The 57,671-nt window shown below is 67.0% G+C and carries 50 protein-coding genes, 1 tRNA gene and 1 pseudogene (2 of these 52 only partly in view); 21 read left to right on the top strand and 31 right to left on the bottom strand.

Going from position 1 to position 57,671, the window contains the following annotated elements; genetic code table 11:
• Together cydB and M8231_RS03045 are read right to left on the bottom strand one after the other, a co-directional pair.
• Positions 1-802, bottom strand: the 5' portion of a protein-coding gene (gene cydB / locus M8231_RS03050; protein WP_249751228.1) for a cytochrome d ubiquinol oxidase subunit II. Its footprint begins 347 nt before the window's first position; only the first 802 of its 1,149 coding nucleotides appear in the window; its start codon is at positions 800-802; the stop codon falls past the left edge of the window.
• Positions 803-825: 23 nt separating this feature from the next.
• Positions 826-2,418 carry a cytochrome ubiquinol oxidase subunit I gene (locus M8231_RS03045; RefSeq protein WP_249751860.1) on the bottom strand — a complete coding sequence of 531 codons (1,593 nt, stop codon included), beginning with the start codon at positions 2,416-2,418 and terminating at the stop codon, positions 826-828.
• A 196-nt stretch (positions 2,419-2,614) separates the two neighbouring features.
• Between M8231_RS03045 and cydD the strand changes: the two genes are divergently transcribed.
• Together cydD and M8231_RS03035 are read left to right on the top strand one after the other, a co-directional pair.
• On the top strand, positions 2,615-4,225 hold the full coding sequence (cydD, locus tag M8231_RS03040; RefSeq protein ID WP_250202230.1) for a thiol reductant ABC exporter subunit CydD: 1,611 nt from the start codon (positions 2,615-2,617) through the stop codon (positions 4,223-4,225).
• A complete protein-coding gene (locus M8231_RS03035; RefSeq protein WP_250202229.1) occupies positions 4,222-5,883 on the top strand; it encodes an ATP-binding cassette domain-containing protein in 1,662 nt (553 codons plus the stop codon). Before cydD ends, M8231_RS03035 begins: the two co-directional genes overlap by 4 nt.
• Here M8231_RS03035 and M8231_RS03030 read toward each other — a convergent pair.
• Positions 5,818-6,552: a cyclic nucleotide-binding domain-containing protein gene (locus tag M8231_RS03030; RefSeq protein WP_250202228.1), complete on the bottom strand. Its 735-nt coding sequence runs from the start codon at positions 6,550-6,552 to the stop codon at positions 5,818-5,820. The two genes, M8231_RS03035 and M8231_RS03030, sit on opposite strands and share 66 nt — an antisense overlap.
• 101 nt (positions 6,553-6,653) lie before the next feature.
• On the opposite strand from M8231_RS03030, the gene M8231_RS03025 reads away from it, so the two are divergent.
• A complete protein-coding gene (locus M8231_RS03025) occupies positions 6,654-7,052 on the top strand; it encodes a hypothetical protein (RefSeq protein ID WP_249751233.1) in 399 nt (132 codons plus the stop codon).
• Positions 7,053-7,056: 4 nt separating this feature from the next.
• On the opposite strand, the gene M8231_RS03020 is transcribed toward M8231_RS03025, so the two are convergent.
• The 4 genes from M8231_RS03020 to M8231_RS03005 are packed head-to-tail and all read right to left on the bottom strand — an operon-like array spanning position 7,057 to position 11,761.
• Positions 7,057-8,181 (bottom strand): osmoprotectant NAGGN system M42 family peptidase, encoded by a 1,125-nt coding sequence (locus tag M8231_RS03020; RefSeq protein ID WP_249751234.1) that lies wholly within the window; start codon positions 8,179-8,181, stop codon positions 7,057-7,059.
• A gap of 46 nt (positions 8,182-8,227) precedes the next feature.
• Positions 8,228-9,997 carry an N-acetylglutaminylglutamine synthetase gene (gene ngg, locus M8231_RS03015; RefSeq protein WP_249751235.1) on the bottom strand — a complete coding sequence of 590 codons (1,770 nt, stop codon included), beginning with the start codon at positions 9,995-9,997 and terminating at the stop codon, positions 8,228-8,230.
• On the bottom strand, positions 9,987-10,415 hold the full coding sequence (locus M8231_RS03010; protein ID WP_250202227.1) for an asparagine synthase-related protein: 429 nt from the start codon (positions 10,413-10,415) through the stop codon (positions 9,987-9,989). The genes ngg and M8231_RS03010 overlap by 11 nt, the downstream gene beginning before the upstream one ends.
• Complete coding sequence (locus M8231_RS03005) at positions 10,412-11,761, bottom strand: N-acetylglutaminylglutamine amidotransferase (RefSeq protein ID WP_250202226.1); 1,350 nt, start codon at positions 11,759-11,761, stop codon at positions 10,412-10,414. The genes M8231_RS03010 and M8231_RS03005 overlap by 4 nt, the downstream gene beginning before the upstream one ends.
• 64 nt (positions 11,762-11,825) lie before the next feature.
• On the opposite strand from M8231_RS03005, the gene M8231_RS03000 reads away from it, so the two are divergent.
• Entirely contained in the window at positions 11,826-12,305 is a 480-nt protein-coding gene (locus M8231_RS03000) for a MarR family winged helix-turn-helix transcriptional regulator (protein ID WP_250202225.1), read from the top strand.
• A gap of 123 nt (positions 12,306-12,428) precedes the next feature.
• Here the strand turns inward: M8231_RS03000 and M8231_RS02995 are convergent, their stop codons facing one another.
• The 5 genes from M8231_RS02995 to M8231_RS02975 form a co-directional block, all read right to left on the bottom strand.
• Positions 12,429-14,972 carry a glycoside hydrolase family 3 protein gene (locus M8231_RS02995; RefSeq protein ID WP_249751862.1) on the bottom strand — a complete coding sequence of 848 codons (2,544 nt, stop codon included), beginning with the start codon at positions 14,970-14,972 and terminating at the stop codon, positions 12,429-12,431.
• A gap of 196 nt (positions 14,973-15,168) precedes the next feature.
• The gene (locus M8231_RS02990) at positions 15,169-16,248 is read right to left on the bottom strand and encodes a LacI family DNA-binding transcriptional regulator (protein ID WP_249751237.1); all 1,080 of its coding nucleotides are present in this window, start codon (positions 16,246-16,248) and stop codon (positions 15,169-15,171) included.
• A 53-nt stretch (positions 16,249-16,301) separates the two neighbouring features.
• Positions 16,302-17,558, bottom strand: a complete 1,257-nt coding sequence (locus tag M8231_RS02985; protein WP_250202224.1) for an MFS transporter — start codon at positions 17,556-17,558, stop codon at positions 16,302-16,304.
• 170 nt (positions 17,559-17,728) lie between these two features.
• Positions 17,729-18,952 carry an alkaline phosphatase gene (locus M8231_RS02980; protein ID WP_250202223.1) on the bottom strand — a complete coding sequence of 408 codons (1,224 nt, stop codon included), beginning with the start codon at positions 18,950-18,952 and terminating at the stop codon, positions 17,729-17,731.
• 151 nt (positions 18,953-19,103) lie between these two features.
• Positions 19,104-19,655: a hypothetical protein gene (locus M8231_RS02975; protein ID WP_348521884.1), complete on the bottom strand. Its 552-nt coding sequence runs from the start codon at positions 19,653-19,655 to the stop codon at positions 19,104-19,106.
• Positions 19,656-19,753: 98 nt separating this feature from the next.
• Here M8231_RS02975 and M8231_RS02970 point away from each other — a divergent pair.
• Both M8231_RS02970 and M8231_RS02965 read left to right on the top strand, forming a co-directional pair.
• A protein-coding gene (locus M8231_RS02970) for an IS3 family transposase (RefSeq protein ID WP_250201343.1) occupies positions 19,754-20,949 on the top strand; the annotation gives its coding sequence in 2 pieces (ribosomal slippage) (positions 19,754-20,024 and positions 20,024-20,949; 1,197 coding nt in all).
• A gap of 153 nt (positions 20,950-21,102) precedes the next feature.
• Positions 21,103-21,402: a hypothetical protein gene (locus tag M8231_RS02965; protein ID WP_250202222.1), complete on the top strand. Its 300-nt coding sequence runs from the start codon at positions 21,103-21,105 to the stop codon at positions 21,400-21,402.
• A 213-nt stretch (positions 21,403-21,615) separates the two neighbouring features.
• Here M8231_RS02965 and M8231_RS02960 read toward each other — a convergent pair whose 3' ends face one another.
• Together M8231_RS02960 and M8231_RS02955 are read right to left on the bottom strand one after the other, a co-directional pair.
• On the bottom strand, positions 21,616-23,169 hold the full coding sequence (locus M8231_RS02960) for an argonaute/piwi family protein (RefSeq protein WP_250202221.1): 1,554 nt from the start codon (positions 23,167-23,169) through the stop codon (positions 21,616-21,618).
• The gene (locus M8231_RS02955; protein ID WP_250202220.1) at positions 23,166-24,560 is read right to left on the bottom strand and encodes a toll/interleukin-1 receptor domain-containing protein; all 1,395 of its coding nucleotides are present in this window, start codon (positions 24,558-24,560) and stop codon (positions 23,166-23,168) included. Before M8231_RS02955 ends, M8231_RS02960 begins: the two co-directional genes overlap by 4 nt.
• A 465-nt stretch (positions 24,561-25,025) precedes the next feature.
• Here M8231_RS02955 and M8231_RS02950 point away from each other — a divergent pair, with 465 nt between their 5' ends.
• Positions 25,026-25,562 carry a hypothetical protein gene (locus M8231_RS02950; RefSeq protein WP_250202219.1) on the top strand — a complete coding sequence of 179 codons (537 nt, stop codon included), beginning with the start codon at positions 25,026-25,028 and terminating at the stop codon, positions 25,560-25,562.
• 514 nt (positions 25,563-26,076) lie between these two features.
• Here M8231_RS02950 and M8231_RS02945 read toward each other — a convergent pair.
• The 4 genes from M8231_RS02945 to M8231_RS02930 all read right to left on the bottom strand — a co-directional run bounded on the left by M8231_RS02945 (position 26,077) and on the right by M8231_RS02930 (position 33,650).
• Positions 26,077-26,682: a DUF4276 family protein gene (locus M8231_RS02945; RefSeq protein WP_250202218.1), complete on the bottom strand. Its 606-nt coding sequence runs from the start codon at positions 26,680-26,682 to the stop codon at positions 26,077-26,079.
• Positions 26,683-27,888 carry an AAA family ATPase gene (locus M8231_RS02940; RefSeq protein WP_250202217.1) on the bottom strand — a complete coding sequence of 402 codons (1,206 nt, stop codon included), beginning with the start codon at positions 27,886-27,888 and terminating at the stop codon, positions 26,683-26,685.
• 258 nt (positions 27,889-28,146) lie between these two features.
• A complete protein-coding gene (locus M8231_RS02935; RefSeq protein WP_250202216.1) occupies positions 28,147-28,869 on the bottom strand; it encodes a transcriptional regulator in 723 nt (240 codons plus the stop codon).
• A gap of 23 nt (positions 28,870-28,892) precedes the next feature.
• Positions 28,893-33,650, bottom strand: a complete 4,758-nt coding sequence (locus M8231_RS02930; protein ID WP_250202215.1) for a DUF3320 domain-containing protein — start codon at positions 33,648-33,650, stop codon at positions 28,893-28,895.
• Between the two features lie 181 nt (positions 33,651-33,831).
• Here M8231_RS02930 and M8231_RS02925 point away from each other — a divergent pair, with 181 nt between their 5' ends.
• Positions 33,832-34,566, top strand: a complete 735-nt coding sequence (locus M8231_RS02925) for a hypothetical protein (RefSeq protein WP_250202214.1) — start codon at positions 33,832-33,834, stop codon at positions 34,564-34,566.
• Here the strand turns inward: M8231_RS02925 and M8231_RS02920 are convergent.
• Positions 34,563-35,273 (bottom strand): hypothetical protein, encoded by a 711-nt coding sequence (locus M8231_RS02920; RefSeq protein ID WP_250202213.1) that lies wholly within the window; start codon positions 35,271-35,273, stop codon positions 34,563-34,565. The two genes, M8231_RS02925 and M8231_RS02920, sit on opposite strands and share 4 nt — an antisense overlap.
• A gap of 79 nt (positions 35,274-35,352) precedes the next feature.
• Here M8231_RS02920 and M8231_RS02915 point away from each other — a divergent pair, with 79 nt between their 5' ends.
• Positions 35,353-35,565 (top strand): hypothetical protein, encoded by a 213-nt coding sequence (locus M8231_RS02915; protein WP_250202212.1) that lies wholly within the window; start codon positions 35,353-35,355, stop codon positions 35,563-35,565.
• 107 nt (positions 35,566-35,672) lie between these two features.
• On the opposite strand, the gene M8231_RS02910 is transcribed toward M8231_RS02915, so the two are convergent.
• On the bottom strand, positions 35,673-35,954 hold the full coding sequence (locus M8231_RS02910) for a helix-turn-helix domain-containing protein (RefSeq protein ID WP_250202211.1): 282 nt from the start codon (positions 35,952-35,954) through the stop codon (positions 35,673-35,675).
• A gap of 74 nt (positions 35,955-36,028) precedes the next feature.
• Here M8231_RS02910 and M8231_RS02905 point away from each other — a divergent pair, with 74 nt between their 5' ends.
• Both M8231_RS02905 and M8231_RS17040 read left to right on the top strand, forming a co-directional pair.
• Positions 36,029-36,766: a hypothetical protein gene (locus tag M8231_RS02905; protein WP_250202210.1), complete on the top strand. Its 738-nt coding sequence runs from the start codon at positions 36,029-36,031 to the stop codon at positions 36,764-36,766.
• Between the two features lie 78 nt (positions 36,767-36,844).
• A pseudogene (locus M8231_RS17040) lies at positions 36,845-37,951 on the top strand (recombinase family protein); the annotation flags it as partial.
• 561 nt (positions 37,952-38,512) lie between these two features.
• On the opposite strand, the gene M8231_RS02895 reads toward M8231_RS17040, so the two are convergent.
• Positions 38,513-38,602 (bottom strand) — tRNA-Ser (locus M8231_RS02895).
• A gap of 137 nt (positions 38,603-38,739) precedes the next feature.
• On the opposite strand from M8231_RS02895, the gene msrA reads away from it, so the two are divergent.
• From msrA to M8231_RS02865, 6 genes are all read left to right on the top strand, one after another.
• A complete protein-coding gene (msrA, locus tag M8231_RS02890; RefSeq protein WP_250202208.1) occupies positions 38,740-39,390 on the top strand; it encodes a peptide-methionine (S)-S-oxide reductase MsrA in 651 nt (216 codons plus the stop codon).
• A 77-nt stretch (positions 39,391-39,467) separates the two neighbouring features.
• Complete coding sequence (locus M8231_RS02885) at positions 39,468-40,796, top strand: VOC family protein (protein ID WP_249751256.1); 1,329 nt, start codon at positions 39,468-39,470, stop codon at positions 40,794-40,796.
• Between the two features lie 59 nt (positions 40,797-40,855).
• Positions 40,856-42,694, top strand: coding sequence for an acyltransferase family protein (locus M8231_RS02880; RefSeq protein ID WP_249751257.1), 1,839 nt, complete (start codon positions 40,856-40,858; stop codon positions 42,692-42,694).
• Between the two features lie 160 nt (positions 42,695-42,854).
• Positions 42,855-44,819: a glucans biosynthesis glucosyltransferase MdoH gene (mdoH, locus tag M8231_RS02875; protein WP_249751865.1), complete on the top strand. Its 1,965-nt coding sequence runs from the start codon at positions 42,855-42,857 to the stop codon at positions 44,817-44,819.
• A 113-nt stretch (positions 44,820-44,932) separates the two neighbouring features.
• Positions 44,933-45,250 carry a hypothetical protein gene (locus tag M8231_RS02870; RefSeq protein WP_249751258.1) on the top strand — a complete coding sequence of 106 codons (318 nt, stop codon included), beginning with the start codon at positions 44,933-44,935 and terminating at the stop codon, positions 45,248-45,250.
• A gap of 78 nt (positions 45,251-45,328) precedes the next feature.
• The gene (locus tag M8231_RS02865; protein WP_250202207.1) at positions 45,329-46,333 is read left to right on the top strand and encodes an SDR family oxidoreductase; all 1,005 of its coding nucleotides are present in this window, start codon (positions 45,329-45,331) and stop codon (positions 46,331-46,333) included.
• Here M8231_RS02865 and M8231_RS02860 read toward each other — a convergent pair.
• The 8 genes from M8231_RS02860 to M8231_RS02825 all read right to left on the bottom strand — a co-directional run bounded on the left by M8231_RS02860 (position 46,322) and on the right by M8231_RS02825 (position 51,731).
• Positions 46,322-46,705: a hypothetical protein gene (locus tag M8231_RS02860; protein ID WP_249751260.1), complete on the bottom strand. Its 384-nt coding sequence runs from the start codon at positions 46,703-46,705 to the stop codon at positions 46,322-46,324. The genes M8231_RS02865 and M8231_RS02860 overlap by 12 nt on opposite strands.
• 79 nt (positions 46,706-46,784) lie before the next feature.
• Positions 46,785-47,069, bottom strand: a complete 285-nt coding sequence (locus M8231_RS02855) for a GNAT family N-acetyltransferase (RefSeq protein ID WP_249751261.1) — start codon at positions 47,067-47,069, stop codon at positions 46,785-46,787.
• A gap of 65 nt (positions 47,070-47,134) precedes the next feature.
• Positions 47,135-47,515 (bottom strand): hypothetical protein, encoded by a 381-nt coding sequence (locus M8231_RS02850; RefSeq protein WP_249751262.1) that lies wholly within the window; start codon positions 47,513-47,515, stop codon positions 47,135-47,137.
• Positions 47,516-47,526: 11 nt separating this feature from the next.
• Entirely contained in the window at positions 47,527-48,129 is a 603-nt protein-coding gene (locus M8231_RS02845; RefSeq protein ID WP_249751263.1) for a hypothetical protein, read from the bottom strand.
• Between the two features lie 93 nt (positions 48,130-48,222).
• On the bottom strand, positions 48,223-48,603 hold the full coding sequence (folB, locus tag M8231_RS02840; RefSeq protein ID WP_249751866.1) for a dihydroneopterin aldolase: 381 nt from the start codon (positions 48,601-48,603) through the stop codon (positions 48,223-48,225).
• A gap of 22 nt (positions 48,604-48,625) precedes the next feature.
• The gene (locus tag M8231_RS02835) at positions 48,626-49,405 is read right to left on the bottom strand and encodes an SDR family oxidoreductase (protein WP_249751264.1); all 780 of its coding nucleotides are present in this window, start codon (positions 49,403-49,405) and stop codon (positions 48,626-48,628) included.
• Positions 49,406-49,527: 122 nt separating this feature from the next.
• Positions 49,528-50,574 (bottom strand): NAD(P)H-dependent flavin oxidoreductase, encoded by a 1,047-nt coding sequence (locus M8231_RS02830; protein WP_250202206.1) that lies wholly within the window; start codon positions 50,572-50,574, stop codon positions 49,528-49,530.
• Positions 50,571-51,731, bottom strand: a complete 1,161-nt coding sequence (locus M8231_RS02825) for an SGNH/GDSL hydrolase family protein (protein ID WP_249751265.1) — start codon at positions 51,729-51,731, stop codon at positions 50,571-50,573. Before M8231_RS02825 ends, M8231_RS02830 begins: the two co-directional genes overlap by 4 nt.
• Positions 51,732-51,850: 119 nt before the next feature.
• On the opposite strand from M8231_RS02825, the gene M8231_RS02820 reads away from it, so the two are divergent.
• From M8231_RS02820 to M8231_RS02805, 4 genes are all read left to right on the top strand, one after another.
• Positions 51,851-52,297 carry a DMT family transporter gene (locus M8231_RS02820; RefSeq protein ID WP_249751266.1) on the top strand — a complete coding sequence of 149 codons (447 nt, stop codon included), beginning with the start codon at positions 51,851-51,853 and terminating at the stop codon, positions 52,295-52,297.
• Positions 52,298-52,435: 138 nt separating this feature from the next.
• Positions 52,436-55,114, top strand: coding sequence for a pyruvate, phosphate dikinase (gene ppdK / locus M8231_RS02815; protein ID WP_249751267.1), 2,679 nt, complete (start codon positions 52,436-52,438; stop codon positions 55,112-55,114).
• A gap of 220 nt (positions 55,115-55,334) precedes the next feature.
• Positions 55,335-55,862, top strand: coding sequence for a porin family protein (locus M8231_RS02810; RefSeq protein WP_249751268.1), 528 nt, complete (start codon positions 55,335-55,337; stop codon positions 55,860-55,862).
• A 135-nt stretch (positions 55,863-55,997) separates the two neighbouring features.
• The gene (locus M8231_RS02805) at positions 55,998-56,525 is read left to right on the top strand and encodes a porin family protein (protein WP_249751269.1); all 528 of its coding nucleotides are present in this window, start codon (positions 55,998-56,000) and stop codon (positions 56,523-56,525) included.
• Between the two features lie 71 nt (positions 56,526-56,596).
• On the opposite strand, the gene M8231_RS02800 is transcribed toward M8231_RS02805, so the two are convergent.
• Together M8231_RS02800 and M8231_RS02795 are read right to left on the bottom strand one after the other, a co-directional pair.
• Positions 56,597-56,857 carry a hypothetical protein gene (locus tag M8231_RS02800; RefSeq protein ID WP_250202205.1) on the bottom strand — a complete coding sequence of 87 codons (261 nt, stop codon included), beginning with the start codon at positions 56,855-56,857 and terminating at the stop codon, positions 56,597-56,599.
• Between the two features lie 152 nt (positions 56,858-57,009).
• Positions 57,010-57,671, bottom strand: the 3' portion of a protein-coding gene (locus tag M8231_RS02795; protein ID WP_249751271.1) for a beta-ketoacyl-ACP synthase III. It continues 490 nt past the right edge of the window; the window shows 662 of its 1,152 coding nt (coding positions 491-1,152); its start codon lies beyond the right edge, outside the window — the gene reads right to left on this strand; the stop codon is at positions 57,010-57,012.

The following is a 57,671-nucleotide window of genomic DNA, read 5'->3' as shown; positions in this document are numbered from 1 at the left end:
AGGGATAGCGGCCGTAGTTGTCCAGCCAGGCCCCCGGCGCCGCCTCCACCGTCGACCGCAGCGGGTTGGAGAAGCCGTTGACGTCGATGGGGCTGGTGATCCGGTAGCCCAGGCCGCCGTAGGCGACATAGAGGCCGCCGGCCGCGAACAGGACCAGGGCCGCGACGGCCGCGATGGTGCCGAAGCGGCGGGCGCGATCCAGCACCGGGCCTTCTTCCGCCTTGACGCTCAGCCAGGCCGCGCCGTGCAGCACCAGCATGGCGACCGACAGCAGGCCGGCCAGCAGGCTGAAGGGCGTGAACAGGCCGATCAGGTGGCCTTCGTAGAAGGAACGCAGGTCGCCATCCAGGCGGAAGGGCGCGCCCAGCAGGACGTTGCCGACCGCCACGCCGAAGACCAGCGCCGGCACGAAGCCGCCGATGAACAGGCCCCAGTCCCACAACGACCGCCAGGTCCGCGACGGACGCTTGGACCGATACTTGAACGAAACAGGCCGCAGGATCAGCGCCGACAGCACCAGGAACATGGCCAGGTAGAAGCCCGAGAAGCTGACCGCATAGACGAAGGGCCAGGCGGCGAAGATGGCGCCGCCGCCCAGGATGAACCAGACCTGGTTGCCTTCCCAGGTGGCGCCGACGGTGTTGATCACCATGCGGCGCTCTTCGTCCGTGCGGGCGACGAAGGGCAACAGGGCGCCGACGCCCAGGTCGAACCCGTCGGTCAGGGCGAAGGCGATTAGCAGCACCCCCAGGAGGCCCCACCAGATCAGGCGAAGCGTGGCGAAGTCGAGAGGAAGATCCATGGTCGGATGTCCGATCTAAGGGGTCAGGCGACGGCCGCGGCGGGCGCGCGCGCGCCAGCGGACGGGTCGGAGGGCGTGTCGGGGGCGGTCTCGAAGGTCTGCTGCTCGTGGAACGGCCCCTTCTTGATGGCGTGCAGCATCAGCCGCACCTCGACCACCGCCAGGGCGCCGTACAGCAGGGTGAACCCCACGATGGTGGCCCACAGCTGCGCCACGGTCAGGGACGATGCGCCCAGGAAGGTCGGCAGGACGCCTTCCACGGCCCAGGGCTGGCGACCGAACTCGGCCAGGATCCAGCCGAACTCGATGGCGATCCAGGGCAGCGGGATGGACAGGACGGCCAGGCGCAGGAACCAGCGCGTCTGGTGCTTGCGCAGGGTGCACAGCACGAAGGCGGTGGCGAACAGGGCGATCATGAACATCCCCACGCCCGCCATGATGCGGAAGCTCCAGAACAGGGCCGGCACGTTCGGCACCGTCTCCCAGGCGGTCTGCTGGATCAGCGCGGGCGAGGCCTGGCGCGGGTCGGCGACGTGGCGCTTGAGCAGCAGGCCGTAGCCCAGGTCGCGGCGATGGGTTTCGAACACGCCGCGCGCGACGGGATCGGCCGGATCGGCCTTGACCTTCTCCAGCGCGTCATAGGCGATGACGCCGGATTCGATGCGGTCCTCGGCCGTGGCCACCAGTTCGAAGATGCCTTCGACGGGCTTGTCGATGGTGCGGGTTGCGATCAGGCCCATCACCCAGGGCACATGGACGCCGAAGTGCGTCTCGCGGTCCTTCATCGAGGGAATGCCGATCAGCGTCAGGCCGGCCGGCGCGGGCTCGGTGCGCCACATGGCCTCCAGCGCCGCCAGCTTCATCTTCTGGTTATCGGTCAGCGCATAGCCCGACTGGTCGCCCAGCACGACGACCGACAGCGACGCCGCCAGACCGAAGGCCGAGGCCACCGTCATCGACCGCTTGGCGAAACCGACGTGCCTGCCGCGCAGCAGATAGAAGGCCGAGACGCCCAGCACGAAGACCGAGGCGCAGACATAGCCGGCGGACACGGTGTGGACGAACTTGGCCTGGGCCACCGGATTGAACAGCACGGCCATGAAGTCCGTGACCTCCATCCGCATGGTGTCGGGATTGAAGGCCGCGCCGACCGGATTCTGCATCCAGCCGTTGGCGATCAGGATCCACAGCGCCGACAGGTTGGTGCCCAGCGCCACCATGAAGGTGACGAACAGGTGGGCGTGCGGCTTCAGCTTGTCCCAGCCGAAGAACATCAAACCGACGAAGGTCGCCTCCAGGAAGAAGGCCATCAGCCCTTCGATCGCCAGCGGCGCGCCGAAGATGTCGCCGACGTAGTGGCTGTAATAGCTCCAGTTCATGCCGAACTGGAACTCCATCGTGATCCCGGTCGCGACGCCCAGCACGAAGTTGATGCCGAACAGCACGCCCCAGAAACGGGTGATCGTCCGCCAGATCGGGCGGCGGGTCATCACATAGATCGACTCCATGATGACCAGCATGAACGACAGCCCCAGCGTCAGGGGCACGAACAGGAAGTGGTAGAGGGCCGTCAGCGCGAACTGCAGCCGGGACAGGTCGACGACCGCTAGGTCGATCATGGCGATGCTCCAAGCCCGCCGGCCCCGACGACCGACGTTTCCGTTGCCGTACGGCGGTCACTATGCGCCCGCCTTGATCCTGATCAAAGCCGCAAACATCAACCGGCCGTAGTGGACCCTTCGCCCTTGGACATTCGGTCCGAGGGCGTAATGTCCGCTGGCGTCCGCGATGATCCGGCGCCGGAGTGTGTCGATGAGCCTTGCGCCCCCCGCCCCGTCCGCCACCACGCCCGCCGGATGGCTGAAAACCGTTGCGCGGCCTTGGCGGCGCCTGACCCTGCTGGCCAGCGCCCTGGTCGTCGCCGACACGGCGCCGGCCGCCGGCTTCGCCCTGGGCGTGGCGATGACCGTGGCGCGGATCGACCAGGGCGTGGCCGCCATCGCGCCCTGGCTGGCCCTGGCGGCCGCCAGCCTGCTGGCGCGCGGGCTGATCGGACAAGGCGCGACGTCGCTGGGCGCCCGGCTGGCCCGGGCCGTGAAGACGGATCGGCGCCGCCGGCTGCTGGCGGAGCTGTTCGCCGGCGGCGGCCGCTCGCCGGCGCATCTGACCGCGGTCGTGGAGGGGGTGGACGCCCTGGACGGCTACTTCGCCCGCTTCCTGCCGCTGCGGATCGGCGCGGCGGTGTCGCCCCTGCTGATCATAGCCCTGGCCGCGGTGGCCAGTCCGGTCTCGGCCGGCATCCTGCTGTTCACCCTCCTTCCCTTCATTCTCGGCATGGCCCTGGCGGGAACGGCGGCGGCGGGCGAGAGCCGTCGCCAGTTTCAGGCCCTGGAGCGGCTGTCGGGCCTGTTCGTCGATCGGGTCCGGGCCCTTCCCGCCATCCTGGCCTTCGACGCGGCGCCGAGGACCACGAGCGAGGTCGCATCGGCCTCCGACGAACTGGGCCGACGCACGGCCCGGGTCATGCGCATCGCCTTCGTCTCGTCCGGCGTGCTGGAGTTCTTTTCGGCCCTGTCCGTGGCGCTGATCGCCGTCTATTGCGGATTCAACCTGCTCAGGCTGTTGCCGTTTCCCGCGCCCGAGACGCTGGACCTGCCGCGCGCCTTCTTCGTGCTGGCCCTGGCGCCCGAGACGTATCAGCCCCTGCGTCGCCTGGCCGCCGCCTATCATGACCGGCAGGCCGCGGAAGCGGCGGCGCCCGCCCTCATGCGGCCTGAACCGCGGGCGACCGAACGCTACGTCCTGCCCGACACGGCGCCCTCGGTGCGCTTCCGCCAGGTCCGCATCGCCTACGACGGCGCGCCCCCCGTTCTCGACGGGTTCGACCTCGAGGTGCGGCCGGGACAGAGGGTGGCCCTGGTCGGAGCCAGCGGCACGGGAAAATCCAGCCTGCTGCATCTTCTGCTCGGCTTGGCGCCGCTGTCGGGCGGCGAGGTGGAGGTCGGCGATCTGCCGTTGAGCCTTACCGGCGGCTTCGCCGGACGAATCGCCTGGGCCAGCCAGAACCCCGTGGTCGTGCCGGGAACCCTGGCCGACAACATCCGCATCGCCGACCCCTCGGCCTGCCCAGGGCGCGTGCTGGCCGCCGCCGGCCAGGCGGGCCTATCCGGCGATCTGGACCGCCTGCTGGACGAGCGCGGCGGCGGACTGTCGGGCGGCGAACGGCGGCGCCTGGGACTGGCGCGCGCCTTCCTGAAACGCGCGCCCCTGCTGCTGCTGGACGAGCCCACCGCCAACCTGGATCCCGCGTCCGAAACCGCGATCCTGGAGATCGTGCGGCAGGCGGCTCAGGGCCGGACCACCCTGATCGCCACCCATTCCGCGGCGGTCGCGGCCCTGGCCGACCGCGTGGTGCGGCTGTGAGCCCCCCGTCAAGGATCGGCGCCCTGGTCGCCGCCCAGCGCCGGGCCGAGCGCCTTCGTCTGCGGATCGCGGCGGCGGCGGCGGCGGCGGTCACCGTCGCGGCCGTCGGCCTGCTGGGCTTGTCAGGCTGGTTCATCACCGGCGCCGCGCTGGCCGGCTTGGGCGGTCTGGCCGCCGTCCAGGCCTTCAACTATCTGATGCCCAGCGCCGTGATCCGCCTTCTGGCCATCCTGCGCACGGGCGCGCGCTATGCGGAGCGCGTGGCGGGGCACGAGGCCGCCCTGCGCGCCTTGGCTCGCCTGCGGCCCCAGTTGTTCGCCGCCCTGGCGTCCGGTTCCCCGGGGCGCGCCCTGGCGCTGTCGTCGGGCGAGGCGTCGGCCCGCCTGGTCCAGGACGTCAACGCCGTGCAGACGCTGTTCGTGAGGCTGTCCGCCCCGTGGGGCGCGCTGGCCGGGGCCGCCGCCGCCATCGGGCTGACGGCGCTGGCGAATGCGACGGCGGCCCTGCTGCTGGCGCTCTGCATGGGCGCCTCGGCGGCGGGGTCGCTTCTGCTGGCGCGGCGGCTCAGCGATCCCGCCGGTCGCGCCGCCCAGATCGCCGTCGGTTCTCTGAAAACGCGCCTGTCGGCCCTGGAATCGGCCGCCCCCGAACTGCGCGCCTACGGCCTCGAAACCTGGGCCGTGGAGGATTGCGCCGACCGTGCGCGCGATCTGGACCGGAGCCGGATCACGCTGACCCTGGCTGCAGGGTGGCTGACCGTTTGGCAGACCGCCGCCGCCGCCGGCGCGGTGGTGCTCGTGACCCTGGCGGTCGTTTCCGCGCCCGCGCCGCTGGCGGCCTTGGCGATCCTGGCCGCCCTGATGGGCATGGACTCCACCGCCGGCCTGGCGTCCGCCCTGCATCAGAACGGAGCCGCCGCCCAGGCGGCCGACCGTCTGGACGCGCTCGCCGCCTCGCCTTCGAAGACGGGGGCGGAACAGGCCGCGCCGTCTTCGGACACGGTGGCGCTGCTGGGCCGCAGCGTCTCGCCGCCCTTCCGCCTGGCGGTGGTCGGCGCCTCCGGCGTCGGCAAGACCACTGCGCTCGAACGCCTGATCGGTCTGCGCGACGCCCCGGCTGGACGGTTCAGTCTGGGAGGCGTCGATGCGGCCGATCTCGATCCGGCCCGCCGCCGCGCCCTTTTCGCCTACGCCGCCCAGGACGTGCGGCTGATGGACGCCAGCGTCCGGGATAATCTGGGCTTGGCGGGCGCGTTCGACGACGAAACTCTGTGGGAGGCGCTGGACGACGCCGACCTGGGCGACCGCTTTCGCCGCGACCCCAAGGGCCTGGACGCGCCCATAGGCCCCGACGGCGCGCGTCTGTCCGGCGGCGAGCGGCGGCGTCTCGCCCTGGCGCGGGCCTATCTGCGGAGCGCGCCCTGGCTGGTGCTGGACGAGCCGACCGAGGGCCTGGACGCCGCAACCGAGGCGCGGGTCCTGGCGGCGCTGGATCGACGGCTTTCGAGCCGCGGCCAGGGCCTGATCCTGGTCAGCCACCGTCTCGCGCCGACGGACCTGTGCGACGCCGTCGTGCGGCTTGCTGACGAACGGTCAGCCCTCGCCCTCGGCCAGGGCGGCCAACCGGTCGGGCTGTTCGATCCGCAGCTCGTGCAGTGAGACCAGACGGATCACGCCGGTCGTCTTCAGCCGGCTGAACACCCGGCTGACCGTCTCGATCGTCAATCCCAGATAGTCGGCGATCTCCGCGCGCGTCATCGGCAGGCGCACCAGTCCGTCGCTCGCGGGCCGGACCGGATCCTCGGGCAGGTTCAGCAGGAAGGACGCCACCCGCTCCAGCGCCGTCTTGCGACCCAGCAGCAGCATCTGGTTCTGCGCGGCCGCCAGTTCGTGGGTGGCCCGCTCCAGCAGGGCGGACTCCAGCGCCGGCGCCTGGCGGATCAGGGCGCGATAGTCGCTCTTGCGGAACCGGCACAGGGTCGCGTCCTCGATCGCCTCGGCCGAAAAGGCGTAGTCCTCGCCCGTGGCCAGGCCGACGAAATCCCCGGCGAACAGGAAGCCCGTGATCTGACGCCGACCATCCGGCAGCAGCTTGTACACCCGCACCGAACCCGAGGTGATGTTGAACACGTGCCCGGCCGGATCGCCCTGGCGGATCAGCCCCTCCCCCGCTTTCAGCGCGGTGTGTTCGGCGATGGAGTCCAGTTTCGCCAGGTCCTCGTCGCCCAGCCGGCCGCAGACGGAAAAGGCGCGCGCGCCGCAGCTGGTGCAGGCGGCGTCGCTTCTGCGCTGGGCGCAGGCGGCGGGAAGGGTGCGAAGTTCCAGCATCAGGGCTCTCTCGACCAACCTATGTCAGGAAGCCGGGCGCGCGCAAACGGGTTTGACGCAGGTCAAGGCCAGACTGGCGCCGGTCCGCTAGGCGTGGCGTCATGGCCCCTCGCATCCGCCGCCTCGAACCGGACGACGCCTTGCTGAGCTACGCCCTGGCCCGGCTGGCGACGCCGGACCTCGCCCTGTCCGACTGGGAGGCTCGGCTGGCCCAGGATGAAGGATGCGGCGGATTGTACGCCCTGTTCGAAGCTGACGCCCCCTGCGCGCTGCTCAGCTACAGTCGCGCCATCGCGCACGATGGGACCGACCTTTTCGTGGTCGACTGGATTGCGGCGTTCGATCTGCTGTCGCCCGATAGGGTCGCCGAAAGCCTGATCGGCGCCTTTCGCGAGCTCCATGCCTCGGGGCCGGCCCGTGTCGCCTGGTGCCCCAAGCCGCCCGCCTCGACCTTCGACCGGGCCGTGGCCCGCGCCGGGTCGCTGCATTCGGTGCTGTAGTCCCCTATTGGCCGCCGTCGTCCACCGGCTGGTGGGTGAACCCCTTGACCCCGCTCAAAGGCCGGGCGTCCCGTTCGATCTCGACGTCGCTCTCGGCGTAGGCGATCAACAGCCGGGCCAGGTCGACCAGAGCGCTTTCATGGATGCGCTCATAGCCGTGGCTGGCGTCGATGCCGAAGGTGACCAGCGCGGTCCGGATATCGGCCCCCGCCTCCAGCGCCGAGGCGGAATCGGAGCGGTAGTAGCGGAACACGTCCTTCTGGTGCGGAATCTCGTGATCGCGCGCCAGCTGCACCAGCTTTCGCGACAGGTGCCAGTCGAACGGCCCCGTCTGATCGGCCATGGCGATGGTGACGCCGAATTCGGACGAGTTCTGTCCGGGCGCCGTGGTGCCGTTATCGACCGTGACCATGGCGGCCACGTCGGGGATCAGCACGGAAGAGGCGCCCAGCCCGACCTCCTCGGCGATGGTGAACAGCCACCAGGTGTCGACCGTGGGCGTGCGCTCCTCGCGCACCATGCATTCCATCGCCGCCAGCATGGTCGCCACGCCCGCCTTGTCGTCCAGGTGGCGCGAGACGATGAAGCCGGTGTCCATGAACTCGGGCTGGGCGTCGATGGCGACGATGTCCCCGACGTCCACGCCAAGCGCCAGCGTGTCGTCGCGCCCGTGGGTCACGGCGTCGATCCGCAGTTCGACCTGGCGCCAGCTGACCGGTTGAGTGTCGACCTCCTCGTTGAAGGTGTGGCCCGACGCCTTCAGGGGCAGGATGGTGCCGCGCAACGGCTGCCCCTCGCAGAACAGGGTGCAGCGCGCGCCCTCGGCGAAGCGGGAGGACCAGTGACCGATCGGAACCAGCTCCAGCCGGCCGTTGTCCTTCACCGCCTTGACCTGGGCGCCCAGGGTGTCGACGTGGGCGACGATGGCGCGCGCCGGCTTGGACTCTCGTCCCGGCAAGCGGGCGCGGATCGCGCCGCGCCGCGTCAGCTCATAGTCCAGGCCCAGCCGGCCCAGCTCGCGGCACAGCTCCCACACCGCCTCGTCGGTGTAGCCGGTGGGGCTGGGCATGTTCAGCAACCGGGCCAGGCGGTCGGTCAGATAGTCCAGGTCGATGGCGGGGCGGGACACGGGCGCTCCTTGAGCTTCAGGGAGGTCTTCGGATCAGGCGTCGATTTCAGACGTCTGGACGGGCGGCGATGCGCGCCGCCGCCGGGGCCGACAGCGGAAACAGCAGGTCGATGAAACGCTCGGCCGTGGGCTGCGGTTCGTGATTGGCCAGGCCAGGACGCTCGTTCGCCTCGATGAAGGCGTAGTCGGCCTCGCGCGGCGACTTCACCATCAGGTCGATGCCGGTGACCGGAATATCGATGGCGCGCGCGGCGGCGACGGCGGCGCGGATCAGGGCGGGGTGCACCTCTTCGGTCACGTCGTGGATGGTGCCGCCCAGGTGCAGGTTGGCGGCCTTGCGGACCAGGATTTCCTCGCCGTCCCGCGCGACGTCGTCCAGGCGGTAGCCAGCCTCCGCCAGGGTCCGCTCGGTCTCGGCGTCGATGGGAATGGTCGATTCCCCACCGGTGGCCGCGGCGCGGCGACGGCTCTGGTGCTCGATCAGGGCGCGCAGGGTCGAGCGGCCGTCGCCGATGACGCGCGGCGGACGGCGCAGGGCGCAGGCGACGACCTTGTAGTCGATGACCACCAGCCGCAGGTCCTCGCCCTGCACCTGCTCCTCGATCAGCACCTCGGAACAGAGGCGGCGCGCGCGGGTCAGGGCCGTCTGCACCTCGTTCATGGTGGTCAGGCCGACGGCGACGCCCTGTCCCTGCTCGCCCCTGGCCGGCTTGACGACAAGGCTGCCGTATTTCTCCAGCGCCGCATCGATGGCCGACGGGTTCTCGGGATCGATCCTTTCGGGCACGCGTACGCCGGCGGCCTCGACGATGCGCCGGGTCATCCGCTTGTCGTCGCAGATGCTCAGCGCCACGGCCGAGGTCAGTTCCGACAGGCTCTCGCGGCAGCGCACCGACCGCCCGCCCCAGCTGAGGCGGAACAGCCCGCCCTCGCCGTCGATGATCTCGGCGTGAATGCCCCGCCGACGCGCCTCGTCCACGATGATCCGGGCGTAGGGGTTCAGGTCCTGGTCGTCGCTGGGCCCGACGAACAGGGCCTCGTTGATCGGATTCTTGCGCTTGACCCCGAAGAAGTGGACGCGGCGAAAACCCAGCTTTTCGTAGAGGGCGATGGCCTGGTCGTTGTCGTGCATGACCGACAGGTCCATGTAGGCCAGACCCTGCGTCTTGAAGTGTTCGGCCAGCCGGCGGACCAGGGCCTCGCCGACGCCGGGCTGGGTCGCCTGGGGGTCGACCGCCAGGCACCACAGGGACGAGCCGCACTCCGGATCGTCGAAGGCGCGGACATGGTTCACGCCCGTCACCGTGCCGATCACCGCGCCGGTCGCCGTGTCCTCCGCCACGAAATAGGTGATCGTCCGGTCGTCTCGCCGCGACCAGAAGAAGGCGGGCGGCACCTGCACCATCTTGCGCTTGGCGTAGATGTCGTTGACCGCCTGGGCGTCCATCTCGGACGTCAGGCGGCGCACGGTGAAGCCGCGCGGCTGCCGGCGGCTGGCGCGATAGGTGGCCAGGTCCAGCCGATAGGTGTGCGACGGATCCAGGAACACCTCCTGCGGCGCCGAGGCCAGCAGGACGTGCGGGTTGCGAACATAGAAGGCGATGTCGCGCCGGTCCGGCCCCTCGGCCCGCAACGCCTCGACCAGCGGCTCGGCCGTCTCGAAGGTCTGGGCGAACAGCAGCCGGCCCCAGCCGCAGTCCAGCACGGCGTTGGGGGCCGGCCCCTCGCCCGCCTGCACCGGCGGCTTCAGCCCCTCGTGGCGCAACCGCTTCAGCCGGTGCGCCTTGGGGCGCGCGGGGCGGACGTCAGACGCCATGCTGCTGCATCCACATCTCGAGCACGGCGACCTGCCACAGTTCCGATCCGCGCAACGGAGTGATGTGCTCGGTCGGATTGGCGAACAGCCTGTCCAGATAGGCCGTGTCGAACAGCCCCCGGTCGCGCGCCGCCTGATTGGTCAGCGTCTCGCGCACCATGTCCAGATACGGGCCCTGGATGTATTTCAGCGCCGGCACCGGGAAATAGCCCTTCTTGCGGTCGATGACCTCGGATGGGATCACCAGTCGCGCGGCTTCCTTCAGCACGCCCTTGCCGCCCTGGGCCAGCTTGTGCTCGGGCGGAATGCGGCCGGCCAGTTCGACCAGTTCGTGGTCCAGGAAGGGCACGCGCGCCTCCAGGCCCCAGGCCATGGTCATGTTGTCGACCCGCTTCACCGGGTCGTCGACCAGCATCACCTGGCTGTCCAGGCGCAGGGCCTGATCGACCGGCGTGGCGGCGCGCCTTGCGCGAAATGGGCCTCGACCAGGGCGCGGCTGACGTCGGTGTCGGCCATATAGGCGCCGTTCAGCTGCGTCTTCAGCGTCGCGTGGCTGCGGTCGAAGAAGGCCTTGGCGTAGGTCTCGACCGGATCGGTCGCGTCCAGCATCGGCGGGTACCAGTGATAGCCGGCGAACACCTCGTCCGCGCCTTGGCCCGACTGCACCACCTTGATGTGTTTAGAGACCTCCTGGCTCAGCAGGTAGAAGCCGACGTTGTCGTAACTGACCATCGGCTCCGACATCGCGCCGATGGTGCCCGGCAGCGCCTCCATCAGCCGCTGGTGCGGCACGAAGATCTGGTGGTGCTTGGTGCCATAGTGTTTGGCGATCAGGTCGGAATAGACGAACTCGTCGCCCTTCTCGCCGTTCGCTTCCTCGAAACCGACCGAGAAGGTCATCAGGTCCTTCTGGCCCAGTTCCGCCAGCAGGCCGACGATCAGGCTGGAATCCACCCCGCCCGACAGCAGCACGCCGACCGGCACGTCGGCGACCATGCGCCGCTTCACGGCCTCGCGCAGACCGTCCAGCACCCGGTCGCGCCAGTCCTCGGCGCTCAGCGACGCGTCCTCGGCGTGGCGGGTCATGTCCGGCTGCCAGTACAGGGTGTCCCTGGCCGTCCCGTCCGCTTCGATCACGCGGATCGTCGCCGGCGGAAACTTCTTCACGCCCTTCAGTATGGTGTGCGGCGGCGGCACGACGGCGTGAAAGGTCATGTAGTGGTGCAGGCCGACCGGATCGATCGTCTTGTCCACGTCGCCCGCCGCCAGCAGCGCCGGCAGGGTCGAGGCGAAGCGCAGGCGCTTGCCCTGTTCGGCCAGATACAGCGGCTTGATGCCGAACCGGTCGCGCGCGATCACCGTGCGGCCGGTGTCGCGTTCGTGCAGGACGAAGGCGAACATGCCCTTGAACCGCTCGACGCAGGCCTCGCCCCAGGCCTTCCAGGCCTTGATGATGACCTCGGTGTCGCCGTGCGAGAAGAAGCGGAAGCCCATCCCCTGCAGTTCTTCGCGCAGTTCGGGATAGTTGTAGATGCAGCCGTTGAACGCCAGCGTCACGCCCAGGTCGGCGTCGACCATCGGCTGCTGCGCGGCCTCCGACAGGTCGATGATCTTCAGCCGGCGATGGCCCAGCCCCACCGGGCCGCGCATGACGATGCCGGACCCATCCGGTCCACGGGGCGAGAGCGCATCGGTCATCCGCTGCACGGCGCCGGCGTCGGCCGGCCGTCCGTCGAAATTGATCTCGCCGCTAAGACCGCACATGGGCCCTCCTTGAATTGTGGATGCAGCGCGTACAAATGGTTAGTGCACGAAAGAGTTCAACCCGATGGACGCATTTTCTCCGCAATCCGACGCCGATCCCACCGACTCCCTGGTCCGGTCGGTGCGCCGCATCGCCCAGGCGATCGATGTCCGGTCGCGCGAGATCGCCCGCGTCACCGGTCTGACCCTGCCGCAGCTGCTGGTGCTCCAGGCCGCCCGCGCCCTGGGCCAGGTCAGCACCAGCGCCCTGTCGCGCGAGGCGTCCATGTCGCCGCCGACCGTGGTGGCCATCCTTGACCGGCTGGAGGCCCGCGGCCTTGTGGAGCGCTATCGCTCCACCTCGGACCGCCGGATCGTCCATGTGCGTCTGACCGATGCGGGCCAGTCGGCGCTGTCGACCGCGCCCGGCCTGTTGCGCCCTGACGCCCTGGCCCGCTTGGACGCCTGGCCGAAAGAACGACGCGAGGCGATGGCCCAGGCCCTGGCGCTGGCCTCCGACCTGATCGCGCCGCCGCCCGAACGAACGGACGACGACCTCGCCTGACCTCACCCGGCGTCGGCAAGGCGGTGATGGCGGCGCGGGATGATCCGCTGACCCAATTGGGAAGGGCGGCCGAGGTTGCGCTTCGCCCCGGCGACGGCCTCGGCGGCGGCTTGAGGCCGGTCCCTATTCCCCGGTCGGGCAGACGGCGTCGCCCTCGTTGGGGGTCAGTCGGATGGTTTCGACGGTGACGGCGAAGGGGGCGTCGGTTCTGAGGCCCCAGGGCTGATCGACGGCGGCGATGTCGGCGCCGTGGTCGGCCAAGCAGGACAGGCGCACCTTCAGCGTCGCCCATTCGCCGACGGGCCGGGCGGTCAGCAGGCGGGTGACGTCCACCGATCCCGCGCCCAGCGTCAGCCGCACCGGCCCCTGCGGCGCGGCGTCCACGCGATAGCGGAAGCTGATCGCCATCTCGCCGTTCGACTGGCGCGTCAGGTCCACCGCCCCGCCGCTGACCAGGGCGTCGCCCCCGCCCGCCGCAAAGATCAGCGACCGCGCCGATTCCTGGGTCGATCCGTCCGCCGGACGCGCCGCGACCCCGCCGCGCGGGCTGGCGCCGGACGTCTCCATGCCCAGCCGCCGTTCGCCGCCCGCGTCGCGCAACGCCAGGCCCCACGGAGAGACGAACCGGCCGTCCACGAAGTAGCGGTCGATGCTGCCCGTCGCGCCCTGGACCCCGCTCTCTTCCGACAGCGTCCCGACCCGTCCCGGCCGGGCGTAGCTCAGGCCGTAGCCATAGGCGAACTGGGGATCATAGCCCGGCTGGCCCACGTTCAGCGGTTCGCCCCTGGCGTCCCTGGGCCAGCTGAACGACAGCTTGCCGTGGAAGTCGTGGCGCGCCTTGCCCGCCGCATCGCCGATCAGGACATCGGCGACGCCGCCGCCCTCGGTGCCCGGCAGCCAGGCGGCGACGAAGGCGTCCGAGGCGTTGATCTCCGGATTGGTCCACATCGGTCGGCCCGACAGGAAGACCGAGACGGTGGGGATCCCCGCCGCCTTCAGCCGCCTCAGCGTCTCCAGCGGTTCGCTCGGCAGGAAGTCCAGCGTGTCCACGTCGCCCTGGAACTCGGCATAGGGCGTCTCGCCGAACACGACGATGGCGACGTCGGGCTTCTGGCTGTAGGCGCCGTCGGCGCTCAGCGTCGCCGCGCCGCCGCCGGCCCTCACCGCCTCCTCGACGCCGCTCCAGATCGACTGGCCGTTGGGGAAGTCGGCGTTGCTGTTGCCCGTCCCCTGCCACGTCAGCGTCCAGCCGCCCGAGGCCTGGCCGATGTCGTCGGCGGCCGTTCCGGCCACCAGCACCCGCGCGTTCGACCGGATCGGCAGCACCCCCTCGTTCTTCAGCAGCACCAGCGACTTGCGCACCGCCTCGCGCGCCAGGGCCCGGTGCGCCGGCGAGCCCAGCTCCTCCAGACGCCCCTCGACCGGCCGGGCGTCCTGGAACAGGCCGGTCTTGACCTTGACCCGCAGGATGCGGCGCACCGCCTCGTCCAGACGCGCCATCGGGATCTCGCCCGAACGCGCCTGGGCCAGGGTGTTCTCGTAGAGCGGCTTCCAGCTGTCGGGCGCCATGAACATGTCGATGCCGGCGTTGAAGGCCAGGGCGCAGCTCTCGTTGGAACAGCCCGGCAGCTGGCCGTGGGCGTTCCAGTCCGACACCACGAAGCCGTCGAAGCCCAGCGGCCCGCGCAGCACGTCCGTCAGGATGGTCTCGTTGCCCGAATGCTTGACCCCGTTCCAGCTGGAGAAGCTGGCCATGATCGACAGCACGCCCGCGTCGATCGCCTGCGGATAGCCCGACAGGTGCACGTCGATCAGTTCGCGCTCGGTCCCGGCGAAGTCGCCCTGGTCCTTGCCGCCCGTGGTGCCGCCGTCGGCCAGGAAGTGCTTGGCCGACCCGGCGATGTGGCCGGACGCCAGCGGATGATCGGCGGACAACTCGCCCTGCAGCCCCAGGGTCATCGGCCCGGCGTAGCTGCGGGCCACTTCGGGGTTCTCGGCATAGCCTTCGTAGGCGCGGCCCCAGCGGTCGTCCTGCGGCACGGCCAGGGTCGGGCCGAAGGTCCAGTCGGCGCCGGTGACGGCCACCTCCAGCGCGGTCGCCTCGCCGATGCGGCGGATGACGTCGGGGTCGCGCATCGCGCCCAGGCCGCTGTTATGCGGGAAGATGGTCGCGCCGACGATGTTGTTGTGACCGTGCACCGCGTCGATGCCGTAGATCAGCGGGATCTTCGCCCCCGCCCGCCGGGCCGCCGCGGCCCGGAAGGCCTGGGCCAGTTCGACCCATTTCCGCGCCGAGGCGCGCTCGTCTCCGCCCGGCGAGGAGTTGCCGCCCGCCAGGATCGAGCCCAGCGGATAGGTCAGCAGGTCCTCCGGCGTGATCGAGGCGATGTCGGCCTGGATCGTCTGGCCGACCTTCTCCTCCAGCGTCATCCTGCTCATCAGTTCGGTGACGAAGGCCTCGGTCGCCGCATCGCTCATCGCCGCCGGAGACGCGGCATGCGGCCAAGCCGCAGGATGCGCCCGCCCCGCCTCCGTCACGATCGAAGACGAGGGCGACACCGCGGAAACGGGGGCCTGATGAACACGAACGGCGGAGGGCGGCGTCGCCGCGCAGCCTGTCACGGAAACCGCCAAGGCGAGGGCGATCAGGGAAACGGCGTTGCGCATGGCGGCCCCACAAGGATCGCGGACGGCCGCGAACATGGGTGTTCGCCCCGCCGCAGGAATGATCGGTCGGACGTTCCTCAGTGCGTCATGAAAACGCCCCGGCCCCGACCTCGCGCGAGAGGGGATGAAACGTCAAGGGCGCTTCCTCGGCTCTTCGGCCGTCTGAAGCGCAACCGTAACCTTGCTGACAGCGCTGTCAACTCCGCGATCGTCGCGGGGTCAAAGCGGCCGCGGAATCGCGCACCATCAGTTCGTAGGGCGCCAGCAGGCAACCGCCTGACGGCGGGGCCGCCGCCGCCTCCGCCTCGGTCAGCAGGCCGGGGACAAGATGGCGGGCGGCCAGGGCGGCCATTTCGGCGACCGGCTGGCGGATCGTCGTCAGGGCGGGCGTGGCGAACATGGCCCCGGGCGTGTCGTCGAAACCCGCCACCGAAAGATCCTGCGGCGTGCGCAGTCCCCGCGCCGCCGCGCCCTGCAACACCCCCAGCGCGGTGTCGTCGTTGCTGGCGAACACCGCCGTCAGTCGCGTCCTTCGGTCGATGAAACCCGCGATCGCCGCGACCCCCGACTGGAAGGTGAAGTCGCCCTGCGCGACGAAATCCTCGGGCGTCTCCAGCCCGTGCTCCGCCATCGCCGCGCGGTATCCCTCCAGCCGCCGTCGGCTGGCCGCATAGGCGGCCGGTCCGGTGACGAAGCCGATGCGCCGATGGCCTTGTTCGATCAGATAGGCGGTCATGTCATAGGCCGCGCGCCGCTCGTCCATGGCGACGCAGACGCCGCGATGCAGGTCGCGTTCCGGCCCGATCCGCGCATAGGCGATCCCCGCCTCGTCCAGGGCATCCAGCACCACCGCATTGTCCGAGTTCGGCGGGGTCAGGATCACCCCCCGCGGGCGGATCGACGCCAGCAGGGCGGACAGGTCGCGCTTCAGACCAGGCGAGGCGTGGTCGACCAGTTCCACCATCAGGTGATGGTCCGCGCGGCGCACCTCCATCAGCGCGCCCATCTCCAGCCGGCTCAGATAGTCGTTGCCGCGACCGCTGCGCCAGTGCTCGATCGTCAGTTCGGCGTCGACCAGGGCGGCGATGATGGAGGATGCGGCGCCGGCCAGCGCCCGCGCCGAGATGCTGCGGCGATAGCCCAGGGCCTCGACCGCCGCCATCACCCGTTCGCGCAAGGCGGCGCTGACATTGGCCTCGCCGTTCAGCACCCGGGACACGGACTTGATCGAGGCGCCGGCGGCGGCGGCGACATCATAGATCGTTGCGCTCGACATCCGCGGCTCCCCAGTCCCTTCGTCCTAGTCCGCCCCGCCTCGGGTCCGCAACCTCAGGCCTCGCCCCCCGACGGCTTCATCGCCTTCAGCCCCGCGAGCAGCAGCGCCGCCGATCCGAAGCACAGGGCCGCTACCCCGAACAGCGGGCGGATGCCGCCGTCATGAGACTGCAGCCAGACCGCGATCAGCGGCGCGATGGCCTGGGGCAGCGCCGCCGCCAGATTGATCAGGCCCATGTCCTTGCCCCGATCCTCCTCGGTCGGCAGGACGTCGGCCATCAGCCCCATCTCGACCGACCCATAGGCGCCCTGCCCCAGGCCGTAGATGACGAAGGCGCCCACCACCGGCGCCCAGTCCTGGGACGCCGCGACCGCCGCCGACGCGCCGCACAGCAGAACCGCGCCGCACAGGGCGACCGGCTTCCTGGACCGTATCCGACGCCCGGCGAACGCGACGGTCATGGCCACCGCGAACACCCCCGCCAACGCCACCGCGGTCAGGATCGAATGCGACACCTCCGGCGTGCGGCCCGCCGACGAAAAGGCCTCCACGATGAAATAGAGCAGATAGGCTCCGACCAGCGCATAGCCTGTCGACAGCAGCAACCGCCCGCTCCAGACCAGGACGAAGTTTCGCGACCGGAAGGGCCTCAGCAGGGCCCACGGCGCCGGGGACGCGGGCGCGGGGCGGCGCATGGCGACAGGCGACGCCGGCTCCGCGAACAGCAGCACGAAGCTCCAGGTGGTCGTCAGGATCACCAGCGCCAGCAGCACCAGCCGTCCCGCCTCCCCTTGCGGTCCCAGGGCCATCAGGCCGGACCCCAGCGCCACCGCCAGCGGATAGCAGACCCCCAGGATCGCCGACATCGTGGTGCGCCGCGCCAGGCTGACGCGCTCGGCGAACAGCGCCAGAAGCGGCGCCATCAGCACGTTGAACGCGGCCTGGAACCCCACCACGGCCCAGGTCAGTTGCAGCGGCGTCTGGGATCGCCAAATTCCGACATAGGCCAGGACGATCAGCACGCCCCCCGCCGCGATCCACGGCCGACGTCGACCGAAACGCGAGCGCGTCCGGTCGCTCAGCGCGCCGACGACGACGTTGGAGATCGCCGCCGTGACCGCGCCCCAGAACATCGCCTGGCTGAGCACGCGCGTCTTGTCGGCGGGATCGATCGCATCGGCATGAAGGGGCGTCACGATCTGCAGGATCGGCGTCAGAGCGACGAAGGCCGAAACGAACACCAGGACGTAGGCTGCAAGGAAGAGCGTCTCCCCTGCGCCTGATCCGGGCTCCCGCCCGCCCACGCTCATCGTCCGCCTCCCGACACCCGCCCACAATGGCCGATCCCGCGCCCCCCGAACAGAGGGGACGACGCGACGCGCCCTCATGGCGCTTCCGCCGCCCGCACCGCGCCGCCGCTTGGTCGATCGTCGCCTTGCGTGTCTTGCTGGTGGCGAACCGAGGGCGCTCGTCCGGGTCCTCAGTCCGCCCGATCGGCGTCGGACGTCCAGCCCCAGGCGCCCATCATCACATCGAACAGATGGGTATTGGGGAAGTAGCCGCGCACCCGATCGGCGCCTGGCCCGATGGCCAGGGCCGGGACTTCCTCGGCCGTATGCGTGCGATTGACCAGGACGTTCTTCAGGCGAACGACCTCATCATCGGCCTGCGACGCCTTCCAGGCGTCATAGCCTTCCAGCACGTCCTGGCCGCGCGTCCCGCCATCGACCTGAAGGCCGAAGGAGTGGTCGGCGGTGAACAGCATCAGCGTATCGCCAAGATCGACGCGGCCCTGGATCTCGGCGATCAGCCGGTCCAGGTCGGCGATGTTGCGCAGCCCCTGGCGCGGATCGTCGGTATGGGCGTCCCATTCGATCACCAGCAGATAGCCCTTGGGCGACCCCTGCAGCAGATCGAGGGCCTTCAGGGCGGCGGCGCGGACGTCGATCTGGTCGGCGACCACCACGGGACGCGGATTGGCGGCCGGAACCTGGTCGAGCGCGGCGTAGATGGGGCGGCGGTGGGTCCGGCTCAACGCCTCGAAGCTCGCGCCCCTCGCCGCCATCTGTTCGCCGATCTGGCGACGCCCGGCGCCGATCAGCACGTCGACCCCGTCGCCGAACCGTGGCGAAAAGGCCTGAGGGAAGATCTCGCCCCATCGGCCGCGATCGTTGGCGTGCGCATAGGTCGCCGCCGGGGTGGCGTCCGTGATCGGCATGTTGGTCACGACGCCCGTGAGAAGGCCATGCTCCTCGGCGTATTCGAGCAGCGTCTTGGTCGGGGTTCCGTCCCGCTGGCCGCGCACGGCGTCCGGCGACTGGCTGATCACCCCGTTCCTCGTCTTCACCCCGGTGACGATCGCCGACATGCCGTTGGCAGAATCCGAGACGAAGTCGTCGACCGGCGAGGTCTCGCTGAGCCCGAGGTTCGGCCACTGCTGGATGTGCAGCCTCAGCGGCTCGCCATAGGCGGCCAGGCTGGCGGCGTTGATGGACGCCACGCCGCCGGCGTCCGCCAGGAACAGGATGACGTTGCGGGCCCTGCCCTGCGTCGCTTCAGCCGACGCTGCGACGGCGGCGGCCGAGGCGACGCCGGCCGCGTCAGGCCGCGTCTGGGCTTGGACCGGAGAGAGGAACACGCCGGCGGACACCGTGATCGCCAGGGCGAGAGACGACATCAGAAGGCGGGGGGCGGCTGGCGTCATCGACGTCGTTCCTGTTCAGCATCACCATGTCCGAGGCGGTCGCGGATGATGACCGACACGGCGCCCTGCCTTACCGAACGGCCGTCGCGGCCGACTATGGCGGCTCTGTGAAATTTGCGCGCTCGGCGCCTCTCGGTCGACCCAGGGCGGATCATGCGCGCGCCTCGTCCGCGACGACCAGATGCTGCAGGACCCGCTTTTCGAGCACCAGCAGGGCGCCGGCGTTGTTGGTGCGCATCACCAGCCCGGCGGCGAGGGGCGCGGCGGCCTGGCGCACGGCTTCGGCCAGGCGGACGAAATCGGATCGGGCGCGCCCGCCGACGCCGTGCAGCGCGCAGAGCTGGCGCCAATCCTGGACGAAGCTTTCCAGCAACAGATCAAATCGGCTCATGCGGAGCCGGGCGTCCGACGTATCGACCGCCGTCGTCAGCTCTGCGCGCAAGTCGTCGATCAGCAACTGAACCTCGGCCGCGGGCATGACCGGAAAGCGCTGGTCGCTTTCGGTGAGCAGGCGCGGGGCGGGGTCAGGGTTCCAGGGCATGACCCGCCACTGCGCGCGCGGCGGCGGGCGGTCGCACGCGAACCGCCAGAAGGCGGCGGTGCCGGTGGTGTCCGCGACCAGATGGATGCGATCCGCATCCGAGCCGTTCACCACGTGGTGACGGCGCCAGTTGTCGAAGATCCACGCCTCGCCCGCCGCCATGTGGACGCTCTGTCCGTCACAGTGAAACCGTGGTCTGCGCCCTTTGAAGTGATCCATCCCTTATGTTGGTCTGCGGACCGGAACGGATGGAGCCAAGGATGGCCAGGAAGCGTCACAAGCCCGAAGAGATCATCGCCAAGCTGCGCCAGGTTGAAGTGTTGACCGGGCAAGGCAAATCGATCGCGGAGGCGGTGAAGACGATAGCGGTGACGGAGACGACCTACTTCCGCTGGCGAGCGGAGTTCGGCGGGATGAAGACCGATCAGGTCAAACGGATGAAGGCGCTGGAGCTGGAGAACGCCCGGCTTCGTCGGGCGGTGTCGGACCTGACGCTGGACAAGCTGATCCTGTCGGAGGCGGCGCGGGGAAACTTCTGAGCCCTGCCCGTCGCCGGGCCTGCATCGACAAGGTGCGGACCGAGTTGAAGGTGTCGGAGCGGCGCGCCTGCGCGGTGCTCCGACAGCATCGCTCAACCCAGCGAAAGACGCCGAGGGGCCGCACCGACGAGGCGGCCCTGACGGCGGCCATCACCGCACTGGCGGCGACCTATGGCCGTTACGGCTACCGCCGGATCACGGCGCTGCTGCATCAGGCGGGCTGGTCGGTGAACGCCAAAAGGGTTCAGCGGATCTGGCGACGGGAAGGGCTGAAGGTCCCGCAGAAACAGCCGAAACGCGGCCGGCTCTGGCTCAATGACGGGTCGTGCGTGCGGCTGCGCGCCGAGCGGCCCAACCATGTCTGGTCTTACGACTTCGTCGAGGATCGCACCCAGGACGGCAGGAAGTTCCGCATGCTCTGCGTGATTGATGAGTTCACGCGCGAGGCTCTGGCGATCCGGGTCAAGCGCAGGCTCAACTCCACCGACGTGCTAGAGACCCTGGCGGACCTGATGATACTGCGCGGGCCGCCGGCCTATGTGCGGTCCGACAACGGACCGGAGTTCATCGCCACCACCCTGCGTGAATGGATCGCCGCCGTCGGCTCTCAGACGGCCTACATCGAACCCGGTAGTCCCTGGGAGAACGGCTACTGCGAGAGCTTCAACTCCAAGCTCCGGGATGAACTGCTGAACGGCGAGACCTTCTTCAGTCTGGCCGAGGCTCAGGTGCTGATCGAGGCGTGGCGGCGTCACTTCAACGCCGTGCGACCGCACAGCGCCCTGAAGTACCGACCGCCAGCACCGGAAGCCCTCATCCCTCGCGCCGGAAACATCGTGCCGTGGGCGAGCGCGCCAGCGCTTGAAGGCGCGCGCTCGCCCAACCCAACCATGGCGTCAGGCCCGCCCATGAACTAACATCGAAACCGGATCACCCCATGGGGGCAGACCACGGGCTGATCCGCAAAAGATCGGCAAGAACGAAGGCTCCTATGATCTGGTCGTGGACGCTTTCGAGACCGAGCTGCTCAAGCGCTCGGCCGCGGCGGCCGCAGCGTGATGGAGGAAGCGATGCGACATAGAGCTCCCCCGAGCGGCGTCACTCTCGACGAAACCGACGCCGCCATCGTTAAAGGCATGCTTTCCCGAGGCGACCGCCAGCACGACATCGCCGCCTGGTTTGGCGTCAACGGTGGCCGGATTGGAGAGATCGCGTCTGGAAAGAAGTTCAGAGACATCCCTCCGGCGGCGGCGGATCTGCTTCCGCCCGCGGGCCCTTACCTCAGGCGAGAGGCGGCGGTTATGCGCGAGGCGCTCGAGAAGGCGCGGACAGCGCTTGCGCAGGCCGAGGCCATGCTGCAGCGTAGGTAAGACAGGAACGGGCGGGCTTTGCCCGCCCGTTCCATTGTGGACGCATTTCTGCATCCGGGGGAGAGCTTTGCATCGGAGGGGCGGGAATGCGAACGCCGCCGGCGGCGACAAGGCGTCGGACAGCAAGTTCTGACTCATTGCTGACCTTCGGAAGGTCTGCCCCGAAGCGCGCATCGGAACCTAGAACCAGCCACCAAGGCCCGTTTCGGGAACTCAGACGTAGAACTTGAAGGGCTGCCTTTCCGCATCTTTTGCGGATCCCATAACCAGCACGTCACCGACTTTATCCGCGAACCGAACGGTGACCGGGAGGCTGTCGTTGAAGTTGCAGGCGTTGTAGTTGATTTTCGTCAAACCCATGATGTCGCGGAGCACGCCTTCGATCTTGGGAAAAGCTTCTTTGCTACGCAGAACCGAAACGAACAGCGGATTAGGCGTCTCGGGACCTATGTAGGTATCAAGCTGCGGCGCGTACCCGTTGGTCCAGAGATAAGCGTTCCGGTCATCGAGAACGACGGCCGACCCCCGCAGCACCGGGTAGTCCCCGTCGCGGTAGAGCTTCACGTCGCCGTCGGTTGATTGGATACGGACGCCAACGACGTTCGTGCCCTCCGGCACAGCCGAGGCGAACGCCTCCCATTCCTTGTTGTTGAAGAAGGTGCGCCCGTGGATGAAAATCTCGCGGGGGTTCTCATTGTGCTTCTCGCGATAGGCCGCGATGACCATCTCCATAAGAGATTTGGCTGCCTCGGCGCCAAGATGGAACTCGTAATCGCTGGTCTTCCACGGGCCGTTTGCGCCACGGAAGACGACACCGTCGCCCTCGCTCAAAAACATCTGCGCGGCGCAGCAAACGAAGTCGCGCTTGTCGTTCGGGATGACCTTGTAGACGAGGCCGACATAGCAAACCCCAGGCCGTATCCCGGATAGCTTCCACGGCGGTGATGGCTGGGTTTTATAGTACAAGCCGGTGGCCAGGTTCCACGCGATGGTCGCCGGATCTTGCGTCTTGCGAGTCGGATAGCCCGCCGCGTTCGTAAACTCCTCCGGGGCTAGCGTTGTCTCTCGGAGCATCTGAGTGGTGTGGCCGAGCTTCAAAAACTGCGCCTTCACCTGTCGGTGAAAATCAGGGACATCATCAAAAAAGGCTTCCTCGGCCTGGTCGAGAATGCCGGCGAAGAGCGGAGCGTCGAACCGTTCTTTTTGCCGACCTGCAAACTCTCCCCTCAGTTTTGGAACGCCGGTCCGTTTCGCTTCCGGTTTGCAGCGCTCGAAGATTTCTTCTGGCAGGACGAACACCCAGACATCGATCGCCTGTTCCTCGTCCTTGTCATGACGTTTGACCTTGTCGGCATAGAGCGCGACCGTTTTTGCGACGGCCTCATGCTGGTTCAGCAGGCTCGTCGCGTCGGTGATGTGCGATTTTTCCAGCGAGTAGCAGACGAAATCATCGACCGTGTAGGAGATCGCGAACGCTTCTTCGATGCCCGGGAAGTCGGCCAGGTGGAGCCGGTTGGGTTTGTCCGTTTTACCGGGCGGGGGCACATGGACCCGTCGTTTCAGCTTTTCGGCCCAAGCCTTGAAGTAGCCGATACCGGCGGTCGTGCCGACAATGCCGACACGTATTTCCTTGGCCCGTTTTGGGCGTTGATGTGGACCATAGAGATAAAGGCCGTCCTTCGGGCTCGGACAGGTCTGGCCGTAGGCAAACTCAAGCGGCGGCTCTTCAATGAAGAGTGTGGGCAAGGATTTCTCGGGGAACTTCATTCCACCTCCTCCATCTCTGGACGCGATGCGTAGATGGTGGACTCGTCGGTCTCTTCATCCTCGTCGCCGAGAATGCTCGGTAGGGCGGTCGTCACCGGCATAGTGAAGGGAATGGGCGTTGCATCGAGAGTGAACGACGCATCGGAAGCGACATCTAAGCTGATGAACGCCGATTCGCCGGACATAAGCTCCAGCAGGGCCATCTGCCTGCCGTACCATTGCTTGTTTCGCCAACCCTTGCAGACGCGGCGACGCAGACGGTGCTGCCTCTTCTTGTCGTCAATCGCCGGGCCCGCCTCGCCGTTTGTCTCTTCCGCGAACAAGACCCGCGCCTTCAGCTTCAGATGCGGATAGGGCCAAAAGGCTGGCTGGGCGCTGATACCGTACTGCCAGACATGTCCCTTCGCGATGTTCCGCAGCATGGACGAGCGTTTGTCGCCCTGACGCCCCCAACTAAATTTTTTGCCGACGGGCGCAACGTCTTTTGTGGCGTGGAAGCCGCTCGCCTTTGACCACTTATATTCCAGAAGCCCCAAGGCCTTGCACTTGTTGTTCCACGCCAAGCGCAACATCGACATGACGAAGTTGGACGCTTCGCGGCGATAGAGGCCGTAGTCGTCGATCAGCCCTTCCTGAACAAACTCCATGACGCCGGTTTCAAAAGCCAGGGTGAACCTTCCTGTGCCGCCGAAATGTTCAACCACGTCGAGGCAGTTGGCAAAGGTGAAGAAGCCTTGATTGTAGACTTCCGCCGGATAGCCGAACGTCTTGACGGCGTTGCGCAGAGCGTCCCGGCTAACGACACCGGACGCCTTAAAATACCGAACGAAGGAAGGCCCCTCGACGATGCGTAGCCAGTTGCTGGTCAGCGTCTCGGGTTCATTTTTGACCTCAATGGAAGCGCGCTTTCGATATTGCTCCCAATGCTGGCTGATAGTGGGCCTCTCTGGGTCACAGGGAGCCTGCTGCTTCTCAAGCGTTTCCAGTAGTCGGTTGAGGCCCTCCGCCCAGCGGTCCGAGAAATCGACCCATTGCAACTCGCCTATGCCGAAGACCTTCTTGTAGGGCTCGAGGCGCAGGGGGATGATGAAGTTCGGATCGGCCAACTCGCGAACGAGGTCCGAGGCAATGCCGATTTCCTCCTGAACACCATCCTTATTCAGCGTCACATCGTTGCAGCACAACAGCATCTTGGCCGCCCGATTCTGAAGCGTACCGGTAAGGACCTTGCGCCACCGGTCTCCCGCTTCAAGACAAAGTATGTCTGCGAAGACCTGATAGCCCGCCGCCTCAAGTCGAGGTGCTAGCCAAAGAACAAACTCGTCGTCATTTGGCGTGCCTTTGCTAATAAAGATCACGGTCCGCGAGGATTTCTGTTCAGCCGAATGCATATTCCATGTGCTCAGGTGTTCACCGCCCTATGGGCTAACACGATTTGTCTCGCGAACAAATTGCGAACGAATTTTTTGCGCGGAGCGCTATCGCTTGACCCGCAAATCCACCCTGAGGTTCATCGCAGTCATTTCCTGCGGCTCTGACGGAGCATATCGAGCTCACTCCGGATGTCGCATCTCCGGGCGCTAGAGAATGTCCGCTCTGGCTCATTAGAGACTTGCTCAGGCGAAAACCGTCCACGTTCCGTCGGCTCACGGACCTTGAACAAGCCTAAGGCGTCTTGAACGAGGCAATTAAGCGCAAATTCAAGCGCACCGCCGTTGATAGTCTATTGGTGGGTGACCGCCTGAAGCCCTCAAAAACTTGTGTAAAAACAACATGAGTGGCGGGGCGTACAGGATGAAAATGAGAACTGGGAAATAATAGCATTATCAGGGCGTTACAAAAGAGGCGGAGCTGGATTGCTGACGAAATCCATCAACTGGGTTCTGTCCAATGCGCCAACACCTCTGACCGCCCGGGAGATTGTCGACATCATCGATGCGGAAGGTGATGTTTTCGAGACCGAAGATGCGGTGCTGCAACGGAAACGCGTTGTGCGGCGCATTTATGAGATGACAAAAGCCGGCACGGCGGTCGCTGCAGGATCGGTACGGGGCGAGCGCCGCTGGGCTGCGGTGAAGCTCAACCAGCGCGACGGCACCATCGATGGGCCTCCAACGCGTGTCTGCTTGTCCGACACCGAATGGGAAAAGGTTTGCCCCCTACTCCCCTCGAACGCCAGTGATCCTTCGCGCCAAGCCGCGACACGCGAATTTCTAGGTCACGTGTCACAACAAGTCGCTAGCGCCACGCCATCATTACCTTCTCGAGAGGCCCAACGATTCTTATCCTGGCATGGAATGAAAATCTGGAACCAAGTCGCCACCGCCCTGCCGGACAAGTTTAGTATCCAAGGCTGTAACGATCTTGCAGAGAGGCTCGTTCGCGACCGGTGACCGATCGGCAAGTCACTGGCCCGTCCGGTCGGAGGTCGCCACGGTTGGGAGGCCCCCGCTTAACTATGCAACCGGACTGTGGGCGCTTCGAACATAGTCACCTGTGCGCCGGTGGCCATCGCCGCAGACCGAGATCTGAAGCGCCATCAACAGCGGGGCAGTTAGGTAGACGGGTCGCATGTCCACGCGTGCCCGCCCCCAATTTATGTCCATGCCGTCAAAGAGGGTGGCTAGATCGCCGATGCCACACCGAAGCCAGAGTGAGGGCGGCAAGGGCCCAGCCATCATTGGTCCACGCACCGCCCAGGCTCCGCGAGACAGGTACCGAATGAGGTTTGATTCCCACCGCCCGCCGAGCCCTCGTGAACCACCACTACGCCCCCACATGGGAAGCTCGTGCCGATCGATGTACCGGCGACGGCCCCGCGCTCAGAAGGCGTTCCCAAGCACCGATGAGCCCCTACGATGGTTGGGGGCTTGAAGGCCCAGTTAATCAATAGGACTCGCGGTCGGTTTACATGAAGGCCGCCATTTGACCATACGATAGACCTGTCACCTCCTTGCAGAACTTGCGATACGAGCGACTCGCAACGTATACTGTTTTGAGATTCAGTTTTTTTGTCAGAGCTTGCTGATCTGAAATCTCCTTATATTTGCGCTGTATGGCCTTCTCCACAGCCTCTTTAGCGCCTCTTTTTTGTTCCGGTGAGTTGCAAACATAATTCGCATCCCAATTATACTCGGCGGCGAACGCTTTCAAGTTAGCAAGATCATGCAGAATCCAACTCTCATATTCTCTTACGCAAAAGCTTAACTTTATGGGTTTGCCGAAGAGTTGACTTACACTCTCTGCGCGTCTTCTCAGCGAATCGGCAGCGTCCCTCGGGCAACCATCATCAAGATCGACAGCGATCATGACGCTATCAATGCCCTCTCTCCCCGCCGCCATCTCGACGAAACGCTCCACCTGCCCCGGCAACGCCAAGCGGTGATAACCCCCTGCTTTGATCGGCTTGTTTGCGAACAGGTCCATTCCAAACATAGCGCCGGTTTTAGCAACCAATGTGGGAAACGCGCTTATGTCTCCGGGTCCCTCAACGATCATAGCGATAGACGGCACTTAGAAGAATCCTTCCGAGGTAAGGATCTCCCCGGCAGTGAACAGCTGCCGCTTAATAAGAGACATTTGACGATCACTAACCCTTCCGCATTCGGTGACGCCGTTATTGAAATTAGCCCATATTATAGACTCAGGGGGGAACTGATCTAGCAAGACTGGGCTATGGGTTGTTACAAATACCTGACGGCCCGGACCCGACTTCGACACAAAATCAGCCACAGCATCAGAGATCACCGGGAGCACTCCTGGGTGAACCATCTGCTCCGGTTCCTCCAACGCAATCAGGGCTGGAGCATTAACCTGATATAGAGCCGATAAAATTCCCAAAACCCGCAGTGTTCCGTCCGACACCTGGGACATGTTCAGTTGGTGTTGATCACCCGACGGCTCTCGCACTTGAATGACGGGTACATAATATCCCCCCGCAGATTTAACGAGAATGTCTGTAGATATTGGAAGCACCACTTTCAGGGCGTCTAAAAGGGATTCCTTATTCCGCTTATGCCCACTATTGATCGTCTTGACGATAGAAGCCATATTTGAGCCATCAGGAAGAAGAGACTCTTCCTTTGAGACGATTTGAGGCTGCCTGAGCGTGTTTGGGTATATCGAGTATGGCACGAAATCCTTAATTTCGGCGAGCAATTCCCCGAATAGAAGTGATTCAAAACCGCGATACGAGCCCACAATACTTGTGGCCAGAAGATCTGTTGGCGCAAGCGGATACGGTGAATAATCTTTTACCCGATTTGTGTACTCATCTACGTCCGTACTGTATTCAACCTTCCCGGTTTTCAGCCTTCTATAGGAAGAGGTAAATGTTCTTGGCTCCTCGTCATTTATTGACACGCCAAAAGGATGGAATCCTTGCCAATGAGCCTCTTCCTCACCTACGGAGAAAACGCCCCCCCTTCCAGATTCAATGGTTACCTTTAATCTTCCGCTACCCGACCGATTGCGAATATGAAGCTCAATAGTGACATGATATGGTCGAGTTCTAGACCATTGGCGAACACTCTCGATACCATGCCGGCGAGTTATGGCTGTATCCAGATCTTCTGATAAACAGTCGGATATGAAAGATATAGCGTCAACGACGTTGCTTTTTCCAACACCATTCATGCCGACAATGACGTTCACATCTGTGAAATCAACGTGTGCCTCGGCTATACTCTTGTAGTGGTAGATGTCTGCGTGAATTATCAAATGCGCACCTCATCATCCTCGCCCGGACACCCCTGATCTACCCGGGACCGGCGGCCTCCATCCGTAGCTACCATTCACTCCAAGCGCCACGCTGAAGATTGGATTACGGCCCGCAATACCTCCAATGATTGCGGAAAGCACAGCCGTTCCGTACGCCAGCGCTGTTGCGGGTCCAGCCAAGTGGCTCCATCCCCCCCCCACTCTAAGAGCGGTCGTTCATGAAGGCCACTATCGTGCCGTCTCCACTCGGTCGAATGGTCAACGGGTTCCATCTAGGCGCGCTTCAATCGTCTCAACGAAAACCAGTTCCGCCGGATCGATCTGACCATCCGCGTCAACCATGCGTCTCAGCGATCGCCTAAGAAGCCGCCCGTCTTCTGGTCTGACGCGAGACAGTGAATTGAAGAAACTGGCGTAATCGGGCGTCAGTAGAGATAGGCGGCCTCGCAACAGGTCTTCGTCCAAGGCGCCGTCTTCGTAACGATCGAACACATGGATCAGCAGTTGGTCTTGTTCGTCAGGGTCAAACCGACCATCCGCCGCTCCAACGACGGTTAGGATCGTGAGATCATCAGCACAAAGGCGGATGGCGCGATCCTCATGGCTCTCGGCGATGGCCAGCAGAGGATGACTTAGGAAGAAGGAGGTCGGGTCGCCGTGGACCTGGCCGGTCGAGACATCGAAGACCTCGAGCACCCTGTCCAAGGAAAAGCGGCGCGCGCGTTGGCGCAGGTGGCAGAAGCACAGCAGCAGCGGACCCGAGGGACCTGTCTCGATCTTGCGGACCGTGACGATTCGTTGCGACACGTTTCCGGCCGCATCCTCGTAGACTAAATGGAAGACGATAGGAGCAGTCTCCGCCATGTCGGTGGCGCACGCCATTTCGGCGCTGTCATCGGTGCCGGCGACAGACGCTTTCCCGCCCACATTCAGGAACCGGGTCGCGGCGGCCTGTGTCCCCAGTGCCGCCTTGACGGTCACGAAGTGATCAAGGCTTACCCAACTCATGCCGGGACCTTCCGCACGATCAGGCCGCCCTTGATCGTCACGACGCCAGTGTCTTCGAGACGGCTGACGCCGGCTTGAAGAACTTCCTTCAACTGAGCGCTGGTGGCCGAGAAACCGAAGGCCCTCGACGCAGCCTGGACGAGATCATCACGGCCGGCGCCGTAGTTGGCGTCGATGATCGTCAGGAGCATTTGATCGATCTCTGCCGGCGGCAGGGCTTCGGGCTTACGCAGCGACTGCGACGTCACCATCGATCGATCCCGGCCGACAACAGCATGGTCGGGCATCGCGTAGAAAGGGCCGCCCACGATCAAGCCGTGCTGGGAAGCCGCCTTTGCGGCCCGTTCAACAGCCGCGCGGATGCGAGACCCTGCCCGGCCCAAGCCCCAGAGGATACGGATGCGCGCGATGATCTCGTCCAGATGGACGGGCCCTTCGGCTTCGACGACCTTGACGACATAGGCGGCCATCTGGGCGAGCGACGTCTCGTGCGGTTCAACCTCGCGGTTCACAGGGAAATCGGCCTCGACATACAGATTGCGGTCCGACACAAACGTCGACCCAGCCTCCATCACCGCCGTGACGACCTCGTAGTCATCAACTCGTTCCGCCTCGAAGGAGACCGGCACGGCGCGGGCAGGCTTGTAGCCGTCTTCGTCACGCGCAGCCCACTCGGCTCTGGCGGCGGCGATGGCGTCCTCGATCTTCTTCAGTTCGGCCTGTGGACGGAGATACCAGTCTGCGCTCCAGACCCGATGGATGATCCAGCCGTGGGCTTCCAAGACTTGCTGACGTAGGCGATCGCGGTCGCGCGCTGATCGCGACGAATGGAACTGGGCTCCATCGCACTCGATACCGAGGGTGAACCGGCCCGGCTTGTCTGGGTCCGACACGGCGAGATCGACTCGGAAGCCGGACGCGCCGATCTGGCGCTTGACGTCGTAGCCCAGGCCTTGGAGCCGCTCGCAAACTTGGATTTCGAATTCGCTGTCGAAATCCTCGCCGGTGACTTCGCCGAGACCGAAGTGGCCGGTCTCGGCGAATGTCAGGAACAGCTTGAGAGCCGTGACGCCCCTGGCCCTGGACCGTTCGAGGTCGATGTCGGCGCCGGTGAAGTTGCAGAAGACCTCGCACCGCAGCTTCGCCCGCGAGATCAGGACGTTCAGACGCCGCTCACCGCCTTCGCCGCTCAGAGGGCCGAAGGCGTGGGCCAGATACCCGGTCTCCGTCTTGCCGTAGCCCACCGAGATGAAGATGACGTCGCGCTCGTCCCCCTGAATGTTCTCTAGGTTCTTGACGAAGAAGGGCTCGTTGGACGCGCCGCTGAAGAAGTCCTCGACGTCAGGGTTGGCTCGGCGCAACAGTTCCAGTTCTTTCAGGATCGCCTGCCGCTGCGCGACCGAAAAGGTGGCGACGCCCAAGGTCTGCTCCGGGCTTGTCCGGGCGTGGTGGATGACCGCCTCGGCGACGGCCTTGGCTTCCTTGGGGTTCGTCCGTGTGCCGCCCCTATCGTAGGCGGTGTCCTTCATCAGGTTGAACTTCAGCCCCATGCCGGCGACGGCGTCATAGGGGCTGGGCACGATGAACAGCTTGTTCTCGTAGAACTCGCGATTGGAGACGGCGATCAGGGACTGGTGTTTGGAACGGTAGTGCCAACTCAGCATCCGGTGTGGGACGCCCTTGGCCAGGCAAAGTTCAAGGATGCTTTCAGCGTCCTTGGCCTGGATGGTGATCCCGTCGTCGGTTTCCTCGGGGTCTTCCTCGCCTGTCAGCTTCTTGAAGAAGGCGGTCGGCGGCAACTGGCGCTCGTCGCCGACGACGACGATCTGGTTGACGCGAGCGATGGCGCCCAGGGAGTCGACAGGCTCGATCTGGCTGGCTTCGTCCATGACCAGAAGGTCGAACTGGATGCCGCCCGGCTTCAGGAATTGGGCGACCGACAGCGGGCTCATCATGAAGACGGGCTTGAGTTGCTGAATCGCAGGTCCGGCCTGGTCCAGCAGGACGCGGATGGGTTTATGGCCTCTCCTTTTAGCCATCTCCGCGTTGAGGACGCCGAGCGGTCCTATGCCGCTGGCTCCGCGCGGACGTCCTTCGGCGTGTGCGGCGACGATCTGTTCCTGGGCGAGACCGATGCGGGCCTTATCGAGCTGCCGGAACGAGGCCACCTGATTGTTGTGGCCATCGCCATCGAAGGCGCGCAGTTCGGGCCACGCCGTGAAGAGCGTGACGCGCAGGACTTCCGCGTAGGCGCGCTCGAAGGCCGGGCCGAGCGTCTTGTGGTCGAGTTGACCATCGTGCAGTCCATCGACCAGGCTGCTGGCGCCGAGATCGCTCAGGGCTCTGGCGCGTGATGCGAAGGCGATGAAGCGGCTGATGCCTTCAAGGTCCTCAAGCCATTCCCTCAGACGGCTGGCGAGAACATCGAGCGCGATGGCGGATGTGGTGCTGACCCCGAAGGCGCGTTTGAGATCGAGATCGAGATCAGCGACGATCGCGTCCAAGCGCGTTTCCAGGTCCGGCAGAACCTTTGACAGGCCAACCCGCGCTTTCTCAATCCCCGTCGTATCATCGACTTCCGACAACCGCGCCCAGACGGCCTGCGGCAGGGCTTCGTGGATGCGACGCCAGGCCAGGATGCCTTCGAGTTGCCCCCAGTCCGATCGCTCTCCCTTCCAAGCCGAGCCGAAGGCGGCTCCGGCCGGCTCGGCGGCAATGAAGGAAGCCTTTGCGGTTTGGGCAGCCGTTATGCGGTCAACCAGCGCGATCCGCTCGGCAGGAGTCTTGGGCAGGGGCGCGGTCAGGTAGGATCGAAGAAGCGCGATCTGGGCTCGATAGTCGCTGTCAAGGAAGCGGAACAGGCCGGTGCCCTTGGTGACGATCGCGGTGCGGATGGCGCCGAAATGGGCGGCTTGACCGGTCTGGTTGAATGCCTGCTCGGCGTTCGCCCACGCGGCTACATAGGCGCGCCCAGCTTCAATCAAGCGCTGGAGGGCGTCTGGGTCGTTCCATGTGGTCGACGTCAGCTCCTGACGATCGAGCCCCGATGGCAGAGGCGTTACCGAGAGACACGCCATTGAACGCTTCAGATCGGCCACCGACTTAGGCGCTTCGGCGCCCAGAACCTCAACGCTGATGGCGGCGTGTTGCTCGGCCTCGGCCTTTGTGGTCCCCAGCGTCCGAATGCGATCCCCGAGCGCCTGACGTTCGACTGGGTCTATGGCGTCCCGGCGCACACCGCGCCACACATTCGCCGGCACAGGACCCAGAGCACGAGATCGTTCAGCCACATCAGCGATGACCTCGCGCCGTGCGGCGACGTCCGCTCGGTCCCACAGGTCCGCACCATTTAGGACATAGCCGGCGGGCGCAGTGGATTCCTGGGAGCGGGCCAGCAGTCCCAAGATCGTCTGGGGTGTCAGGCCGCTGGGCTTCAAAGGCTCGTGCAAGCGCTTGGCGAATGCGTTGAGAGCGCCGCTCGCCTCGCCCAGTTTGTCGATGACGCTCAGGTCCCCCCGCGCCGGCCTGTGCTGAGCGTCGCGCGTCCGCTTCAGTTCTTCCAGGACGGTGCGCTTGTTGACCTTGTTGGAGTGGAGTTCGAGCGTCAGCGGGCCGAGTCCGACCTGCTTGAGACGTCGGTGGACGACATCCAGAGCCGCCATCTTCTCGGCGACGAACAGGACCTTCTTCCCGCGCGCCACGGCGGCGGCGATGATGTTGGTGATGGTCTGCGACTTGCCCGTGCCGGGCGGCCCCTTGACCACCAAGGACCGTCCGCCGGCGGCCTCGGCGATGACCACCGTCTGCGAACTGTCGGCGTCGACAACGTGATGGAGTTCGAGCGGCTTGATAATGTCGTCGATGGCGTCGTGCTCGCCGACGAGAGGAGCGCTCTCCGGGAAGCCGTCGCGCAGCAGGGCGCCGATCATCTCGCGGCTGTCGATGCCGGCTTCGGCGGGCCAGTTGTCTGGGTCGAGATCCCGATACATCAGAAACTTTGAGAAAGAGAAGAAGCCCAGCACCATGGCGTCGGGCAGAACCTCCCAGCGCTTGTGGCTGGACACCGTCTCCGCGATGCGGGCGCAATATCCCGTCAGATCGACCTCGTCCTCGTCCTTGAAGTCCTCGATCGTCAGCGCGAACTCGGCCTTCATCTTGGCTTGAAGCGTCAGATTCGGGGACGGCGGTTCGTCGCGCCAGCGCAGCTTGAACTTGTCGGCCGCGCTGGTGCGTTCCAGCTTCACGGGCAAAAGGACCAAGGGCGCATGCCGGGCGATGTCGGACGTGTCGCTGTCGAACCAGCGCAGCAGGCCGATGGCCAAGTAGAGGATGTTGACGCCCTGCTCCTGCTCCAGCGTTTGGGCGTCATACCAGACGTCGAACAGCCGCTTCTGCAGGCCCTCCGAGGTCAGTCGGGTCTGGAGGCGCATATCCGTGTGCCTACCCGCGACACCACGCTCATCGAGCGAATCATCATCGGGCTGGGGGATGCCACCCGTGACATCATCGTCGGGATCGAGTTCGGCCCGGTCAGCCTCACTCAATTGCACGCCGGGGACGAAGCTCAGCGCCTTGTTCGAGGTCAGCAGCCGGAAGACCTCGACGGCCTTTTCGTCCACGATCTCGATGGCCCTGTTGTTCTTCGTACGCAGCGGCGTGTTCAGCAGCCGGTTGCGGGTCGACAAATCGAGAAGCGCGTTCCGCTCCTTCATCAGCCGATCACGAATTGAAATCACGGCGTCGCCGTCCGCCATATTATCCTCCCCCGAGGGCATCCGGTGCGATCCTACAAGCAGCTCTGTGACGTTGGCGAGTCGCCTGGGGGATGTAGCCGCGGATACTACGGCGCTAGGTTGGCAACAGGGAAACAACACCCGCATGGGCGAGATCGTTGAGCGTAGCAAAAAACTTATTGCGACGATGAAGGACGCTTAGATGGATTGGGACGCTATCTTCGAATGGATCGGCCGCTTTGCGGTCGTCCTGACCTTCGTCGGCGGATTCGCAGTGTGGTTCGGTAAAACCTACGTCGACAAGTGGCTGACCAAGCGTTTCCAAGGCCAAATGGATGACCTCAAACACGTTCAAGCCCAAGAGATCGAACGGCTCCGGGCGAAGATCGCCGGATCATTGGACCGAGCCACGAAGCTCCACCAGCGTGAGTTCGAAGTTCTACCGAAGGCTTGGGATTTGCTGGCGACTGCCTTGGGATCGGCGACACGGGTGACCGCTCGCTTCCAACCCGCCATCGCCAACCCGTCCAACGCCACGCCCGAAGGTTTGGAAATCCTCTTGGCCAAAACGCCTTTTGACGAAGAGCAGAAACAGGCCGTTAGGAATGCCAAGCGTTTTGACAAAGAGACGGTCTTCCACGATCTCATGATGCGCTATGCGTTCGCCGACGCGGAACGCGAGGCCCAAGAGTTTCACAACTACACGATTCAATTCGGGATATTCATCGAACCGTCGATTCGCGTCAGGCTCTCCCGCGTCTCTTCCGAGCTACGGTCTGGCCTCTACGTCTACCGCCAACGGTTTGAACTACCCCAGGTGAAGCCGTGGCCGATTGCCGAGGCGCAAGCGCATATCGCGAAAGCATCGGAATACGCCGAAGAGATCGATAAGATGATTACTGACCGGCTTTGGAGCGCGGTGAAGCTGGACGATTAGCCTTTTGGAACCCACCAACTTTCGTCAGCCGGTCGGTCGTCATCGAGCGAAGGTAGTTCCTTGATCCACTCGCGAAAGGCGTCGGCGAACATCAAGTCGGCGTTTCGCTGAAGGCCGAGCGTCGCGGCCAGCATCAGGACGGCGTGGCGAGGCGTCGTTTCGCGCACCTTCGGACCAAGATGGGTGATGAACCTCTCTTCGTCGTTTTGAGCGTAGAGGCCATGAACCCCGCTGTAGTTGGGATGGGCGATTTCGCTGAGTTGATCGTAGCCGTCGCGGACACCCGGAACGATCTTGTCCAGCCGGTCGACCATGGTTAGCGCGTTGAACGCTTCGGGGAACTCTTTGTCGTTTTTCCACCCAACCAACATGCGGGTCAGTGTGTCGCTCAGGTTGTCGCCCGAGGTCTCTTTCCGCCGAGTGATCAGGTCGCCAAGCCGCCAATGAAGAGCGACATTCTCCATCACCGCCCGCGTCAGGATCGTTGCGGTCGCAAGCCGTTCTTCCGCGAACGCCGCGATGGCGTCAGCGCCGAGTTCCTGACTACGCCAGAGCAAGCCGCCACGGATAACTAAGGCTTTGTAAGGAGCCTTCGCCCATACATTCAGATCGGCCGCAGAGACCCTGGTAGGAAGGAACGGTTCCATATCCGCGAGATGCGATCTCGCGGTAGTCAAAGCGTCTTCGCATTCTTCAGCAGTGATCATCCTGCGATGATATGGCCGGAATCGCCTGGAGCCCATACAGTCTTGGCATGCTTAAATCGGGTGCCCGGTGACGACTGGATTGACGAACGCGCTGATAGTGATGGCCGGGGCGTGGCTGATCGGCGGGGCGGCCTTGGGGGTTCTGCGGATCGACCGCGCTATCCAGAAGCGGCGCCAGCGAACCGGTGTGGGACCATTTGGCGTGTTGGGACTGACGATGATCGGCCTCACCGTGTTTGCTTGGTTCGTGATCGGCGGTGGTGGCGAGGGATTGGAGCCAATCCGGCGTTAGGCCTGCTATTGAGCGCCGGATCGCCCGATACGAGTTTCCAACCACTGCCTCGCCCAGACTGACCGCGACACTGCGTCCCGCCGGGAATCGCCTGCTGGTGGAGGTCGTCAGGAACGGCCCGCTCCCCTACGAACAGGCTTCCGTCCCGCCGGCAGAGGCGTGATCTCGGAGGCGCCGGCGGGGATCTCCGCAAGGAACTGTCCCACCGTCACGCCTAAGACCGAGGCCAGCTTGTCGAGCATATCGACGCTGGCATTACCCTGCTCGCGCTCAAGTTCGCTGACGTAGGCGCGATCGACACCGGCGTCCGCCGCTAACCTCTCCTGAGACACGCCGCGTTCGGTCCGCAATCGTCTCAGATTCCATGCGACCAGCGCGCGCCCGTTCATAGACGCTAAGCGCCAGATTCAACCTCCGTTAAACCACGGGATATAGCCTACAGATTAAATCTCGGAGGCGATCGGTGGGCATCTCGAAATCGGCATCACTACTGACAATTGGCGTCTTCGTCGCCCTGGCGTCGCCGGCCGCCGCTCAATCCAATTTTCGAGAAGCTTTGGCTGTTCGCTCGCCCGAGGCGCAGAGACAGATGATCGAACAGGTCATCAACATTCAAACCGGCGGAGAACGCTCACTCATCCAAGGCCTATGGGGCTATGCCCTTGGCGACAGCGCCATCCTTTACTGCGGATTCCGATCGGATGCGGCCTATCGCACAACGGGCTTCACTGTCGTCATGAACGGCGTGGACCGGGACACGGTCGTGTTCAATATGGGTGAAGTCGCCATGCGTGAGGCTGGCTGCACCCGCCCCGATTATCGCACGATTTCTGGAAGCCTCCTGCCCAACAATCCCCTAGGCGGCATTTGGCTCGACCCGGCACCTGAGCGCACCGCAAGGAGCACTTTCAAGCCTCTAATCTTTCCCATTGAGCACGCTAACGAGCCGGACTGCATGGCGGGTCGGGCACTGGCTTATGAGGCGGTGATGCTCGGCGACACGTCGGCGGTGAGCGGATTCACACCGGAACAGATGAACGATACGACCAAGCTGTTTGGCTTATGCTTCCAAGTGTCCGGGCAGGAGTTCACCCAAGCCCGCCTTGGCCAGATCGTAGCGGAAGCGGAGGCGCGGATGGCACCCGCCCGTCTGTCCGAGCCGCAAACGACAACGGCCGGGACCGTCGGGTCGTCGTCATAGCGGACCTTCGCATGACTCCTATCCACGCAGACGAAGTTGCTGCGATCGACGGCCTGCTTCAGATATTCCAGTCCGCGAATGACAACCACCCGCTCGACTAACCTTCAATTGTCAGCAGGCACTATGCCCCACAAAGTTCAGTCATCCTGCGCTCGCCGCCCACAAGCCGTCATCTATTTGCGCGTTTCGACCGACCGGCAGGCCGCAAATGAAATCTCCCTTGTCGACCAGGAGAAGCAGCTTCGAAAAGCGTGCTTGGCTCGAGGCTACGATGTGGCCGAAATATTCACGGAGGCCGAGTCTGCTTACTCTGGAAAGCGGCGGCCGGAGTTTGAACGCTTCCTGAGCCGAGCCTTGAGCCCCGAGCGCCCGTTCGACGTCTTGTTCGTCCATAGCCTCTCACGCTTCGCCCGCGATACGTTCTTTGCTGAAAAGAGTTACAGAGACCTAGAGCGGGCCGGGGTTCAGCTCGTCTCGCTGACGGAGAATATCGAAGGGGAGTCGGGATGGATGCTGAGGCAGATCATCTCGATGTTCAACGAGCAATCGAGCCGCGAAACATCCAAGCATGTGAAACGCACCCGCATCGAGAACGCCCTACAGGGCTACTGGAACGGCGGGCGCCCGCCTGTTGGATACAAAGCCGAGAATGCGCGCCAGTTGGGGGATAAAGTGAAGCGATGGCTAGTGGAGGACCCAGAATGGTCTCCGACTATCCGGACGATCTTCAAGTTGCACAAGGAGGGTGATGGCGAGGGGCACGCACTTGGAGTGACCGGGATCGCCGGACATCTCAACCGCCAAGGTTACAGAACACCCTCAGGCGCCCTTTGGCATGTCAGTGCTGTCCACAAAGTTCTGACGAACGAAGCATATATCGGGAAGGTGTGGATGAACCGGCGCGAAAAGCGGACGGGAAGGCTCAGGCCAGAAAGCGAATGGGTCTACAGCCCAGCTCCTCCTCTAATCTCCATCGAAGACTTCGAGGAGACGCAGATTCGACTGAGGAACCGTCGGCCCAAGCATCGCCCTCCGCGCACCACGACCAGTGACGTCATTCTCGGCGGCTTAGTGCGTTGTGGTGGATGCGGTGGCCCTATGTTAGCCGCGACCGGTACAAGCAAGATAGGCATAGTTTACAACTACTACGCTTGCTCTGGCAGGGCGCGAAGCGGGTCTGCGGCGTGCCAAGACCCTCAGCGCGTTCGACGCGATGAACTAGACAAGGCGGTGTTGGATGCCATCTCGAGCCAACTTCTCGAGGGCCCCCGGTTTCAGAAGCTCCACAATGCCATAGCCGAGCGCCGTCGGGCCGGTGAGGGTGTGGCCGTTCAAGACCTCGCGGCAGCGAAGATGGCGCTGAAGGCGATCAATGCGGATCTCACAAACCTCATCACAGCCGTAATCAAAGGGACCCTGGCTGAGTCGTCGGCCGTCCGCCAGATGCAGACTGATTTGGAGACCGAAAAGGCAAAGTTGACGTCTGCGATAAAACTCCGCTCGGCGAAGCTACAGAAGGCGCTTCAACCAATCGAGTTGGCGGAAGCTGAGCGTCTGTCAGCCACACTGCGTGGCTTATTGATCGCGGCTCCGCCTCCGCTCGCCCGCCGCTACGCGAGCGCTATCGTGCGAGACGTCGAAGTTTCAAGGAACCAGATCACTATCCGAGGATCAAATGACACCTTGGTCGAAGCCGCGACTGCGTCCCGCATCGACGTTTCCAGTGTTCAGATTTCTGAACGGGAGTGGCGGACAGAGAGGGATTCGAACCCTCGGTACGCTTTCACGTACACACGCTTTCCAAGCGTGCGCGATCGACCACTCCGCCACCTGTCCGTTCACGCCACGTCGTGCGCGCCGCCGGACGGTCGATCCGGCGGGAGGCGGGCCTGATAGAACACGACGGCCCCCTCGGCAAGCGCCTCATTAGTCCCCATATGGGCGCCAGAGCCATTACTTCTCCCGAGGAGCCCATGCTGTTTCAGAAAAGCGCCGAACTGCCCACGGCCGAGACCGCCCTGCCCGGCCGGGCCGAGCCCCTGCGCACCGACGAGGTCCATTACGTCAACGGCCGCCCGCTGAAGGGCCCGCATCCGGAGGGGTTCCAGACGGCGATCTTCGGCATGGGCTGCTTCTGGGGCGTGGAGCGGATCTTCTGGAACCTGCCGGGGGTGTGGGTCACCGCGGTCGGCTATGCCGGCGGGATCACGCCCAACCCGACCTATGAGGAGACCTGCACCGGCCGCACCGGTCACGCCGAGGTGGTCCAGGTCGTGTTCAATCCGAACGAGATCAGCTACGCCGAACTGCTGAAGGCCTTCTGGGAAAACCACGACCCGACCCAGGGCATGCGCCAGGGCAACGACATCGGCACCACCTACCGCTCGGCCATCTACACCCTGAACGACGACCAGCAGCGCCAGGCCGAAGCGTCGCGCGACGCCTATCAGGCGGCGCTGAGCGCCGCCGGTCGCGGCGCGATCACCACCGAGATCGCCCCCGCCGGGCCCTTCTATTTCGCCGAGGATTATCACCAGGGCTATCTGGCCAAGAATCCCAACGGCTATTGCGGCATCGGCGGCACCGGCGTGACCTGCCCGATCGGCGTCGGCGTCGACGCCTGACGCCCGCTTCCGGGGCGGCCGGCTTCACCCCGGCCGCCGACAGGCGTAGGACGACCCGAAAGATCAGGGAGCCGTCCATGTCCTTCGTCCACGCCGATGAAATCCGCAGCCGCTTTTCGGCGGCCCTGTCGGCCATGTACCGGGCCGAGGTGCCGCAGTACGGCGAACTGCTGACGCTGGTGGCCGACATCAACGCGGCGGCGCTGAGGGCCGATCCGGCCCTGGCCGAGCGGCTGGACCAGGCCGGCGACCTGGCCCGCCTGTCCGAGGAACGGCACGGCGCCATCCGCGTCGGCACGGCCGCGGAGCTGTCGACCATCGCGCGGGCCTTCGCCGTCATGGGAATGCGGCCGGTCAGCTATTACAACCTGGCGCCCGCCGGCGTGCCGGTGCATTCGACCGCCTTCCGGCCTGTCGATCCCGAGGCGCTGCGGCGCAATCCGTTCCGCGTCTTCTGCTCGCTGTTGCGGATGGAGCTGATTGAGGACGACGCCCTGCGCGCGGAAGCCGAGACGACCCTGGCCCGTCGCGACATCTTCACCCCGGGCGCGCGCGCCCTGATCGACACGGCCGAGACCCAGGGCGGCCTGGACGAGGACCAGGCCGACCGTTTCGTGTCCGAACTGTTGGAGACCTTCCGCTGGCACGCCCAGGCGACCGTCAGCGCCCAGACCTATGACCGGCTGGTCGCGGCCCATCGCCTGATCGCCGACGTGGTCAGCTTCAAGGGTCCGCACATCAACCACCTGACGCCGCGCACCCTGGACATCGACGCGGCCCAGGCGGAAATGCCCCGCCGCGGCATCGCCCCCAAGGAGACGATCGAGGGCCCGCCGGCCCGCGCCTGCCCCGTCCTGCTGCGTCAGACCAGCTTCAAGGCGCTGCAGGAGAAGATCGTCTTCCCGGGCGAGACCGGCGCCGTGGAGGGCGCCCACACCGCCCGCTTCGGCGAGATCGAGCAGCGCGGCTGCGCCCTGACCCCGGTCGGCCGCGCCCTTTATGACGCGGCGCTGGCCCGCAAGGACTTCTCGGCCCTGCCCGACGACTGGACCGCCCTGCGTCGCCAGGGGCTGGCCTGGTTCCGCTACGTCCCGACCGAACAGGGCCTGTCGCGCGCCGGGCGGCTGTCGGGCGACCTGGAGGCCCTGATCGCCGATGGCGACGTGGCGGCCCGGCCCATCACATACGAGGACTTCCTGCCCGTCAGCGCGGCGGGCATCTTCCAGTCCAACCTGGGGGCGGAGGCGCGCGACGGCGGCTATGCGGCCGATCCGGCCCGCGCCGAATTCGAGGCCGCCCTGGGCTGCGCGGTGCAGGACGAGATGGCGCTGTACCAGGCCGAGCAGGACGCTTCGATCGCCGACACGCTGACGGCGCTGGGCGTGTCGCGGCCCGTCGCGGTCTGAACCTGCCGAGACGATCCGCCCGCTTGCCTGACGACCCCGCTGGTCTCATAGACCGCGCCGTGACCCCGCAAGCCGCCCCGTCGATCCGCCGTTATGACCTGGACTGGATTCGGGTCGCCGCCTTCGGCCTGCTGATCCTGTATCACGTGGGCCTGGTTTACGGCGTCTATGACTGGCACGTGCACAGCGTCCACACCTTCGAGTGGATGCGCGAGGCGGTGCTGGTCACCAATCCGTGGCGGCTGACGCTGCTGTTCCTGGTGTCGGGGGCGGCGCTGCGGTTCATGACCCTGCGGCGCACGCCGCGCGAGGTGGCCCGCGCCCGGTTTGCGCGGCTGGCGCCGCCGCTGCTGTTCGGGGCGGCGGTCCTGGTCCCCATCCAGTCGTGGATCGAGGCGCGCGACAAGGCCGACTGGCCGGGCGGCCTGGACGGCTACCTGGCCTGGATGCAGCGGGAGTTCGGCTGGAGCGGCCTGGCCGACGGCGTGCCGGTCAACCACCTGTGGTTCGTCGTCTATATCGCCGCCTACAGCGCCGTGGCCATCCTGCTGTGGCGCCGGGCGGGGCTGATCGACCGCCTGGGCGACGCGCTGGAGCGGATGCTGCGCGGCCCGCGCCTGCTGGTCGTGCCGATCCTCTATCTGGTCGCCATCCGCATCGCCCTGTTTCCGATCTTCGGCCTGACCAACAACCTGCCCTTCGACTGGTACAACCACGCCCTGTCGCTGGGCGCCTTCCTGTTCGGCTTCGCCGTGGTCGGGCGGGAGTCGATCTGGCGGGGGTTCGAGCGCTGGCGCTGGGTCGCGGTCGGACTGGCGGTCGTGGCCCTGCCGATCATGATGCTGCAGGTCTGGCACCCCGGCGGCCGCGCCTTCTTCGGCGTGCCCAAGGCCATCGTGTACGGCGTCGATCAGTGGGCCGTCATCGCCGCCATCCTGGGTTTCGGCAGCCGTTGGCTGCGCGACCGGTCCAGCCCCGTGCTGACCTATCTGACCGAGGCGACCTTTCCCCTGTATCTGGCGCACCAGACGGTGCTGGTGGTCGCCGTGTGGATCATCCGGCCGGCGCGCCTGCCGGCGGGGCTGGAGGCCCTGTCGCTGATCGCCGCCACCTTCCTGGGCAGCCTGCTGATCTACGAGATCGTGCGCCGCATCGACCCGATCCGGCCGCTGTGGGGACTGAAGCCGCGCGACGGAAGGCCGTGGCCGCTGGACCTCGCCGCCTGGCGCGGCGAGGGCGCGCGCTATCGCCGCCGCCGCGCCCTGCTGGCGGTGGGGGTCGCGGCGCCCGTGCTGGCCCTGATCGTGGTGCTGGTCGCCAGCGCCGCCTATCCCGGTTTCGACAACGCCACCCAGTTCCTCAGCGAACTGGGCGGGGCGACCGCCCGGGCCCCGATCATCTTCAACGCCGGGGTCTTCGCCGCCGGCGTCATGGCGGGCCTGGCCGGGATCGGCTTCGGCCTGGCCCTCTACGCCCTCAGCGGCGCGCGCGCGGCCGGGGCGGTGACGGCCGTGGTCTTCGTCCTGGCGGGCGCGGGGCTGTCGCTGTCGACCCTCTATCCCTGGCCCGATCCGCGCCACATGGTCATCAACCTGGGCCTGGGCATCCAGCTGGCGCCCCTGCTGCTGTTCTGGGGCCTGTCGTCGCGGCGCGACCTGCCCGGGCTCAAGATATTCCTGGCGGTCACCTTCGCGGTCATGGCGGTGCTGACGCTGTTCACCAAACACCTGGTCTTTCCGGGAACCGTGAATCCCGCGAATGTCGGCTGGTGGGAGCGCGCCTACGCCATCGTCCTGGTCTGCTGGGTCGGGGTGGCGGCCTGGGTGCTGGAGCGCAAGCTCAGGCCCGACGCCGCCCACGCGGCCTCCGGCGTCGCCGCCTCGCGGCCGGCGGAATAGGCGGCCGGGCCGATCCCCCGATATTTTTCGGCTTATCAACATTGCGTGATTGAAAATCGCGCGAATGTGATCGAGTATAGGCGCGGTGCTGCAATGCAGCATGCCGCGTCGTCTCCGCCCGCCGGACGACGACGGGTCATCAGGGGGCGTCTTGAGCGGCATGAACAAGCTGGCGATCCGGCCTGTCGAACGGGCTGACATCCAGAACCTTTCTCCGGCCCCGCGTGAGCCGGACTGGTCGTGGCTGCCCGAGGAGGCGCCGCTGGCCATGCCGCGTCAGTCGCTGGACGCGGCCGTCGCCGCGCGCGACGTGACCCCGGCCACCTCCCCGCGCACCGTGCTGATGCGCCGCCTGACGCTGCTGGCGGGCACCGTGGCCCTGGCCGGGCTGTCGGCGATCGCGCCCTTCTACCTGTACGCCCGCAAGGGCTGGGATCCGACCGAGATGCTGGCCTTCGGCATCTTCATGGTGCTGATCACCGCCATCTCCTGCTGGTTCGTCAGCGGCCTGATGGGCCTGATCGTCATGCTGCGCGGCCGCGACCAGGCGGACCTGCGCTTCGCCGCCCATCCCGGCTCGCCGCGCACCCGCACCGCCCTGCTGATGCCGCTGTACAACGAGGACGCCCGCGCCTCGTTCGCGCGCCTGGCCCAGATCGACGCCTCGCTGGCGCGGCTGGGCGCCTCCTCGGCCTTCGACATCTTCGTGCTGAGCGACTCGACCAAGGACGAGGCCGCCGCCGACGAACGGTCGGTGTTCCAGGCCTTCCGCCTGGCCGCCAACTCCAAGGCCTACTACCGCCGCCGCACCGACAACGCGGAGCGCAAGGCCGGCAACCTGGCCGAATGGGTCCGTCGCTTCGGCGGCGCCTATGAGACCATGATCGTGCTGGACGCCGACAGCACCATGGCCGGCGAGACCCTGCTGCGCATGATCGACGCCATGGAGCGCAATCCGGGCGTGGGCCTGATCCAGACCGCGCCGGTGATCGTCAAGGCGCGCACCGTCTTCGCCCGCGTGTCGCAGTATTCGGTGCGCCTGTACGGCCGCGTCGCCGCGGCGGGCCTGGCCTATTGGACCGGCTCGGAGTCCAGCTACTGGGGCCACAACGCCATCATCCGCACGCGCGCCTTCGCCGGCTGCTGCGGCCTGCCCAGCCTGCCGGGCAGGAAGCCCTTCGGCGGCCATATCCTGAGCCACGACGTGGTCGAGGCCGCCCTGCTGCGCCGCGCCGGCTGGGCCGTGCACGTCACCGCCGCCCTGGACGGCTCGTGGGAAGAGACCCCGCCGTCGATCACCGACTTCATCCGCCGCGACCACCGCTGGTTCCAGGGCAATCTGCAGCACCTGGGCCTGATCGGCGCCAAGGGCCTGTCGGCCATGAGCCGCCTGCAGCTGCTGATGGGCTGCATGGCCTATCTGTCGTCGCCCCTCTGGCTGGCCTCGCTGATGGTCGGCCTGTTCATCCAGATGTTCTATCCGGTCGACTGGGCCAGCTTCTTCTACATCCTGAACCCGCAGTTCACGCCCTTCATGCTGGCGTCGCTGCTGGCGGGCGTGCTGCTGATCGGTCCCAAGTTCATGGGCGCGGCCCTGGTGCTGAGCCGTCCCGCCGAACTGCGCGCCTTCGGCGGGCGTCGCGGCGTGGCCCGCGGCATGGCCGCCGAGATCGCCCTGTCGGCCATCCTGGCGCCCCTGCTGATGGTGGCCAACACCAAGGCCTTCATCCAGATCCTGTCCGGCCACGACACGGGCTGGACGACCCAGCAGCGCGAGGCCGACGGCCTGGCCTGGTCCGACGCCCTGCGCGCCATGCGCTGGCAGATGATCGCCGGCGTCGCCTTCCTGGCCCCGCTGTGCGTGCGCCCCGACCTGGCGACCTGGTTCGCCCCGATCGTCCTGCCCCTGCTGTTCGCCGCGCCGATCGCGGTGTGGACCTCGCGGGTGCGCGCCGGCGACGCCCTGGCGGCCAAGGGCTTCCTGGTGACCCCGGCCCAGGACGGCGTCAGCGTCAATCCGGCCGTGCTGCACGCGCCGCGCTCGCCGCTGCGCGCGGTCGCCGGCGGCGTGCTGGCGCCGGTCGTGGCGCCGGCCATGGTCCCCGCCCGGGCGCCGGAACTGTAACCCTCACCGATGCGCGCCGGCCACACCGGGCCAGGAACCGCTACGGTCAAGCTCGACGCGCCGGTGATTCCGCATCACCTTGGTCCGGCATCAGACGAAGGGGGTCCGAGTCCATGGCCAGCAAGAACGGTTCCGACGCCAAGCCCGACCTGCGGCTCGTCGCGGCCGAGGCCGAGGTCTATGACCTGATGCGCGCGCCCGAAACCACCGCCGAACGCGTGAAACGCCTCCAGCTCGAGGCGCACGCCCTGGCGCTGGAAGAGATCGAGGCGCTGGAGAAGCTGCTGCTCGAAGCGGCGGCCAAGGCCAAGGAGATCGCCAACGGCGGCGACGCCTATCCCGTCGGCGCGCGCGAGATGGCGTCGCGCCTGGCCGCCGACCTGCCCACCAAGGCCGAGACCATCAAGACCATCGTCCACCGCGTCAGCTGACGCCCGGCTGCACGGCGATGGAACGGCGGGCCGCCTCGCCCGCTTCCTGAGGGACAAGAGCCTTCAGGAGAATCAGACATGGACGACCGTTTCGAAGCCCGCGCCGAGGACGTCGCCGACCACGAGCGCGCGATCCAGCGCGACATCGACCAGACCGACCAGGCCCAGGCCGACAAGACCCAGGCCGACGGCGGCGAAGACGGCGGCGCGGTCCAGGCCGGCGCGCGTCGCTATCCCGAGCCGCCCTTCCCCAAGCAGCACCAAGTCAAGCCGGGCGACGAATCGGCCCTGGACCCCGCGCCGATGTACGACGCCCCCTTCTGGAAGGGCTCGGGCAAGCTAGACGGCTTCGCCGCCCTGATCACCGGGGCCGATTCCGGCATCGGTCGCGCGGTCGCTGTCCTGTTCGCGCGCGAAGGCTGCGACGTGGTCGTCTGCCACCTGGACGAGGACGACGACGCCGAGACCACCAAGGCCGCGGTCGAGGCCGAGGGCCGTCGCGCCGTGGTGCTGAAGGGGGACGTCTCCGACCCCGCCTTCGCCGAGACCGCGGTCAAGGCCACGCTGGACGCCTTCGGGCGGCTGGACGTGTTGGTCCCCAACGCCGCCTTCCAGGAGCACGTCAACGCCTTCGAGGACCTGACGTTCGAGCATTTCGACCGCACGCTGAAGACCAACCTCTACGGCTATTTCAACATGACCAAGGCGGCGGTCCCGCACATGAAGTCCGGCGGCGCCATCGTCATGACCGGCTCGGTGACGGGGCTTCAGGGCAACAAGGACCTGCTGGATTACTCCCTGACCAAGGGCGGCATCCACGCCTATGCGCGGTCGCTGGGCACGCATCTGGCGCCGCGCGGCATCCGGGTGAACGTGGTCGCGCCCGGCCCGGTCTGGACCCCGCTGAACCCCGCCGACAAGGACGCGGACAAGACCGCGAAGTTCGGCGCCGACACGGTGATGAAACGCCCGGCTCAGCCCGAGGAGATCGCGCCCGCCTACGTCTTCCTGGCCTCGCCCCAGATGTCCAGCTTCATCACCGGCGAGATCCTGCCGATCATCGGCGGCTATTCAGGCGGCTGACGGTTTCCTGACGATCCAGGCGTGCTTGCCGGCGGGGGCCCATGCCTCCGCCGGCGCCCAGCTGTTGCGATCGCCCCGCCAGCGCGCGACGCGCAGGGCCTCCGGTTCGATCTCGACGCCGTCCAGCCAGGCGTCGCAGCTGATTCCATTCAGCCGCGACGTCAGCCGGACCAGCAGCTCGCCCTCGCCCGTCGGCGTCAGCCAGTCTTCCTTGAAATCGCGCGACAGGCCGTACCAGGCCCCCGCGCTGCGCACCGGCTCGTCGTTGACCACCAGCCGTTCCTGCGCCCAGCCCAGCCAGGCGAAGGCGTTCTCCACCCGAATGAGCGAGTTGCCGACACGATAGATCCAGCCCTGGCCGATCAGTTGCATTGCCCTGTTCTAGCGGCCCGGGACCCGGCCGTCCTGCGACCTATCCGCCGGTCCCTATCGCCGGTCCCTATCGCCGGTTTCAGGCCAGGACGTCGTCGTAATCCGGGTGCCGCTTGTGCCAGGTCACCGCATAGCTGCAGCGGGGAAACAGTCTCAGGCCGTTCTCGCGCGCGTGTTCGGCCATCGACTGCATGAAACGTCCGCCGGCGCCCGAGCCGCGCAGGCCGGGCTCGGCCTCCACGTGCAGGATCACCCGCGCCCCGCCGCGCACGGCGTAGTCGGCCCAGACCTGGCCGCCCCCCGTCTCGGTGTCGAACTCCTGTTCGAAGCGGTTCTCGCCCGCGTCGTCTCTGAACTGGCCCATGCGTCACTCCTTCGCCGCTTCAACAGCTTGGAGGGCCGCCGCGTTCCCGCTCGCCGGTCAGGCGCTCAGATCGGCCGATCCTGCAGCAGCTGGATCAGGCCCAGCACGCTCTTCACCGTGAACCAGACGCTGAGCAGGAACCAGATCAGCAGGAACAGCAGCAGGAACGGAACGCCGATCAGGACCAAAGAGGCGACCGCGCTGACGGCGATGCCGATCCAGGCGGCGATGGTCCACCAGAAGACCGACCAGAACAGCCGGATCTGCGCGTCGATATGCTGGCGCGGCACGCCGGTCGCCGTCCCGCGCGAGACGTAGGACACGATCAGCCCGACCAGCACCAGCAGGTTCGCGCTGGGGATCGACAGGATGAACAGGGCCCAGGCGATCAGGGCGGGGACCTTGCCCTCGGCCTCCTGGCCGGAGGTGAAGTTCGGCGTCGTCATGCGGCGTCTCCTCAGAACAGCCAGGCGTTCGGATGCGGAATGCGCCGCCCCGCCCTCAGTTTCATCACGCCATACGCCCCGCGCGCCAGGGTCCACACCGCCGCGGCGAACAGGATGAAGACGCCGACGTTGACGATGATCAGCACCGCCCCGGCCACGGCGCCGATGGCCGCCGCCCAGACCGTGCGCTGCTGGAAGACATAGTGGCTGGCCGCCACCTCGCCCTGCGGCGCGCGGCGCTTCCACACCGCCAGCAGCGCGACCGCCGCCGCCACGCCCAGCGTCGGCACCGCCAGCAGGATCAGCACATAGACGGCGTACAGGGTCGACGGCGCATCGATCGGGGTCGGCTCGGGCGTGGCGTCCGTGCGGATCGATTCGCGCCGCTCGCGCACGGCGCGCGCGGCCGCGTCGCCCGGCCGCATCTGCCGCAGCGGCGTCGGCTCGCTGGCCCGGAACGGATCGTACGAGGGCTCGGGCTCCTCGAACAGGTCGCGCTCGGCCGGCTCGACCCGGCGGCCGGACAGCGAGGCGGCCGAGGCGAATCCGACCGCGTCGTCGTGGTCGTGCGCGTCGTCGCCGGAGGGGGCCTTGGGATCGACGGGTTCGGCCATGCGGTTCAGATGATTCCTATTGAGCCGCCCGGTTCGGCGGCGACACGTGGGCGGACAATGGCGGGGCGCCCGCCCGCGCGCAACCTCGACCGGTCAGCGCGCCAGCACGATCTCGCATCCTGGCGCGGCCGCCGCCGCCAGGGCGCCCGGCTTCTCGACGCGGACGGCGGCCCGCACAACCCGGCGGTCGTCAAGGCAGGCCCGGGCCAGCCGCTCGGCGAAGGTCTCGACCAGGCCGATGTGCCCCTCGGCGGCGATGGCGCGCGCCGCCTCCGCCACGGTCTCGTAGTTGACGGTGTCGCCCAGCCGTTCGATGGCGTTGGGCTCCAGCTCCAGCATGACGTCGATCACCAGCCGCTGCAGCCGTCCGTGCTCGTGGTCATAGACGCCGATGCCGGCCTCGACCTCCAGCCCGCGCACGAACACCCGCAGCGCCTCGCGCCGCAGCGGCTCCTCGCCCGGAAAGGACGACACCGGGGAGGAAAGTCCCACGCGCTTACTCCTGCACGATGTCGGGGGTGCGCCAGGCCAGATGCTGGCCCCCGTCGACCGCGATCATCTGACCCGTCACCAGGCCGGCGTCAATCAGCCACAGCACCGCCTGAGCCACCGCCTCGGGCGCGCCGGGACGTTGCAGCAGCGTGCCCTCGGCCTCGGCCTGGAACTCGGCCTCGGTCTGGTGAATGGACGGCAGCGTGGGCCCCGGCCCGACGCCGTTGACCCGGATGCGCGGCGCCAGCGCCTGGGCCAGGGTGCGCGTCGCCCACCACAGGCCGTTCCGGGACAGGCTGTAGGAGAAGAAGCGCGGGTCCGGCTTCAACACCTTCTGATCCAGCAGATTGACGATCGCCCCCTCGTGTCCCCAGCCTTCGCGAAATTGGGCGGCGAAGGCCTCGGCCAGCACGATGGGCGCGCGCAGATTGGTCTCGATATGCCGGTCCCAGCTGTCGCGGCTCAGCTCCCCGACGCGGTCGTCCTCGAACACCGAGGCGTTGTTGACCAGCGCCGTCACCGGCCCCAGCGCCGCGACCGCGCGCGGGATCAGGTCGCGCACCGCCGCCTCGTCGGTCAGGTCCGCCTTCAGCGCGACCGCGCGCCGGCCCAGCGCCTCGATCTGGGCGGCCAGGGCGCGCGCCTCGTCTTCGGAGGCGTGGTGATGGACGGCCACGTCGAAACCGGCCGACGCCAGCGTCAGGCAGACGGCCCGCCCGATCCGCCGGGCGCCCCCCGTGACCAGGGCGGCGCCGCGCCCCGCCTCGGGGACGCGATCAGTCAACCCGGCCGAACTCGACGTAGTTGATCAGGGCCAGGACGGCGACGAAGCCGAGGATGATGAAAAGCGCCAGCATGGAATCCGCTCCGGTTGCCTTGCCCGCATAAAGCGCCCCGCGCCTGGGTTCAAGCGCGCCCCATCTCCTGGGCCAGCACGGCGACCAGTTCGCCCGCCGGCAGCGACCGGGCCAGCGCCGCGCCCTGGCCGGTCCATTGGGCGCCGAAGCCGGCCTCCCCCCGCGCCTTGGCCGCCGCGTTCAGCGCCTTTCCGGCGTCATAGGCGATGGGATAGTCCGGCCGCGCCGCCGCCAGGGTCTCGCCCAGTTCGACGAAGCGGTTTCTCAGGCACCGCGCCGGGCGGCCCGAGACGGCGTCGGTCATCGCCGTGCGTCCGTCGCCGTCCAGCAGGGCGGCCTTGTAGGCGGCGTCGGCCGCGCTTTCGGGACAGGCGACGAAGGCCGTGCCCAGCTGCGCCGCAACCGCGCCCAGGTCCAGGGCCGCGCGCACGCCGCGCCCGTCCATGATCCCGCCCGCCGCGATCACAGGCAGGCCGGCGCGCGCCGCCAGCAGCCGGGTCAGCGCCATCGTCCCCAGACGGTCGTCCGGCGCCGCGGGATCGAATACGCCCCGATGCCCGCCCGCTTCCCAGCCCTGCGCCACAACCGCGTCGATCCCCGCCTCCCGCGCCGCCTCGGCCTCGGACAGGCAGGTGGCCGTCGCCAGCAGAACGCAGCCCGCATCCTTCAGCGCGCGGATGCGGTCGGCGCCCGGCAGGCCGAAGTGGAAGCCGACCACCGCCGGCGGCGCCTCCAGCAGCGCCGCCAGCATGGCGTCGTCCTCGACGAAGCTGCGATAGATCTCCCCCAGGGCGACCGGCGCCTCGGCCCCGAACGCGGCGAAGGTCGGGGCCAGCGCGGCCAGCCAGCCGGCCTCGCGCCGGGGATCGGCGCGCGCCGGCGCGTGGGCGAACAGATTGACGTTGAACGGCCGGTCGGTCCGCGCCCGTGTCGCCGCCGCCATCGCCCTCGCCCCGTCCGCGTCGGTCGCGCCCACGGCGATGGAGCCCAGGCCGCCCGCGTTCGAGACCGCCGCCGCCATCTCCGGCGTCGACACGCCCGCCATCGGCGCCTGGATCACGGGGACGCTCAGCCCCAGCCGCGCCAGAACCGTCATGGCCGCCTCCCGTCCCAGACCTCGGGGTGGGCGTCCAGAAAGGCCGACAGCACGCCCGCGATCTGTTCCTGATCCCGCCGCGACGGGTGCCAGTCGCAGGCGGTGAACGCCAGCGGGCCGGTCGCCAGCACCGCCAGCCGGTCCTCGCCCGCCGCCTTCAGCCGCTCGGCGACGCGGCCGACCGCGACGGCGATCTCGTCCTCGGCGCTGGGCGGGGTCAGCAGGATCAGAAAGGCGCCGCCATTGCGGGCGCGCAGGGTCTGGACGAAGCGCGCATAGGTCGCCTCGAAATCCGCCCTCAGCGCTTCCCGCGACGTCCAGGGTTCGCCGGCCGCCAGCGGCGTCGAGAAGTCGTTGGTCCCCAGATCGATCACCACCACCTGCGGCGACCAGTCCGTCGCGTCATACCGCGTCGCCCCGTCGAACAGGGCGTACGGATAGGCCTGCGGCAAGGTCGGCGCGGCCGCACCGGCGTAGTTCCGCACCACGCCCCGCCCCGAGATGGCGTTGGTCTGATAGTCCGCTTGGCGGCGCCGGGCGGTCAGCGGCCCGAACGCCGACGAATTGTCGGTCGAGGCCCACACCTCCTCGGTCGTGCAGTCGCGCTGGTCCCGCCCGACCCCATAGCCGACGGTGTGGGAATCGCCGATGAATTCGATCTGGCGCCGGCGTCGGGGGCGGGCGCCCGCCACACCGTCGGCGCCCAGCGCGAAGCCGCCGAAGCGCGCCGGTCCCGCCTGGTGTTCGGACACGACCTCGATCCGGACGCGGTGCGCCGCCGGCTCCAGCCCCGTGATCCGGTAAAGGCCGGCGGCGGGCCGGATCATCTCGCCGACGCGCCGGCCGTCGATCAGCAGATGCAGGATCTGGTCGCCGGCGCCGACGCGAAAGAAGACCGACACGCCGGTGAACGCCGCCTCGAAATAGACGCCCGGCCACTGGTAGGTCAGGTCCTCCCCGTCCGAGATCACCCGCCCGCCCACGGCGAAGGGCAGAGGCGTCGGCGCGTCGGCCGCCGGCGCCCGCTCCACCCGCGCCTGCGCGACCGCGGGCCCGGCCAGGGCGGCCCAGCAGGTCGCGGCCAGGCCGCCGAACGCCACGGCGCGCCGATCCGGACGCGGCGGGCCGCTCGTTCTGCTGCTGGGGGAAGTCTGCACGGGCCGTCTCTCCAAAGGGGCGTCATCTAGCATCGCCCGCGCCGCCGACGGCAACCCCGGCGCGGGCGCCCGGCGACGCCCATCTGCCCCGCGCCGCCCGACCGTGCTAGCCAGGACGGATGAACCCGTCGCTGATCGCCATGCTCATCGTCGTCCTGGCCGGCGGCGCCACCGCCCTGCAGGCCCCGACCAACGCGCGGCTGGCCGGGGCGGTCGCCTCTCCGGTCAACGCCGCCTTCATCTCCTTCGCGGTCGGGACCGTGGTGCTGGGCGTGGTCGCGGCGGCGCTGCACACCCGGCCCGACATGGCCGCCACCCGCGCCCTGCCCTGGTACGCCTGGCTGGGCGGGGCGTACGGCGCCTGTTTCGTGGTCGCCGCCGCCTGGGGCGTGCCGCGCCTCGGCGTGGCCATGACCATCACCCTGATGGTCGGCGGCCAGCTGCTGATCAGCCTGATCCTGGACCACTTCGGCGCGCTGGGCGTGCCGCGCCAGCCGCTGAACATCGGCCGCATCGCCGGCGTGGCGCTGGTCCTGGGCGGCGTGCTGCTGGTGCGCCGTTCCTGAGATTTCGCCGGAACCGCCCCCTAGCCTTCACGCTTTGTAACAAGCGGCATGGCCAAGCCGCGCGGCGCGCGCTAGTCATGCCGCCATCGCGAGCAGGGCCAACCCTGCCGATCGAATGACCAAGCTCAGGGATACATGATGACTCAGTGGGTGTACGGCTTCGGCGGGGGCTCCGCCGACGGCGATGCGTCGATGAAGAACCTGCTCGGCGGCAAGGGGGCCAATCTGGCCGAGATGTCGTCGCTGGGCCTGCCGGTCCCCCCCGGCTTCACCATCACCACCGAGGTCTGCACCTGGTACTACGCCAATGGCGAGACCTATCCCGCCGACCTGGAGGCCCAGGTCCAGGCCGCCCTGGCCAAGGTCGAGGGCGTGGTCGGCAAGACCTTCGGCGACGTGGACAATCCGCTGCTGGTGTCCGTGCGTTCGGGCGCCCGCGCCTCCATGCCCGGCATGATGGACACGGTGCTGAACCTGGGCCTGAACGACCAGACGGTCGAGGGCCTGGCCAGGCTGTCCGGCGACCGCCGCTTCGCCTTCGACAGCTACCGCCGCTTCATCACCATGTATTCCAACGTCGTCCTGGGCCTCAGCCACGACGACTTCGAGGAGGTGCTGGACCAGCACAAGGACCGGCTGGGCGTCACCGTCGACACCGACCTGACCGCCGCCGACTGGGAAAAGGTCGTCGCCGACTACAAGCAGGTGGTCGAACGCGAGCTGGGCCACGCCTTCCCGCAGGATCCCAAGGACCAGCTGTGGGGCGCGGTCGGCGCCGTGTTCGAAAGCTGGATGAACGACCGGGCGAAATTCTATCGCCGCATGCACGACATCCCCGAAAGCTGGGGCACGGCCGTCAACGTCCAGTCGATGGTGTTCGGCAACATGGGCGAGACCTCGGCCACCGGCGTCGCCTTCACCCGCAACCCCTCGACCGGCGAGGCGCGCCTGTACGGCGAGTTCCTGATCAACGCCCAGGGCGAGGACGTGGTCGCCGGCATCCGCACGCCCCAGTCCCTGACCAAGGTCGGCCGCGAGGAGATGGGCGAGACCGCCCCCTCGATGGAAGAGGCCATGCCCGAGGTCTTCGCCCAGTTCGTCGAGGTGGTGAACACGCTGGAGAGCCACTACCGCGACATGCAGGACATCGAGTTCACGGTCGAACAGGGCCGGCTCTGGATGCTGCAGACCCGCAACGGCAAGCGCACGGCCAAGTCGGCGCTGAAGGTCGCCGTCGACCTGGCCGCCGAGGGCGTGATCTCCCAGGAAGAGGCCATCAGCCGCGTCGAGCCCTCGGCGCTTGACCAGCTGCTGCACCCGACCCTGGACCCGGACGCCCCGCGCACCGTCATCGCCGCCGGCCTGCCCGCCTCGCCGGGCGCGGCGACGGGCAAGATCGTGTTCGACGCCGACGAGGCCGAGCGGCTGTCGGGTCTGGGCGAGGCGGTCATCCTGGTGCGCGAGGAAACCTCGCCTGAGGACATCCACGGCATGCACGCCGCGCGCGGCATCGTCACGGCCCGCGGCGGCATGACCAGCCACGCCGCCGTGGTGGCGCGCGGCATGGGCCGGGCCTGCGTCTCCGGCGCCGGCGAGATCGACATCGACGAGGACAAGGGCGTCTTCACCGTGCGCGGCCGCACCTTCAAGGCCGGCGACGTCATCACCATCGACGGCTCCAAGGGCGAGGTGCTGGAGGGCGCGGTCAAGATGATCGAGCCCGAGCTGACCGGCGACTTCCAGACCCTGATGGGCTGGGCCGACCAGGTGCGCCGCCTCAAGGTCCGCGCCAACGCCGAGACCCCGCTGGACGCCAAGACCGCGCGCGGCTTCGGCGCCGAGGGCATCGGCCTGTGCCGCACCGAGCACATGTTCTTCGACGACGCCCGCATCGCCGCCGTGCGCGAGATGATCCTGGCCGACGACGAGGCCGGCCGCCGCACGGCCCTGGCCAAGATCGCGCCGTTCCAGAAGTCGGACTTCGTGGAGCTGTTCGACATCATGGCCGGCCTGCCCGTCACCGTGCGCCTGCTGGACCCGCCGCTGCACGAGTTCATCCCCCACACGGACGAGGACATCGACGCCCTGGCCGCCTCTTCCGGCATCGACGCCGAGAAGCTGAAGCGCCGGGCGCGCGAACTGCACGAGACCAACCCCATGCTGGGCCATCGCGGCTGCCGCCTGGGCGTGGCCTATCCCGAAATCTACGAGATGCAGGTCCGCGCCATCCTGGAGGCCGCGCTGGAGGTGAAGGCCCGGTCCGGCCAGGCCCCCCTGCCCGAGATCATGCACCCGCTGGTCGCCCTGGGCCTGGAGATGAAATACCTGCGCGAACTGACCGACCGCACGGCCAAGGCCGTGTTCGACGAGGCCGGCGACAGCGTCGACTATCTGGTCGGCACCATGATCGAACTGCCCCGCGCCGCCATCCGCGCCGGCGACCTGGCGGAATACGCCCAGTTCTTCAGCTTCGGCACCAACGACCTGACCCAGACCACCTTCGGCATCAGCCGCGACGACTCGGGCCGCTTCCTCCAGGCCTATCTGGACAAGGGCATCTTCGAGACCGATCCCTTCGTCCGCCTGGACCAGGACGGCGTGGGCGACCTGATCCAGATCGCCGCCGAGCGCGGCAAGGCCGTGCGGCCGGACGTCAAGCTGGGCATCTGCGGCGAGCACGGCGGCGACCCCGCCTCCATCGCCTTCTGCGAGAAGGCGGGCCTGAACTACGTCTCCTGCTCGCCCTACCGCGTGCCGATCGCCCGGCTGGCGGCCGCCCAGGCCGCCCTGGACGGAGAGCGCGAAAAGGATCGCTGAGCCTGCCTGCAAGACGACGGTTCAAGGGGCGGCCCGGCGGGCCGCCCTTTTTCGTGCGCATTCCCGCCATTCTTGAAAGAACGATGACTGTGTCATGGGGCTCACAGCAGTTCGCAAGTTCATCCCCCCTATGGAACGACTGTTTCGCCGACCTATTTAAGCACTCGCTGGATGGGGCCGATGGCTTCAAGACCATCGCATCTAGGAGTCTATAGAAACAATGCGTAACATTCTTCTCGCCGCCGCCGCCGTTTCCGTCATCGCCGCGCCGGCCTTTGCTCAAACGATGCAAGGACCGACCTATTACGGTACTCTGGGCTATTCTCAACTTGACCACTCGGACGGCGATCTGGGCGCCGTCACGGGCCGCGTCGGCGCCAAGTTTAATCCCTACCTGGGCGTCGAGGGCGAAGCCTCCATCGGCGTGAAGGACGACGACTTCACCTTCGCCGGCGTCGACGGCAAGATCGAGCACGACTACGACGCCGCCGCCTATGTGGTCGGCACCCTGCCCGTGACCCCGAACTTCGAACTGTTCGCGCGCGGCGGTTACGGCACCACCAAGATCAAGACCGAGCTGGCCGGCTTCGACGGCGAGGTCGACGGCGAAAGCTGGAACTACGGCGCCGGCGCCAACTACTATCTGGACGGCCAGAACGGCCTGCGCGCCGATTGGACGCGCCGTGATTTCCGCGACGACGCCGGCGAGGCCGACGTCTATTCGCTCAGCTACGTGCGCCGCTTCTAACCCGGCCCTTCCCCCCGACGTTGCGAGGCCGCCGCCCCGGCGGCCTCCTCCCCTCCCCTCCGCTTCCGCGCCCTCCCCGGCGCGGAGCCATTCCGGCCGTCCCGATGGGGCCGCCCCAACCCAAGGAGCCTTTCGATGCGCAACATCCTCCTGACCGCCGCCGCCGTGTCCGCCCTGGCCGCGCCGGCCTTCGCCCAATCCGCCGCCCCCGAGGCGCCGCGCGGCTACGGCTCGCTGGGCTACACCTATCTGGACGACGCCTACACCGGCGCCGTGACCGGCCGCCTGGGCGTGAACCTGAACCGCTATCTGGCTGTCGAGACCGAGGCCTCCGTCGGCGTGCGCGACCATGACTATGAGCTGGCCGGCGCGGACGGCACGCTGAAGCACGAATGGGACGCCGCCGGCTATGTGGTCGGCAAATATCCGATCGGCGACCGCATGGAGCTGTTCGCGCGCGGCGGCTACGGCCACACCGAGCTGAAGCAGGAGATCGCCGGCCAGACCACCGATGTCGGCGGCGACCACTGGAGCTACGGCGCCGGCGCGACCTACAATCTTGACGGCGCCAACGGCGTGCGCGCCGACTGGACCCGCCGCGACTTCGACGGCGACAGCAACGAGCTGGACAGCTACACGCTCAGCTACGTGCGCCGCTTCTGATCCCGCGATCGGGTCGGACATGAGAAGGGCGCGCTCCGCCAGGAGCGCGCCCTTTCTTCATGTCGTCGATGTCAGGCCGCGGCGTCCGCCAGGGCCCACCGCTGCGAGCCTTCGCCGAAGGGGCGGAAGAACAGGTCGCGATAGTGTTCGAACACCTCGACGATCTTTTGGCGAAGGTCGGACGGAACGACCGGTTCGCCGCGCTGACGCTTCATGGCGGCGACGCAGTCGACGATCATCGTCTGGTGGGCGGAGCCGCCCATGCTCTTAAGGACCAGGGCGATGTCCTGCGCCAGGCTGTCCAGCACATGCCTCGGGGTCTTCTGGGTCATTCGGGAACTCCCCATCGTTCTCGATATGAAACGCCTCGCAAAAACTCGCATGAAGTTCAAGCGGAGCCGCGATTTTGTGATCGTCACCACGGAGTCCGTTGAGACTCCCTTGGCGATCAGGCTTTCCGGCCCGTTAACCCCCGCGCCGCGCCTCAGCCCCGCTTCCTGACGAACACCGTGCCCGCCGAATAGCCCGCGCCGAAGCTGCAGATCAGGCCCGTCTCGCCCGGCGCGAAGCCGTCGTTGTGCAGGTGGAAGGCGATGATCGACCCGGCCGAGGAGGTGTTGGCGTAGTCGTCCAGGATGATGACGTTCTCTTCCGGCGACGGCTCGCGGCCCAGCACCTTCTTGCCGATCAGGGTGTTCATGTTGATGTTGGCCTGGTGCAGCCACAGCCGCTTCAGGCCCTGCGGCTCCAGCCCCAGCTCGCCGGCGTGATCGACGATCATGTCCGACACCATCGGCACCACGTCCTTGAACACCTTGCGGCCCTGCTGGACGAACAGCTTGTCGTTCTGCACCGCGCCGTCGAACGCCGGCGTATCCAGGTGGGCGGTGTCGCGCGCGTTGCGGTTCAGGAAGCCGAAGTTGTTGCGGATGTTGTTCGAGAACACCGTCTTCAGCCGCGTCCCCAGCACGTCCCAGCCGCCCGGCCCGGCCGTCTCCGACGATTCCACGATCACCGCCGTCGCCACGTCGCCGAAAATGAAGTGGCTGTCCCGGTCGGTGAAGTTCAGGTGCGCCGAACAGATTTCCGGATTGACCATCAGCACGGCCTTGACCGATCCGCCGGCGATGAAGTCCGCCGCCGTCT

Source organism: Brevundimonas albigilva, assembly GCF_023573565.1.
GTDB lineage: Bacteria > Pseudomonadota > Alphaproteobacteria > Caulobacterales > Caulobacteraceae > Brevundimonas > Brevundimonas albigilva.
Note: the sequence above shows the minus strand (reverse complement) of the source record. Positions and strands in the feature narration are given on the sequence as shown.

Coding starts and splice junctions, on each gene's coding strand:
- M8231_RS02860 (WP_249751260.1), bottom strand. CDS start 46,705: ATGCAACTGATCGGCCAGGGCTGGATCTATCGTGTCGGCAACTCGCTC.
- M8231_RS02855 (WP_249751261.1), bottom strand. CDS start 47,069: ATGGGCCAGTTCAGAGACGACGCGGGCGAGAACCGCTTCGAACAGGAG.
- M8231_RS02820 (WP_249751266.1), top strand. CDS start 51,851: ATGAACCCGTCGCTGATCGCCATGCTCATCGTCGTCCTGGCCGGCGGC.
- msrA (WP_250202208.1), top strand. CDS start 38,740: ATGCTGTTTCAGAAAAGCGCCGAACTGCCCACGGCCGAGACCGCCCTG.
- M8231_RS02865 (WP_250202207.1), top strand. CDS start 45,329: ATGGACGACCGTTTCGAAGCCCGCGCCGAGGACGTCGCCGACCACGAG.
- M8231_RS02845 (WP_249751263.1), bottom strand. CDS start 48,129: ATGGCCGAACCCGTCGATCCCAAGGCCCCCTCCGGCGACGACGCGCAC.
- ppdK (WP_249751267.1), top strand. CDS start 52,436: ATGACTCAGTGGGTGTACGGCTTCGGCGGGGGCTCCGCCGACGGCGAT.
- M8231_RS03025 (WP_249751233.1), top strand. CDS start 6,654: ATGGCCCCTCGCATCCGCCGCCTCGAACCGGACGACGCCTTGCTGAGC.
- ngg (WP_249751235.1), bottom strand. CDS start 9,997: ATGGCGTCTGACGTCCGCCCCGCGCGCCCCAAGGCGCACCGGCTGAAG.
- M8231_RS03005 (WP_250202226.1), bottom strand. CDS start 11,761: ATGTGCGGTCTTAGCGGCGAGATCAATTTCGACGGACGGCCGGCCGAC.
- M8231_RS02955 (WP_250202220.1), bottom strand. CDS start 24,560: ATGCATTCGGCTGAACAGAAATCCTCGCGGACCGTGATCTTTATTAGC.
- M8231_RS03030 (WP_250202228.1), bottom strand. CDS start 6,552: ATGCTGGAACTTCGCACCCTTCCCGCCGCCTGCGCCCAGCGCAGAAGC.
- M8231_RS02980 (WP_250202223.1), bottom strand. CDS start 18,952: ATGACGCCAGCCGCCCCCCGCCTTCTGATGTCGTCTCTCGCCCTGGCG.
- M8231_RS02965 (WP_250202222.1), top strand. CDS start 21,103: ATGCGACATAGAGCTCCCCCGAGCGGCGTCACTCTCGACGAAACCGAC.
- M8231_RS02930 (WP_250202215.1), bottom strand. CDS start 33,650: ATGGCGGACGGCGACGCCGTGATTTCAATTCGTGATCGGCTGATGAAG.
- M8231_RS02990 (WP_249751237.1), bottom strand. CDS start 16,248: ATGTCGAGCGCAACGATCTATGATGTCGCCGCCGCCGCCGGCGCCTCG.
- M8231_RS02870 (WP_249751258.1), top strand. CDS start 44,933: ATGGCCAGCAAGAACGGTTCCGACGCCAAGCCCGACCTGCGGCTCGTC.
- M8231_RS03000 (WP_250202225.1), top strand. CDS start 11,826: ATGGACGCATTTTCTCCGCAATCCGACGCCGATCCCACCGACTCCCTG.
- M8231_RS02850 (WP_249751262.1), bottom strand. CDS start 47,515: ATGACGACGCCGAACTTCACCTCCGGCCAGGAGGCCGAGGGCAAGGTC.
- M8231_RS02800 (WP_250202205.1), bottom strand. CDS start 56,857: ATGACCCAGAAGACCCCGAGGCATGTGCTGGACAGCCTGGCGCAGGAC.
- M8231_RS02960 (WP_250202221.1), bottom strand. CDS start 23,169: ATGAAGTTCCCCGAGAAATCCTTGCCCACACTCTTCATTGAAGAGCCG.
- M8231_RS02810 (WP_249751268.1), top strand. CDS start 55,335: ATGCGTAACATTCTTCTCGCCGCCGCCGCCGTTTCCGTCATCGCCGCG.
- cydD (WP_250202230.1), top strand. CDS start 2,615: ATGAGCCTTGCGCCCCCCGCCCCGTCCGCCACCACGCCCGCCGGATGG.
- M8231_RS02830 (WP_250202206.1), bottom strand. CDS start 50,574: ATGACGGTTCTGGCGCGGCTGGGGCTGAGCGTCCCCGTGATCCAGGCG.
- M8231_RS02985 (WP_250202224.1), bottom strand. CDS start 17,558: ATGAGCGTGGGCGGGCGGGAGCCCGGATCAGGCGCAGGGGAGACGCTC.
- M8231_RS02885 (WP_249751256.1), top strand. CDS start 39,468: ATGTCCTTCGTCCACGCCGATGAAATCCGCAGCCGCTTTTCGGCGGCC.
- M8231_RS02925 (WP_250202214.1), top strand. CDS start 33,832: ATGGATTGGGACGCTATCTTCGAATGGATCGGCCGCTTTGCGGTCGTC.
- M8231_RS02805 (WP_249751269.1), top strand. CDS start 55,998: ATGCGCAACATCCTCCTGACCGCCGCCGCCGTGTCCGCCCTGGCCGCG.
- M8231_RS02975 (WP_348521884.1), bottom strand. CDS start 19,655: ATGGCGGCGGGCGAGGCGTGGATCTTCGACAACTGGCGCCGTCACCAC.
- M8231_RS02920 (WP_250202213.1), bottom strand. CDS start 35,273: ATGATCACTGCTGAAGAATGCGAAGACGCTTTGACTACCGCGAGATCG.
- M8231_RS02995 (WP_249751862.1), bottom strand. CDS start 14,972: ATGCGCAACGCCGTTTCCCTGATCGCCCTCGCCTTGGCGGTTTCCGTG.
- M8231_RS02910 (WP_250202211.1), bottom strand. CDS start 35,954: ATGAACGGGCGCGCGCTGGTCGCATGGAATCTGAGACGATTGCGGACC.
- mdoH (WP_249751865.1), top strand. CDS start 42,855: ATGAACAAGCTGGCGATCCGGCCTGTCGAACGGGCTGACATCCAGAAC.